General features: G+C 71.0%; 42 protein-coding genes, 2 tRNA genes and 3 pseudogenes (1 of these 47 running past the window's edge). 25 read left to right on the top strand and 22 right to left on the bottom strand.

All coding sequences use genetic code 11. The features are described from left to right. From fxsT to AB0M02_RS28985, 3 genes are all read left to right on the top strand, one after another. Nucleotides 1–2,171: the 3' portion of an FxSxx-COOH system tetratricopeptide repeat protein gene (fxsT, locus tag AB0M02_RS28995; RefSeq protein WP_364232331.1), read on the top strand. The gene continues 2,554 nt to the left of window position 1, outside the view; 2,171 of the gene's 4,725 nt are visible here — the last part of the coding sequence; the start codon falls outside the window, past its left edge; the stop codon is at nt 2,169–2,171. A gap of 170 nt (nt 2,172–2,341) precedes the next feature. Next, nucleotides 2,342–2,416 (top strand) — tRNA-Glu (locus AB0M02_RS28990). Between the two features lie 9 nt (nt 2,417–2,425). Continuing rightward, nucleotides 2,426–2,499, top strand: a tRNA-Pro gene (locus AB0M02_RS28985). 19 nt (nt 2,500–2,518) lie between these two features. Here the strand turns inward: AB0M02_RS28985 and AB0M02_RS28980 are convergent. Beyond that, nucleotides 2,519–3,301, bottom strand: a complete 783-nt coding sequence (locus AB0M02_RS28980) for a hypothetical protein (protein WP_364232329.1) — start codon at nt 3,299–3,301, stop codon at nt 2,519–2,521. Nucleotides 3,302–3,344: 43 nt separating this feature from the next. On the opposite strand from AB0M02_RS28980, the gene AB0M02_RS28975 reads away from it, so the two are divergent. From AB0M02_RS28975 to AB0M02_RS28950, 6 genes and pseudogenes are all read left to right on the top strand, one after another. Beyond that, nucleotides 3,345–4,265 (top strand): alpha/beta fold hydrolase, encoded by a 921-nt coding sequence (locus AB0M02_RS28975; RefSeq protein ID WP_364232326.1) that lies wholly within the window; start codon nt 3,345–3,347, stop codon nt 4,263–4,265. Nucleotides 4,266–4,378: 113 nt separating this feature from the next. Then, a complete protein-coding gene (locus AB0M02_RS28970; RefSeq protein WP_364232324.1) occupies nt 4,379–5,722 on the top strand; it encodes a DUF1996 domain-containing protein in 1,344 nt (447 codons plus the stop codon). A gap of 133 nt (nt 5,723–5,855) precedes the next feature. Continuing rightward, a complete protein-coding gene (locus tag AB0M02_RS28965) occupies nt 5,856–7,700 on the top strand; it encodes a trypsin-like peptidase domain-containing protein (protein WP_364232321.1) in 1,845 nt (614 codons plus the stop codon). Further along, nucleotides 7,697–8,686, top strand: coding sequence for a MoxR family ATPase (locus tag AB0M02_RS28960; RefSeq protein WP_364232319.1), 990 nt, complete (start codon nt 7,697–7,699; stop codon nt 8,684–8,686). Before AB0M02_RS28965 ends, AB0M02_RS28960 begins: the two co-directional genes overlap by 4 nt. 2 nt (nt 8,687–8,688) lie before the next feature. Beyond that, nucleotides 8,689–10,068 (top strand): annotated as a pseudogene (locus AB0M02_RS28955) (SAV_2336 N-terminal domain-related protein); the annotation flags it as partial. A gap of 795 nt (nt 10,069–10,863) precedes the next feature. Beyond that, nucleotides 10,864–11,406 (top strand): annotated as a pseudogene (locus tag AB0M02_RS28950) (ATP/GTP-binding protein); the annotation flags it as partial. A gap of 6 nt (nt 11,407–11,412) precedes the next feature. On the opposite strand, the gene AB0M02_RS28945 reads toward AB0M02_RS28950, so the two are convergent. The 5 genes from AB0M02_RS28945 to AB0M02_RS28925 are packed head-to-tail and all read right to left on the bottom strand — an operon-like array spanning nt 11,413 to nt 17,385. Continuing rightward, entirely contained in the window at nt 11,413–12,186 is a 774-nt protein-coding gene (locus AB0M02_RS28945; protein ID WP_364232317.1) for a phosphotransferase, read from the bottom strand. A 41-nt stretch (nt 12,187–12,227) separates the two neighbouring features. After that, nucleotides 12,228–13,079: an oxidoreductase gene (locus tag AB0M02_RS28940; RefSeq protein WP_364232316.1), complete on the bottom strand. Its 852-nt coding sequence runs from the start codon at nt 13,077–13,079 to the stop codon at nt 12,228–12,230. A 57-nt stretch (nt 13,080–13,136) separates the two neighbouring features. Beyond that, on the bottom strand, nt 13,137–13,961 hold the full coding sequence (locus tag AB0M02_RS28935) for an alpha/beta hydrolase (RefSeq protein ID WP_364232313.1): 825 nt from the start codon (nt 13,959–13,961) through the stop codon (nt 13,137–13,139). Then, nucleotides 13,958–15,358: an FAD-dependent monooxygenase gene (locus tag AB0M02_RS28930; protein ID WP_364232312.1), complete on the bottom strand. Its 1,401-nt coding sequence runs from the start codon at nt 15,356–15,358 to the stop codon at nt 13,958–13,960. Before AB0M02_RS28930 ends, AB0M02_RS28935 begins: the two co-directional genes overlap by 4 nt. A 38-nt stretch (nt 15,359–15,396) precedes the next feature. Continuing rightward, nucleotides 15,397–17,385: an ATP-binding protein gene (locus AB0M02_RS28925; protein ID WP_364232310.1), complete on the bottom strand. Its 1,989-nt coding sequence runs from the start codon at nt 17,383–17,385 to the stop codon at nt 15,397–15,399. 469 nt (nt 17,386–17,854) lie between these two features. On the opposite strand from AB0M02_RS28925, the gene AB0M02_RS28920 reads away from it, so the two are divergent. Together AB0M02_RS28920 and AB0M02_RS28915 are read left to right on the top strand one after the other, a co-directional pair. Beyond that, complete coding sequence (locus AB0M02_RS28920) at nt 17,855–18,061, top strand: hypothetical protein (protein WP_364232307.1); 207 nt, start codon at nt 17,855–17,857, stop codon at nt 18,059–18,061. 347 nt (nt 18,062–18,408) lie between these two features. Continuing rightward, on the top strand, nt 18,409–20,106 hold the full coding sequence (locus AB0M02_RS28915; protein WP_364232304.1) for a polysaccharide deacetylase family protein: 1,698 nt from the start codon (nt 18,409–18,411) through the stop codon (nt 20,104–20,106). 138 nt (nt 20,107–20,244) lie between these two features. Here AB0M02_RS28915 and mptB read toward each other — a convergent pair whose 3' ends face one another. The 6 genes from mptB to AB0M02_RS28885 all read right to left on the bottom strand — a co-directional run bounded on the left by mptB (nt 20,245) and on the right by AB0M02_RS28885 (nt 27,979). Beyond that, complete coding sequence (mptB, locus tag AB0M02_RS28910; RefSeq protein WP_364232302.1) at nt 20,245–21,627, bottom strand: polyprenol phosphomannose-dependent alpha 1,6 mannosyltransferase MptB; 1,383 nt, start codon at nt 21,625–21,627, stop codon at nt 20,245–20,247. A gap of 82 nt (nt 21,628–21,709) precedes the next feature. Beyond that, nucleotides 21,710–22,927, bottom strand: a complete 1,218-nt coding sequence (locus AB0M02_RS28905) for an alkaline phosphatase (protein WP_364232300.1) — start codon at nt 22,925–22,927, stop codon at nt 21,710–21,712. A gap of 24 nt (nt 22,928–22,951) precedes the next feature. Beyond that, on the bottom strand, nt 22,952–24,610 hold the full coding sequence (locus AB0M02_RS28900) for a discoidin domain-containing protein (protein ID WP_364232298.1): 1,659 nt from the start codon (nt 24,608–24,610) through the stop codon (nt 22,952–22,954). Nucleotides 24,611–24,717: 107 nt separating this feature from the next. Beyond that, nucleotides 24,718–26,082: a stress response protein gene (locus AB0M02_RS28895; protein ID WP_364232296.1), complete on the bottom strand. Its 1,365-nt coding sequence runs from the start codon at nt 26,080–26,082 to the stop codon at nt 24,718–24,720. A gap of 146 nt (nt 26,083–26,228) precedes the next feature. After that, nucleotides 26,229–27,167 carry a hypothetical protein gene (locus tag AB0M02_RS28890; protein WP_364232294.1) on the bottom strand — a complete coding sequence of 313 codons (939 nt, stop codon included), beginning with the start codon at nt 27,165–27,167 and terminating at the stop codon, nt 26,229–26,231. Beyond that, nucleotides 27,164–27,979, bottom strand: coding sequence for a hypothetical protein (locus AB0M02_RS28885; protein ID WP_364232291.1), 816 nt, complete (start codon nt 27,977–27,979; stop codon nt 27,164–27,166). The genes AB0M02_RS28890 and AB0M02_RS28885 overlap by 4 nt, the downstream gene beginning before the upstream one ends. A 141-nt stretch (nt 27,980–28,120) precedes the next feature. On the opposite strand from AB0M02_RS28885, the gene AB0M02_RS28880 reads away from it, so the two are divergent. The 3 genes from AB0M02_RS28880 to AB0M02_RS28870 are packed head-to-tail and all read left to right on the top strand — an operon-like array spanning nt 28,121 to nt 30,886. After that, nucleotides 28,121–28,492 (top strand): YciI family protein, encoded by a 372-nt coding sequence (locus tag AB0M02_RS28880; RefSeq protein WP_364232289.1) that lies wholly within the window; start codon nt 28,121–28,123, stop codon nt 28,490–28,492. Next, nucleotides 28,480–29,664, top strand: coding sequence for a DUF6596 domain-containing protein (locus AB0M02_RS28875; protein WP_364232286.1), 1,185 nt, complete (start codon nt 28,480–28,482; stop codon nt 29,662–29,664). The genes AB0M02_RS28880 and AB0M02_RS28875 overlap by 13 nt, the downstream gene beginning before the upstream one ends. A 43-nt stretch (nt 29,665–29,707) precedes the next feature. Continuing rightward, nucleotides 29,708–30,886, top strand: a complete 1,179-nt coding sequence (locus tag AB0M02_RS28870; protein ID WP_364232284.1) for an MFS transporter — start codon at nt 29,708–29,710, stop codon at nt 30,884–30,886. Nucleotides 30,887–30,989: 103 nt separating this feature from the next. On the opposite strand, the gene AB0M02_RS28865 is transcribed toward AB0M02_RS28870, so the two are convergent. Continuing rightward, on the bottom strand, nt 30,990–32,978 hold the full coding sequence (locus AB0M02_RS28865) for a glycerophosphodiester phosphodiesterase family protein (protein WP_364232283.1): 1,989 nt from the start codon (nt 32,976–32,978) through the stop codon (nt 30,990–30,992). Nucleotides 32,979–33,141: 163 nt separating this feature from the next. Between AB0M02_RS28865 and AB0M02_RS28860 the strand changes: the two genes are divergently transcribed. Both AB0M02_RS28860 and AB0M02_RS28855 read left to right on the top strand, forming a co-directional pair. Next, a complete protein-coding gene (locus tag AB0M02_RS28860; protein WP_364232281.1) occupies nt 33,142–34,095 on the top strand; it encodes a helix-turn-helix domain-containing protein in 954 nt (317 codons plus the stop codon). A gap of 4 nt (nt 34,096–34,099) precedes the next feature. Continuing rightward, nucleotides 34,100–35,434: an FAD-dependent oxidoreductase gene (locus tag AB0M02_RS28855; RefSeq protein ID WP_364232279.1), complete on the top strand. Its 1,335-nt coding sequence runs from the start codon at nt 34,100–34,102 to the stop codon at nt 35,432–35,434. Nucleotides 35,435–35,500: 66 nt separating this feature from the next. Here AB0M02_RS28855 and AB0M02_RS28850 read toward each other — a convergent pair. Next, nucleotides 35,501–35,788 (bottom strand): annotated as a pseudogene (locus AB0M02_RS28850) (CPBP family intramembrane glutamic endopeptidase); the annotation flags it as partial. 466 nt (nt 35,789–36,254) lie between these two features. Between AB0M02_RS28850 and AB0M02_RS28845 the strand changes: the two are divergent. The 3 genes from AB0M02_RS28845 to AB0M02_RS28835 all read left to right on the top strand — a co-directional run bounded on the left by AB0M02_RS28845 (nt 36,255) and on the right by AB0M02_RS28835 (nt 38,541). After that, complete coding sequence (locus AB0M02_RS28845; protein ID WP_364232278.1) at nt 36,255–37,502, top strand: histidine kinase; 1,248 nt, start codon at nt 36,255–36,257, stop codon at nt 37,500–37,502. A gap of 119 nt (nt 37,503–37,621) precedes the next feature. Next, a complete protein-coding gene (locus tag AB0M02_RS28840; RefSeq protein ID WP_364232276.1) occupies nt 37,622–38,272 on the top strand; it encodes a response regulator transcription factor in 651 nt (216 codons plus the stop codon). After that, nucleotides 38,269–38,541 (top strand): hypothetical protein, encoded by a 273-nt coding sequence (locus AB0M02_RS28835; RefSeq protein WP_364232274.1) that lies wholly within the window; start codon nt 38,269–38,271, stop codon nt 38,539–38,541. Before AB0M02_RS28840 ends, AB0M02_RS28835 begins: the two co-directional genes overlap by 4 nt. Before the next feature lie 32 nt (nt 38,542–38,573). On the opposite strand, the gene AB0M02_RS28830 is transcribed toward AB0M02_RS28835, so the two are convergent. From AB0M02_RS28830 to AB0M02_RS28815, 4 genes are all read right to left on the bottom strand, one after another. Continuing rightward, nucleotides 38,574–38,699 (bottom strand): hypothetical protein, encoded by a 126-nt coding sequence (locus tag AB0M02_RS28830; protein ID WP_364232272.1) that lies wholly within the window; start codon nt 38,697–38,699, stop codon nt 38,574–38,576. Further along, entirely contained in the window at nt 38,696–41,110 is a 2,415-nt protein-coding gene (locus AB0M02_RS28825; RefSeq protein ID WP_364232270.1) for a tetratricopeptide repeat protein, read from the bottom strand. Before AB0M02_RS28825 ends, AB0M02_RS28830 begins: the two co-directional genes overlap by 4 nt. Before the next feature lie 194 nt (nt 41,111–41,304). Continuing rightward, a complete protein-coding gene (locus tag AB0M02_RS28820; protein WP_364232268.1) occupies nt 41,305–42,267 on the bottom strand; it encodes a phosphotransferase in 963 nt (320 codons plus the stop codon). A gap of 19 nt (nt 42,268–42,286) precedes the next feature. Then, nucleotides 42,287–43,483 (bottom strand): cytochrome P450, encoded by a 1,197-nt coding sequence (locus tag AB0M02_RS28815; RefSeq protein ID WP_364232267.1) that lies wholly within the window; start codon nt 43,481–43,483, stop codon nt 42,287–42,289. Between the two features lie 102 nt (nt 43,484–43,585). On the opposite strand from AB0M02_RS28815, the gene AB0M02_RS28810 reads away from it, so the two are divergent. Continuing rightward, nucleotides 43,586–46,405 (top strand): S8 family serine peptidase, encoded by a 2,820-nt coding sequence (locus AB0M02_RS28810; RefSeq protein WP_364232265.1) that lies wholly within the window; start codon nt 43,586–43,588, stop codon nt 46,403–46,405. Between the two features lie 172 nt (nt 46,406–46,577). On the opposite strand, the gene AB0M02_RS28805 is transcribed toward AB0M02_RS28810, so the two are convergent. Beyond that, a complete protein-coding gene (locus AB0M02_RS28805) occupies nt 46,578–49,301 on the bottom strand; it encodes a LuxR C-terminal-related transcriptional regulator (protein ID WP_364232262.1) in 2,724 nt (907 codons plus the stop codon). A gap of 86 nt (nt 49,302–49,387) precedes the next feature. On the opposite strand from AB0M02_RS28805, the gene AB0M02_RS28800 reads away from it, so the two are divergent. The 3 genes from AB0M02_RS28800 (at nt 49,388) to AB0M02_RS28790 (ending at nt 53,611) form a co-directional block, all read left to right on the top strand. Further along, nucleotides 49,388–50,623 carry an MFS transporter gene (locus tag AB0M02_RS28800; RefSeq protein WP_364232259.1) on the top strand — a complete coding sequence of 412 codons (1,236 nt, stop codon included), beginning with the start codon at nt 49,388–49,390 and terminating at the stop codon, nt 50,621–50,623. Between the two features lie 74 nt (nt 50,624–50,697). Continuing rightward, nucleotides 50,698–53,229, top strand: coding sequence for a tetratricopeptide repeat protein (locus tag AB0M02_RS28795; protein ID WP_364232256.1), 2,532 nt, complete (start codon nt 50,698–50,700; stop codon nt 53,227–53,229). A gap of 4 nt (nt 53,230–53,233) precedes the next feature. Further along, entirely contained in the window at nt 53,234–53,611 is a 378-nt protein-coding gene (locus AB0M02_RS28790) for a Rid family hydrolase (protein ID WP_364232253.1), read from the top strand. A gap of 19 nt (nt 53,612–53,630) precedes the next feature. Here AB0M02_RS28790 and AB0M02_RS28785 read toward each other — a convergent pair whose 3' ends face one another. Then, on the bottom strand, nt 53,631–53,969 hold the full coding sequence (locus tag AB0M02_RS28785) for an Imm51 family immunity protein (RefSeq protein WP_364232250.1): 339 nt from the start codon (nt 53,967–53,969) through the stop codon (nt 53,631–53,633). A 109-nt stretch (nt 53,970–54,078) separates the two neighbouring features. Here AB0M02_RS28785 and AB0M02_RS28780 point away from each other — a divergent pair, with 109 nt between their 5' ends. Beyond that, a complete protein-coding gene (locus tag AB0M02_RS28780) occupies nt 54,079–55,014 on the top strand; it encodes a hypothetical protein (RefSeq protein ID WP_364232248.1) in 936 nt (311 codons plus the stop codon). 171 nt (nt 55,015–55,185) lie between these two features. Here the strand turns inward: AB0M02_RS28780 and AB0M02_RS28775 are convergent, their stop codons facing one another. Both AB0M02_RS28775 and AB0M02_RS28770 read right to left on the bottom strand, forming a co-directional pair. Beyond that, on the bottom strand, nt 55,186–55,449 hold the full coding sequence (locus AB0M02_RS28775) for a hypothetical protein (protein ID WP_364232245.1): 264 nt from the start codon (nt 55,447–55,449) through the stop codon (nt 55,186–55,188). Further along, a complete protein-coding gene (locus AB0M02_RS28770; protein WP_364232242.1) occupies nt 55,446–56,420 on the bottom strand; it encodes a YafY family protein in 975 nt (324 codons plus the stop codon). The genes AB0M02_RS28775 and AB0M02_RS28770 overlap by 4 nt, the downstream gene beginning before the upstream one ends. Nucleotides 56,421–56,483: 63 nt before the next feature. On the opposite strand from AB0M02_RS28770, the gene AB0M02_RS28765 reads away from it, so the two are divergent. Continuing rightward, a complete protein-coding gene (locus tag AB0M02_RS28765; RefSeq protein WP_364232240.1) occupies nt 56,484–57,575 on the top strand; it encodes an epoxide hydrolase family protein in 1,092 nt (363 codons plus the stop codon). The last annotated feature ends 96 nt before the right edge of the window (nt 57,576–57,671 follow it).

Here is a 57,671-nt window from a genome sequence, read left to right as displayed (position 1 = left end):
TTCTCGACAATCTGGCAACGAGTGAGCTGCGGTGGTTGCTCGTCTTCGACAACGCCGACGATCCGCAGGCGGTGGCCCAGCTCCTGCCCTCCGGCCGTGGCCACGTCATCGTCACCTCCCGCAATCCGGAATGGCACGCGATCGCCCCGGTGGTCGAGCTGGACGTCTTCGACCGGAGGGAAAGCGTCGAGCTCATCTGCAGGCGTCATCCCCGGATTACCGAGGGCGACGCCGCCCGGCTGGCCGAAGCGCTGGGCGATCTTCCGCTGGCTCTGGAACAAGCGGTGTCCTGGCAGGCTGTCACCGGTATGCCGGTGGAGGAGTACCTCGAACTTCTCGGCTATCACGTGCGGGAGCTGATGTCCGAGGGCAGGCCGACCGCCTACCCCTCGACGATCGCCGCGACGACCGGCCTGGTGTTCGAGCGGCTCCGCATGGACATGCCGGCGGCCGCGTTTCTTCTCGACCTGTTCGCGTTCCTGGGTGACGCGCCGATCTCCGTCCGTCTGTTGCGGCTCGGCCGAAGTGCGATTGTCGATGGCCCGCTGGACCGCGTCCTCCGTGATCCCATGGCGTTGAGTCGCACTATTCGAGACCTTCGCAGTTTCGGCCTGGCGAGGATCGACTCGGATCAGCGGATCCAGGTTCCTCGTCTGGTGCGGATGTTCACTCGTGATGCGCTTCTGCCGGATGCCGTGGAGCGCACGCGGCGGGACGTGCAGAATCTGCTCGCCGCAGCCAACCCGGGTTATCCCGAGGACCCGGCCACTTGGGCGACGCACGCCGAAATCGCTCCGCACGTGATTCCGGCGGACCTGCTTACCGCGGACAGCGAGCAGGCCGGGATGCTCGTGCTGGATCAACTTCGCTATCTCCTCGCGGTCGGTGACTACGAAGGCGGCCGCAGGCTCGGCGAACTCGCCGCCGAGACCTGGCGCTCCGGCACGGCCAGCAATCGGGGGCCAGCCGGTGAACACACCCTTCTGGCGTCGCGGCATCTGGCTGACGCCCTGCGCAGCCTGGGCTATCGCGAGCATGCCCGCGCGCTCGGTGCCGAAGTGCTGGAACAGTTGCGGGACAGTCCGGAGTTCGGGCCCGAACACGAGTACACGCTGTCCGCGATGCTTGGGCGGGCCGCCGATCTGCGGCTTGCCGGCGACTACCCCGGTGCTCACGAACTGGATCGGCGCAGCGTGGAGCAATACCGGGAGGTCTTCGGTCCGCAGGACGTGGCCACCCTCAGCGCCATGCGGAGTCTCGCGGAGGATCTGCGCCTGCTCGGAGACCCTGCCGCAGCACTCCGGGTGGACCAGGAACTGATGGAGCTGTGGCGGGCGGTCGTGGATGAGAACGACCCGCGCCGCCTGTCGGGCAACACCGCCATCGCGCGCGACCTCTACGATCTCGGCCGTTACCAGGACGCCGTGAACCTGCAGTTCCCCACGCTGCATTCGATGCGTGAACGCCTGAGCATCGGTCATATCCAGGTACTGCTGGCGGCTCGCACTCTGGCTGTCGCGATGCGCAAAGCCGGACGGTATGCCGAGGCACTCGATCAGAGCCGTAGCAATCGTGGGGACTTGGGGGCTCGCTTCGGTCCTGACCACGAGTACACCCTGGCCGCCGAAATGAGCCATGCGAACACGCTTCTCGTCGCCGGGGAGATGCGCGCGGCTCAGACATTGGCGTCGGAGGTCGTGAATCGTTACCGCGACGGTTTCGGCGCAGATCATCCACTGACGCTGGCCGCCATGGTGAACTCCGCGACCACGCTCCGGCAGGTCGGTGACGTGAATGCCGCGCGTTCTCTCGACGAGCACGCACACCGGATGCTCATCGACGTACTGGGCGAGAAGCACCCGAACACGCTGTGCGCCGCGAACAACGTCGCCAACGACCTCGCTCTGAGCAGCGAGAGCGACGTTGCTCGGGAGCTCTCCGACAGGACATTTCAGGCGTCCCGAGAGGTTCGCGGTGAGGACCATCCCTACACCCAGCTCTGTGCGGTGAACCTGAGTCTTGATCTGATGGCGACAGGTGACGAGTCGAAGGGCGAGATCCTGCTCCGGCAGGCAGCCGAAGCGCTCGGGCGGCGACTCGGTCCCGACCACCCCGTGACGCTGGACGCTGTGCGGGGCCGGCGTGCCGAATGCGACATCGAGATGCCGTGATGCGCGCCGTAATTGCTTTGCGGGCTCCCGGGCCGCCGCCTATCGTGGACGCATGACCTTCACCGCATCGTTCGCCTCGTGGCGGCCCGAGCCGGGCCGGTGGCGCAGCTGATCGACGATCAGTTTCGCCGCCGCCACGTCGTGGCGGCTTTTTTGTTGAAGGAAACCTTGGGCCAGCAGAGCAGCCTGGAGTGCTCGTCGCTCTCTCACAGCGGAGATCGCGGGTTCGAATCCCGCCTGGCCTACGTAGGAAACGGGATGTGGCGCAGCTTGGTAGCGCGTCCGCTTTGGGAGCGGAAGGCCCCCGGTTCGAATCCGGGTATCCCGACAAAGGCCGGCGGTCGGCGTCAGTTCGAGCGGTCGGTTCTCGGCACCACGGGATCGATGGGCTGAGTGGGGCTGTTCTCGGCCTCGAACCAGTCGGCCAGGTTGAACGTGCTGCCGCAGGCGCCGCACTCGGCCTGACCGAACAGGTGGGTGAGCCCGCCGGCCAGTGTCGTGTCGCCCCCGGAGACCGCGGTGTCGTGCATCCACCGGGCTGTCCCGGTGAGGTCGGCGGGCGCGGCCGGGCGGAGGGGAACGCGGTGGACATCGCCGTCGTTGTGATCCCGGATCGCCGAGTAGTGCCCGTAGTCCCCGATGACGACCGCCAGGCGGGTGGCGCAATGTGGGCAGTCGAGGTGGTAGTGCTCGTCGGTGAAGTCCATGCTGATCGAGGCCCAGAACGTGTAACCGGCGAAGGCCAGGGTGTCCTGTAAGAGCCTGGCCAATGTGGGTCCGACGCATGTGGCGACGCGGATCTGAGCCAGGCCGTGCAGTACCCGCAGGGCTTGGGGATCGGCCCGGACCAAACGGTCGTCCTCGTGATTTCGGTGCAGCGTCCGGGTGATCACCGCGGCGAGATCCAGCGCCCGGTCCCGCTGCTCGGTGTCGCCGGATTGCGCGAGCCGGCTGAGGGCGGGCAGAGCGGCGAACCCCACCGAGAAGAAGCACTCGTCCTCGACAACCAGTCGACGGTTGAGTTCGTCCCAGAGGGCGGCGTCCGGCCGGCGGCTGAGCCGATCGAGCAGCCGCTCGACGACGGCACCGGAGTCGCCTCGCGCATCCCGCACGGAGTCCCAGTCGAACACTGATCGATCAAACACCATGGGTGGCACGTCTAGCATGAGGTTCGTGTCTCGAAACGGTGGGGTGGCGGCGCGGATCGTGCTTGCCGTGGTGGTGGTCATGGCGGCGGTGTCGTGTGGTTCGACGGGCGCATCAAAGCCAGCGAGCAGCCCTTCGGTGGCGGCCCTGCCGGAGAGCGGTACCAGCACTGTGGAGATCGGTGGGCGGCCGGTCACCGTGCACGTACCGGAGTCCTATGATCCGGCCAAGGCCGCCGCGCCGCTGGTTGTGCTGCTGCACGGGTATTCGTCGTTCGCGAAGGAGCAGGAGTCCTACTTCAAGCTGACGCCCGAGTCGGACCGGCGAGGGTTCGTCTACGTGTATCCGGACGGGACCGTCGATGATCGTGGTGACCGGTTCTGGAACGCCACCGACGCCTGCTGTGACTTCTTCGACGCGCAGCCGGACGACTCGCGGTACCTCAGCGAGCTCATCGCCACGATCCAGCGTGAGTACCGGATCGACCGCGTCTATCTGATCGGCCACTCGAACGGCGGCTTCATGGCGTTCCGGATGGCCTGCGACCACGCCGATCAGGTCACCGCTGTCGCGTCGCTCAACGGTGCGACCTGGAACGACGCCACGAAATGCCGGCCGTCGGAACCGGTGAGCGTGCTCGCCGTCCACGGCGACGCCGACGAGACCATCGCGTTCGGTGGCGGCTCCATCGACGGTTCCACCTACCCGTCGGCGGCCACCACTGTCGCGCAGTGGCGGGAGCACGACGGATGCACCGGCGACGGCCGGGAAGCGGCGGCGGTCGACCTCGTCGGGGGCGCCCCGGCCGAGACGTCGGTACGAGCCTGGGACTGCACCGGCAACGCGACGGTGCAGGCGTGGACGATCGACGGCGGTACACACGTACCTCCGCTGGGGCCCGGCTTCGCTCCAGCGGTAACGGACTTCCTGCTGGCGCAGAGAGACTGAGAAAGCGCTTCCCGAGATTTCCGCACATGGCGACGATCAAAGCTGGTAGCGCTTGAGAAAGCGCTCTCTCGACCCCGATACTCCTTGAACCGTCCCCACTTCGAGGAGCATCGATGCAACGCACCCGCGTGCTGTTCGCCGCCGTCCTCGCGGCCGCAGCGATCCTGGTACCGAGATCCGCCGAGGCCGCGACCGTCACCGTCCAGGCCGAGTCCTACGCCGCCCAGTCCGGCACGCAGGTCGAGGCGACAGCCGACACCGGCGGCGGGCAGAACGTCGCCTACCTGGCCAACGGCGACTGGCTCCGCTACGACAACGTCAACCTGGGCGCGGCCGGCGCCCTGACCGTCCAGGCGCGGGTGGCGTCCGCGGTGGGCACCGGCACCGTGGAGCTGCGCACCGGCTCGGTGACCGGGCCGCTCCTGACCCAGTTCGCCATCACCGCGACCGGCGGCTGGCAGACCTGGCGCACCCTGACCGCGACCGTGGCCAGCCACCCGACCGGCGCGCAGACCGTGTTCGCGGTCCTGCGCAACACGACCGGCGGTGACTTCGTCAACCTCAACTGGTTCTCGTTCGGCGACGGCCAGCCGTCCGACCCGGGCGCCGGCTGGATCCCGATCGACCAGGCGGCGTGGAACGCGCAGCTCGCCCAGTTCAACGCGATCGTGCCCCGGCCCGTGCCGGCCGGCACCGTCCGGGTCGCGGAGTTCAACGCGACCTGCGGGTACAGCCACTCGCGCCCGGACGACCCGATCATCTTCCCGGGCCTGCCCGGCGCCTCGCACATGCACTCGTTCCTCGGCAACGACAGGACCGACGCGAACACCACCACCGCCACGCTGCTGGCCAACGCCAGCACCAGCTGCCGCCCGGCACCGGACCTGTCCGCGTACTGGATCCCGTCGCTCTACCAGGGCGACCGGGTGATCGAGCCGAAGGACGTCGTCGTCTACTACGGATCCCGGCTGACCGACCCGTCGGTGACCAAGCCGTTCCCGCAGGGCTTCCGGATGATCGCCGGCGACGCGAAGCTGCAGACGCCCACTCCGGCGGGCTCGGTCAACGCCTTCTACTGTGCCGGCCCGGGCGGCGAGATCGGCCGCAGCGCCGACGGCAACTGGCCGATCTGCGCGTCCACCGCCGTCCTCATGTTCCACCTGGTGTTCCAGGACTGCTGGGACGGCCGCAACCTGGACAGTCCGACCCACAAGGCGCACGTCTCCTACAGCTACGACGGCACCTGCCGGGGCGACTATCCGATCGCGATCCCCAACCTGTCGTTCCTCATCTCGTACCAGACCAGCGGCACCGCGGCCGGCTTCCGGCTCGCGTCGGGCATGGCGTCGTCGATGCACGGCGACGCGTTCTTCGCCTGGGAGAACCGGGCGCAGAGCGAGCGCGTCAAGAACTGCCTGGTCCAGAAGGCGAAGTGCAACACCGAAGGCAACTTCTAGATTTTGTACGGGTGACCGCGCTGCTCGGCGCGGTCACCCCTGTGCTGTCAAGGCAACTGTCCGGCAGCCGCCAGAAGCGCTCGGCTCCACTTTCGGCTGGTTACCGTTGTCCGTCCCCGTCAACGGAGAGCCCGTGGAGCCATCCGACGTCGCCGCGCGGCTCTTGCGCGACTCCCTGGTGAAGATCAGGGGGGAAGTGCTGACCGGCAGCGGGTTCTTCGCCGCACCGGGACTGGTCGTGACGTGCGCGCACGTGGTGGGCAACCGCCGGAGCGTGCTCGTGCGGCACGACGAGTCCGAGTGGGAGGGCGAGGTCCTCTACTCGTCGGCTCCGGCTCGGGACGGTGAGCTCTGGCCGTACCCTGATCTGGCGGTTGTCGAAGTTCCCGCCGCGACCGATGTCCGGGCCTGTGCCTATCTGGATCAGCGGATGCCGTCGCTGCGATCCTTCCTGCACATCGCCGGGTTCTCCGGCGTCTACCAGGCGAACCTGGACCAGACGTCCGCGGCGCCGACGTTCGACGGGTTCCACGGTCGCGCCGACCGCCAGATGCTGCTCCTGGGCGGCCGGGAGATTCCTCCCGGCATGTCCGGCGGCCCGGTGCTGAACCTCAGGACGGGCGGGGTGTGCGGGTTCGCCAAGGCCAACCGGCAGCGCGACGCCGACATGGGCGGACTCGCGGTGCCGATCTGGGCCCTGCGCGAGGCCGGCCCCGCGATCTACCGGCGGCTGATCCGGGCACACGACAGCTTCCACGCCGAGGACCAGGAGTGGTCCGCCGCCTGCGACGCGCTCGACCAGGCGAAACCCCGCCGGTTGCTCCTGGAGGAGGAACGCCAGCTACGCGGGATCCTGGCGCGTGTCACGGTGCCGGACGATCACCAGGACAGGTTCCTGCGGGCGGCCGGCCGGGAGAGCCCGGCACCGGTCCGGCCGCTGGTCGACAGCGCGGACGTGGTCGCCGAGCTCTCGGCCCAGATGCCACCGATGCCGGGACAGCTGCCGTACGTGCTGCGCTACGCCGCCGATCTGGCGCGCGACCTGACCGGGAAGGACTCCCTGCTGGTCCGCGACTGGGCACTCGTCACGGCCGGGCGGCTGCGGCTCGGCAAGGAGACGACCGCCCGGCTGAATGCCGGCCCCGAGTTCGGCGGGCCGTCGTCGCTGATGGTCCGGCTGCGCCCGGTGGGGTACGACCAGACCAGGGTGGAGGTGGGCATCTGGCACTGGTTCGACGCGTCGACGGTGATCCCGGTGCCCGTGGAGACCCGGCCGATGACCGTGCCGGAGGCGCTGCGCCTGCTGCACGACGAACTGCCCCGCCAGCTCACCTCGATGGCGGCGGACGGCGGCGACGTCACGGTCGAGGTGTTCCTCCCGCCGGGGCTGCTCGAGGTGGACTTCGAGTCCTGGCGGATCTGGCCGGAGCAGCCCTGGTCGGCCCTCGGGCGCAAGCACGCCGTGCTGGTGCGCGACCAGTCGCGCCTCGACAACGACCGGGTCGTCCCGGAGTGGCAGAAACGGTGGGTCACCGGTGCCGGCCGCGATCTCGGCGCCGAGGACGACCGCGTGTCCTGCACGGACCGGCGCAGTCACGAGGCGGTGGAGGGCTGGCTGTCCCAGGATCTCCACCGCTGCGTCCTGGTGTTCGCCTCGTCGCCCCTGCACTCCGCGAACCGGCCCGCCATGGAGGTGTCGCTGTCCGCCGGGGTGCCGGTGATGATGTGGCGCCGCGACGCGTGCCCGGACTGCGGCGGCGACGGCTGTTCCGGCGATTCCTTCCTGCGGGAGCTGGGCGCGGCGCTGGCCGGCGTGCGCCTGCCCGAGCTCCCCGAGCGCGTCCGCCGGTTGCGTGCCCAGGCCGCCGAGACAGCATCGCCGGGGCACTGCGCCGCGAACCTGGTGCTGCTGTACGACGACCCCACGCGCCGGCCACCACGTGACCGGCTCGTCCGCCCCGAGGAGTGGCATTCATGACCGACGACTGGCTCATCTTCACCGGTACGGGAGAGGTGCACGACGGGATCGAGCGTCTGCCGGAGCCGCCACCGTGGCGACGGTTCAGCGGGGATCCGGTGGCGGAGTTCGACCGGACGCCGGCGACACCGCACGGGCACCGGCGGACCGCCCTGGCCACCACCTATCAGGCCGACCCCGACACGATCGACCTGGTCAACACCGCCCTGTACCTGCGGCGCCCGCTGCTGGTCACCGGCGAGCCGGGCGTCGGGAAGTCCACCCTCGCGTACGCGGTGGCGCACGAACTGCGGCTCGGCTCGGTGCTGCGCTGGCCCATCACCAGCAGGTCGACGCTGCGGGACGGCCTGTACCGCTACGACGCGATCGGCCGGGTCGAGGACGCCAGCACCGGTGACGCGGCCGACAGCCACCTGGGGCGTTACCTGCGGCTGGGCCCGCTCGGCACCGCGCTGGTCCCGTACCCTTTCCCCCGGGTCCTTCTCATCGACGAGATCGACAAGAGCGATTTCGACTTCCCCAACGACCTCCTCAACATCTTCGAGGAGGGTGAGTACGAGATCCCGGAGCTGGCCCGCATCGCCGACACCACCCCCGAGGTCTCGTTGCAGCCGGCCGACAACGGCCCGAAGGTACGGGTCAGCAACGGGCACGTCGCCTGCCTGCAGTTCCCGCTGATCATCATGACGAGCAACCAGGAACGGGAGTTCCCGTCGGCGTTCCTGCGGCGGTGCGTGCGACTGGATCTGCCGTCACCCGACCGTGACCGTCTCAGCGCGATCGTCACGGCGCACCTGGGCGCCGACCGGGCCGAGACGAACGAGGACCTCATCACCTCGTTCCTGTCCCGCCGCGAGACCGGCGAGATGGCCACCGACCAGTTGCTCAACGCCGTGTATCTGCTGGACAAGGCGTCCGCGAAGGACCGCGGTGCGCGAGAGCACCTGGCCGGGCTGATCCTGCGCCAGCTGAACTCGACAGCCTGATCATGTCGATCGACCGGCTGCAGCAGGTACTCAGCGCCGCGGACGTCACGCTGGACGCCCGGGAGCTCAGCGAGGCGCTCTGGCTCGCCGCCCACCTCCCGCCGAGGGAGCCGGCCACCGCCTCACCACCGCCTCGTGTCTCTCCGGTCCCGGGGGCGGACGGCTCGTTGCGACCACCGGCAGCGGCGAGGCCGGAGCCGGTCCCGGAGGCCCGGGAAGCGGCGGCGCTGCACGCTCTCGAGCCGAAGCGGCTGCGGGACTTCGGCGCCGAGGTGGCGCCGCCCGCCGACGTTCCGGAGGAGGCGCCGGCGCATCCCGTGCGGGTGACGCCCGGCGAGCAGGCGAGGCTGGCCACACTCGAGCTGTTGCGGGCTCTGCGTCCTCTCAAACGGACGGTCGCCTCGCGCGACCGTGCGGAGCTGGACGAGGACGCCACCGCCCAGTGGTACGCCGAACACCGCCGCTGGCGCCCGGTCACCCGACCGGCCGGCGACCGGGCGTTGGACCTCGCCGTCGTGGTGGAATCCGACCCGGCCGGATTGTGGGCCACCCTGAGCGCCGAGATCGTCGCGCTGTTCCGGCGGCTCGGCGCGTTCCGCACGGTGACCGTCCATCAGCTGGTCGTGGAGCCGGCCGGGCGCATTCGCCGCCCGCAGTTGCTGAACCCCGCCCGGCGCACCCTCGTCCTGGTCGTCAGCGACTGCGTGGGCGCGGGCTGGCAGCAGCCCGGGATCCACCGCGCCCTGCGGCACTGGGCACGTCACGGTCCCGTGGCGATCCTGCAGCCGCTGCCGGAGCGGTTGTGGTCGCGCACGTGCCTGCCGCCGGTTCCGGCCCATCTCGCGGCGACCGGTTTCGCCCGGCCCAACGGCGAGCTCACGGTGCAGCGCCGCGACTATCCCTGGCGGCGGCCACGGCGGGAGCGCTACGCCGTTCCGATGCTCGAAGTGAGCCCCGGCTGGCTGAACTCCTGGGCGAAGCTGGTCGCCGGTGCTGCCGAGGGCGGTGTCGACGGTGCGGTGGCGATCGTCAAGGCGGCGGGCGGCAGCCTCGCGACGGCACCCGTGCCGCCGGAGCGGACATCGGCCCTGCACCGGGTCATGCGTTTCCGTGCGGAGGCGTCGCCGGCGGCGTACCGGCTTGCCGGATACCTCACCGCCGCCCCGCTGCATCCCGGGGTCATGCGACTCGTGCAGAGCATCATGCTCCCCTCGTCGAACGAATCCCACCTCGCGGAGGTCATCTACGGGGGCCTGGTCATGCCGGTGCCGTTCCCCGGCCCCGAACCGATGTACGACTTCCTTCCCGGTGTACGCGACGTCCTGCTCGGCACCATGCGAACCGACGAGGCGACACAGATTCTCGACAACGTGTCGTCCTACATCGACAAGTCGGCGACTGTCGCGCCGGCGATCGCGACACCCGGTCCCGACGGTGAGCTGCGGATCTCAGCGCTGAGCCGGCCCTTCGCCAGGGTCCGCGCGCAGGTCATGCAGCGCCTCGAAGGCGGGCCGTACGTGCCGGCCGGCGAGGACACGCTGTCCACGCCGCCGCGCTGGCGCGATCCGTCGATCGTTCGCCTGCAGGATCCCGATTCCCGGGTCCTGCTGGTCAGCGACGCGACGGCGTCCGCGCGACTGCTTCCGGAGACGCTGATCGAGCACGCGGGGGTGTCACCTGAGGCCGTCTCCTGGCTGACGAATCCCACGACTCGGCAACTCGTCGAGCACCTGCGCGAGGCGGCCGCCGCGACCTCGGACATGCTGTTCGTGCACCTGGCGTTGGCATCCGTGCGACGCGACGACCCGCTGATCCTGACCAGCGACGGCTCCCTCGCCTGGAGCGCGATCATCGACGCGCTGAGACAGAGTGCCGCCCAGGCTGTCGTCGTGGTGCACACCGGCGAGGGCCTCGAACTGCCCGTCAGCGGTGCGGCCGGGGATAAGATCTACCAACTGTCGCTGCGGCCGCATCACATCGCCGACCTCGACCGGATCCTGAGCCTGGGCCATACGGGCGCCCCTGAACAGTTGTCGATCGAGGACATCTACGGCGTACTGGCCTGCGGCGACGGCAACCGCACGCCGCCGACGCGGGACGGGTTCGGCAGCCGCTTCGTCATCGTTCCCAACCGGGCGGAGCCGCCGCCACGACCGGCGCGGGGCTCGCCGCGGACCATCAGCTGCAAGATCGCCATCCTGGGCGGGTTCGGCGCGGGTAAGACCACCGCGATCGGCAGCGTCTCGGAGATCACGCCGCTGACCAGCGAGGCCATCATGACCAGCGCCGCGGTGGGCGTCGACGACAACCGCCAGGTGCCCGGAAAGACGACCACGACGGTCGCGATGGATTTCGGCCGGGTGTCCATGGACCGGGATCTCGTGGTGTATCTGTTCGGCCCGGGCGGGTCGACCCGGTTCTGGTACATGTGGGACGAGATCATCCGGGGATGTATGGGCGCTGTCATTCTCGTCGACACCCGGAGACTGGCAGACTGCTTCGCTGCGATCGACTACGTGGAACACCGGAGAGCGCCCTACATCGTGGCCATCAACTGCTTCGATGGAATGCAGTATCACAACGCGGATGACGTTCGCGGCGCTCTGGCCATCTCGCCGGATGTCCCGGTGATCGCGGGGGACGCACGCAACCGCCGATCAACGAACGACATGCTGATCACGCTGCTCGAGCGTGTCATCGAGATGCGCCGAACGCACGCCGGTCGATCAGAGGATCCAGAAGTCGTCCGAGAGGGCCCCAACGTCACCCGCGGATTCCTCCAGAAGCTCCGCGACAGGTATCAGGGCAAGTGATGCCGCGTCTCCGGCGGCGGCCATCTGGCGGATCACCTCGGCCTGGCGGCGGGCCCGCTGCGGCACGACGGTAGCGAACACGGATCGGTCGGTGTCGTACCCGTACGCGTCGAGCAGCAGATGAAGCCGGCGGCGGCGCTCCTGGCGGTCGTGGTCGCTCAGCTCCGCCCCGTCGCGTGGTGAGGCCAGCGGCACCCAGGTCAGCGCGGAGAACGCCAGGTCCCACTCCGGTGCGGACGGGCCGGCGATGTCCCAGTCGCAGAAGCCGACCAGCCGGTCGCCGTCCACGACCGCGTTCATGGGGGAGGCGTCCTGGTGACCGATGATGTGCCCGGGAGCCTTCGCGCCGCCGATGAACCAGCGCTCGTCCGGCGGTGGTGTGAAGCCGGCTGTCAGGTCGTGCACCTGCCGCATCCAGCGGCCGACCTGGGTCAGCATCGAGTCGGCGGACGCCCACGCGGGCCAGGAGTGCCGGGCGCCCATGGTCTCGCCGGGCAGATAGGTCAGCATCTCGCGGCCCTGGTCGTCGAAGCCGAGCGCGCGGGGAGCCGCCTCGAAACCGGCCTCCTCGAGATGCCGCAACAGCGCGTGCACCGTCGCCGTCCACGGCGAGGCGCGCTTGTGCACGACACCGTCGATCAACACAGCGCCGGTGGTGTTGCCGCCGGGCAGGGCCTCTTCACGCATCTACGGGGTGTATCAGGCGCGGGCCGCCCCGCGACACCGAATTACGAGTGTCCGGCCTGCCGGGCGGTTGCGCGGGTGATGGCGCTGAACAGTCCCACGAGCACCCGGTCATAGGCACGGTCAGGCAGAAGCCAGCGTACGAGCAGAGCCGCCTTCGCGCCGCGTCCGACCGCGTACCGGGCGCGTGGCCGCCGGGTCGTCGCCGCTCGGCAGATCGCCCCGGCGACGACGGACGGGGACGAGATGCCGCGGGCGTCCGATGCCAGCGACGCCGCGTACCTGCGGGCGTACTCCGCATACGCCCCGTCGCCGGAGGCGGCCAGCAGTCGCTCGCCGGCGACGCGGGGGAACTCGGTGTCGATGCCGCCGGGCTGGATCATGATCACGTCGATGCCCAGTGGTTCGAGCTCCACCCGCAGGCAGTCGCTGAGGCCCTCCAGCGCGTACTTCGTCGAGTGGTACCACCCGCCCAGCGGCTGGTACATCCGCGCGCCGATCGAGGACACGTTGATGATGCGCCCGCCGCCCCGCGCCCGGAGATGGGGGAGCACGAGCTGGCAGAGCCGGGCCGCGCCGAAGACGTTCACCTCGAACTGGCGTCGGGCCTCGTCCAGCGGCACGTCCTCGAGGGCGCCGAACGACCCGTACCCGGCGTTGTTGACCAGGACGTCGATGCGGCCCGACTCGGTGACGACTCGATCGACCAGTGCCACCAGATCAGCGTCGTCGGTGACGTCGGCCCGGACCGTGTGGACTCCGAGCGCGGCCAGCGACGCCATCCGGTCCAGCCGCCGGGCGACCGCGTACACGCGGAAGCCGGTCTCGTGCAGCAGGCGACTGGTGGCCGCGCCGATGCCCGCGGACGCACCGGTCACGATCGCGACCCGGTCCATGGTCCCACTTTTCGCCGCCCGGGCTGCTCTGTCCACCCTGGACCGCCCGGCCTGTCGTCAGTTCGGCGGCTGCACGGATCGCAGGAAGTCGAGCAGGAGGTCGCCGACCTGGGCGGGGGCGTCCAGCTGGAGCCAGTGGCCGGCGCCCTCCAGGCGTTCGTACCGCCAGGGGCCGGTCACGAACTTCGCCGAGTTCGTCATGCTCTCCTCGGTCAGCGCGAAGTCGTCACTGCTCCAAACGCCCATGGCGGGCGCCGTTATCGGCGGCAGCACGCGCGGCACGAGCAGCGTCTCGGGTGGCACGTTCGCGCGGTAGACGCCCAAGCTCGCTGTCAGCACGCCCGGCTCGGAGAGGCGCTCGACCACCTGCTCGATTCGCGGATGGGACGACCACTCCCGCAGGTTGCGGAACCCGTCGGCGGACAGCCACTGCTCGGCGACGTCCGGGAACTGGAACAGCAGCATGTACCAGGAGCGCTGCCGTTGCTCCCAGCCGGCCAGGGCGAACGACGACGGATGCCCGACGGACAACGCGGTGACCGAGGTGACTCGCTCCGGCGCGAACGCCGCGGTCATCCAAGCGATCGCAGCGCCCCAGTCGTGCCCGACGATGTGGGCGCGGCCGACGCCGAGCGCGTCGAGGATGCCGACGACGTCGTCCACGAGTGCCGGGGCGGCGTAGGCGGCGACGTCGGACGGTTTGCTCGACGCGCCGAAGCCGCGCAGGTCGGGCACGATCGTCCGGTAGCCGGCGGCGACCAGGGATCGGCTCTGGTGCTGCCACAGGTCGCCCGTGTCGGGCCAGCCGTGCAGGAGCAGAACGGGCGTGCCGTGGCCGGTGTCGCGTACGTGCAGGGTGAGATCGCCGATCGTGACGGTCATCGGGTGCCTCCGGCGACGGCTTCGAGGAGTTCGGCGCGGGACGGGCCGGGCAGCGGGTACTGCGGAGCCTGCAGGCCCAGGGCCAGGACGCGGTCGCGCAGGCCCGGCGTCGCGAAGACCTCGTCGGGGGTGGCGAGGAACGAGCTGATCGACAGCCAGCCGCGCAACGCGCCGGGGTCGCTGAGGGCGGCGGCGAACAGCGCCTTGGAGGCGAGCCAGCGCGGGTCGTCCGGCCAGTACGGCACGCCCGCGACGTCGCCGTCGATCTCGGCCAGCCGGTGCGTGTCGACGAAGTTGGTCGCGCGATAGAGCGGTTCGACGACCTGGGCCGTCACCTCGTCGAACCGGCGGACGAGCTTGTCGTGGTCGGCGACACCGACCTCGCGCAGGACGTCCCGCAGGACGCGGGCGTGGATGATCGCGAAGGAGGCGCCGCGGCCCAGCGACGGGTTGGTGCACGCCCACGCGTCGCCGACCGCGACGACGCCGGTGGCGACCGGGGAGCCGTCGATGACGTACCGGCGCAACCGGTCCTCCAGGCCCGCCATCACCTCCACACCGGTGATCGGCTCGGCGTCGATCCAGTGCGCGGCCGGCGGGTAGCGGCCGACCGCGGCCGACCAGACCGCCGGATCGCGCAGGGCTCGCAGCGCCCGGTCCTTGGCACTGGAGGTCACCACCACGCTCCAGGTGCCGTGGTCGGCCGGGAGGGTCAGGATCGAGAGCGAATCGTACGGCTGAACCAGCAGCGACCGGATCTCCGGAAGACCGTGCCGCGACCGGAAGTGGCGGGCGTAGTAGACGAAGCCCGCGTCGGCCCGTTCCTCGGCGGGTGGCCGCGCGCCGGCCGCGGTCAGCCACGCCGGCAGCGCGGAACGGCGGCCCCCGCAGTCGATCACCAGGTCGGCGTCGACCGCGCCGCCGGTGGTGGTCACGCCGGTCACCCGGGGGACCGGCCGGCGGCCGTCGGTGCGGAGGCCGGTGACGCGTACGCCGCGCCGGACCGTCACCCCGGCGGCGGTCGCGGCTGCCGCCAGCGCGGCCTCGAGGACCGGGCGGCGAGCCGTGACCGTCGCGAACCGGTCGTCGCCGTCGCGTTGGTCGCCGCGCAGCTCCGCGGGCAGGGCCAGCAGGGGACTGATCGCGGTCGCGCCGGCGGCGTGTACCGCCGCGGCGGCGCTGGGCAGTTCGGCCCGCAACTCGGCCCACCAGCGCGGCAGCAGGTAGTGCGGCAGGCGGAACTGGTTCACCCCGGGCCGCTCCCAGTCGTCCCACGGCTCGTCGCCCGGCACGGCCGGGTCACGTTCGAGGACGGTCACGTCGTGGCCGTCGGCGGTCAGCATCATCGCTGTGGTCAGGCCGGCGAGGCCGGCTCCCAGGATCGTTGTCGTCGTCATGGGCCGAGGATCCGACCGGGCGGTGCTCACTCTCCAGGTCAGTCGCCGCCCAATTCCTGCCCGGTCTCGCGGGCCCAGAGCCGCTCGACGAGCTCGTCCACCGCCTTCGCGAGATGCCGCCGGTACGTGCTGAACGGCAGGCCGAGCACCTCCGCCGCGGCCTCCTGCGTGGGTGCCGGACTGAGGTAGGTGCGGTGCAGCACCGCCCGGAGCCGGTCGCCGCGGGGGAGCCCGGCGAGCTCGCCGACCGCGGTGCGCAGCGCGGTCCGGACGGCGGCCGGGTCGGCGCCGAGCCGGGTGCCGACCAGTCGTGACCCGGCGAGGCGGTCGGGCCGGCACAGGTTGGGCAGCGCGGCGCGTACGGCGGTGTCGAACGCGGCGCGGCCGAGCGGCGCGGGAAGCTGCATCGAGTCCGGCGGTGGGCCGGTTCCGCCGGACTGCTCGCGCTCGTACATCAGCTCCAGCCACGCGCCGACCGGGAAGCGCCGCCAGTCGTTGCCGTAGACCACGTGGCGCCGCCCGTCGAAGGTCACCTCCAGCACCTCACGGAAGGCGAGATAGTCGAAGAACGGGCCCCAGAACTCCGGTTCCACCGACACGATGAAGGCCCAGGCGAGGGGCCGGCCGCACCACTCGACGATCGACGAGATCGAGCCGGTGAAGACCGCGTACGGGTCACTCTGAGCGCCGTCCCGCCCGAGCAGGAATCGTGAGATGTCGACCTGTTCACCGGGTCGTAGCGGCGCGGTCCGGGCGATGTGCGCGTGTATCTCCCGTACAATTGGATCTTGATTTTCCATGGTGGAACCCGCCGGTCCCAGCACGTGGTAGCAGAAACCGCCGATCCCGCCCTCGGCCCGCACCACGCTGCCGCCCGCCGGCCGCTCAGCGAACCATCCGCGGGCCAACTCGGCCGACCGCGCGCCCACGTGCCTGCCGATCAGCTCGACGGCATCGGCCAGCTCCTCCGGACGCGCCGGCACCACCGCGGTGTTGCCGTCCGCCGCCACCGCTCGGAACTGCGTGCTGAACGGCCCCTGCCGGTGCAGCTGGGCGAGTTGCTGGGCGAGCAGCTGGCGGTGCGTGCCGGCGGAGTTGTGCAGACCGGTGACGACGTAGTCGTGGATGACCCGGTGCAGCTCCCGGTAACGGTCCGGGAAGCGCCGCTCGAACTCGGCGTCCAGCACAGTGCGGGTCAGATCGTGCGGCGTCAGCCCGTGCGGCCGGACCGTGATGAACGGCCGGTCACGCAGCCACTCCCAGACCCGCGGCGCGTCGTCGCCGACGGTACGCCGCAGCAGGTCCTCGGTGGTCAGCAGTACCTTGGCGCAGGTTCCCAGGCCGGCCAGATGGGCGTCCGACGGCGCTTCCTGCACCAGCGACGCGATCAGCGCGGAGATCAGGTCGGGGGCTTCGGCGAGGGTCCGCGGCACCGCGCCGTTGTTCGCTGTCGCGTCGGCCAGCAGCGCCAGCGCCAGCGGATGCCCCCGCCCGAGCCGCATGATCGGCTCCCGGTCCGGCGCCGCGACACCGGCCCGCTCCAGCAGAGCGGCACTGTCGGCATCGTCGAGATTCACCAGCATGTGTACGGCGACAAGACCGCGCCAGCCGAGATCCGACCGCCATGCGGCTCCCGGCGGATTCCGGCCGGCGATGACGACGACACCGTCGGCGGGGAGGGTGGGCACCAGATCACGGCGCAGCCAGCCGTCGATCGGGGTGAGGTGCTCGTACCCGTCGACCAGCAGCACCGGCGCGGTGTGCGCACCGACCGCCTGCACGAAGCCCTCGGGCGACGGGTCCATCTCGCTGCCGTCGAGGTAGACGGCGGTGCGCCCGGCTCGCTGCGCCCGGCTGCGCAGATGCAGCAGGAGGGTGGTCTTGCCGACGCCACCCGCACCGTGGACGAACAGGACGCGATGCGGCGACCGCCCGGCCAGAGCCTCGTCGAAGGCGACGACCTGCTCGCCCCGCCCGACGAATCCCTGCCACCGAACGTCGTCCATGACGTCGCCCAGCCTCACCATGAGGCACAGTGTCCGCGCCGCCGAGCGCCCGCGCCAGCAACCTCCCGACAGTCGCACCGCGGGCGATGGGGACTCCGCCTGTACGAAATCTGCAACATGGCAGATTGAGCGGTAGCGAAAGGACGGGTGGCGTGCTTAACTGCAATTGGTGGGTGATGGCTATCCGTAGCGTTAGCCGGACAAGCGAAGAAAACACCATTTAAAGGCATCCGGATGCAGCCGGGTGCCTTTATCTTATTTGCCACCTATCTCCCTTGGCGCGTGAGCTGCACCAGGGCGCGGTGACAGTCCAGCTAGCACGTTGCGAGGCGGCAGACTGCTAAATGTCGGCTCGGGGCTGCATCCCCGCCGACGGCTTTCGGTAATCGCTTGTCCGCCGTCATGTCGGCCGCGGTCTTCCGGCTCGGGGCCGGCATGACAACCCTTCTCCCAGGTGGGAAGGGGAGTGCCGCTCGGAAGGAGCCGCTCGATGTCGCGTCATCCCCCCGAAATCCGCAGCCTCTGGCTCGCCTGCGTCCTCATCGTCGCACTGATATCCGCCATCGCCGCCGGGATCCTCTCCTGGGCGGGTGGCATGAATCCGCCGATGGCTGTCCTGGCTGCCGCCGGCGCATTCTCGGGCAGCGCACTTCTGCTGCTCAGTCTCCTGAAGTTCGCACTGGCCGCACCGGAATAGTGCCACCGTCAGAGGGCCGCCAGCCGCAGGGCTGGCGGCCCTCGTGCGTATTGCCTGCTTCGCTTGTACGAAATCTGCAACATGGCAGATTGAGTGGTAGCGAAAGGATGAGTGGCGTGCTTAACTGCACTCAGTGGCACATAGCTTCCTGCGGCCTTCGGGCGGACAAGCGAGGGAAGCATCCCCGAAGGCATCCGGATGCAGCCGGATGCCTTCGCCGTCTCAGGGTCATCGTGCCGGCGCCCGCCACGGTGGTGGACGCATCGAGTTCCATCGTTGCTTCGCGTAGGCTCGCTCATCGACGCTCCTCGTTATGGGAGCGCTCCCGAATCGTTCAAGGGGAGTTGATGAACCGCCTCGCCGCACTGACCGCCGCCACCGCGCTCGCCGCCGGCGCGCTTTCGATCGCCCAGCCCGTGTCCGCGACCGCCCATCCTCGGTGCGCGGGTTACGTGGGCCTGACGTACGACGACGGCCCCACCGCCGGCAACACGGCGGCGCTGCTGGACGCGCTCGAGCGCGCCGGGCTGCGGGCCACCATGTTCAACACCGGCCAGAACGTCGAGGCCAACCCCGATCTGGCCCGCGCGCAGGTCCGCGCGGGCATGTGGCTCGCCAACCACAGCTGGGACCACCCGTTCATGACCCAGCTGCCCGAGGCCGAGCAGATCTCCCAGATTACGCGTACGCAGGACGTGATCCGGAAGGTCACCGGCGTGACCCCCACGCTGTTCCGGCCGCCCTACCTCGACACGAACGACGCCCTGCGAGCGGTCCAGAAGAGCCTCGGCCTCACCGAGATCAACACTGACGTCGACTCCCGCGACTGGGACAACGCCACGGTGGACGAGATCGTCGCGGCCGTGTCCCGGCTGAACGACGGCGACGTGATCCTGATGCACGACTGGCCGCCGAACACGGTCGCCGCCGTTCCGCGGATCGCCGCCGACCTGCGCGCGAGGAACCTGTGCTCCGGCAAGATCTCCCCGGTGACCGGCCGCGCGGTGGCGCCGAACGCCCGCGCCCTGGACGGTGTCCACACCGTCGGACGGCTGCAGGACCGCGACTCGGGTGTCCGCTACACCTGGCCCGGCGTCTACTTCGAGGCCCGTTTCCGGGGCACCAGCGTGGGAATCGTGCTCGACGACACGGTCAACGACTACGAGATCCGGATCGACAACGGCTCCCCGATCAACCTGGTGACTCCGGGCCGCCAGACCTACTGGGTGCGCGACCTGTCCGCGACGACCCACTCGGTACGCGTCGCCAAGCGCACCGAGAGCCCCTGGACCCCCGGTCAGTTCGGTGGCTTCGTCGCCGGCACCGGCGGCGCCCTGCTCACCAAGCCCGCCGCACGCCACCGCCAGATCGAGTTCATCGGCGACTCCTGGACGGCCGGTTACGGCAACACGTCCACCGTCCGCGACTGCACCACCACGGGCGGCATCGACCGCAACTCGAACGCCGACCAGACCTTCGGCGCGCTGACGGCACGCGGCCTCAACGCCGATTACCAGCTCAACGCCTGGTCCGGCATGGGCATGGTACGCAACTACAACGGCAGCAGCCCCGACGTGAACTACCGGACGTACTACGACCGCACCCTGCAGGCCGCCGACCCGGCAACCTGGCAGAAGCCGAGAAACTGGAACCCGCAGGTGGTGGTGATCGGCCTCGGCATCAACGACTTCTCCACCCCCGTGAACCCCGGCGAACGCTGGCCTGACGAGGCGGCCCTGGCCGCCGATTACCAAGCGGCCTACCTGGCTTTCCTGGAGAAGCTGCGAGACCGCTACGGCCCCAGGACACACTTTGTGCTGACGTATCCCTACATGTGGAACACGACGGCGCTGGCCGAGTCGGTGGAGCAGGTCGTCAGCGATCGCAATGCCGCGGGCGACAAGCGAGTCACCTCGCTCTACTACGACAACAACGCCCTGGGCCTGGACCTGCTGGGCTGCGACTGGCACCCGTCCGCCCACGACCACCAGGCCCTGTCCGGAGCACTGACCACCTTCATCGACACGCTCCCGCTGAGGTGGTGAACACCTGGGCTCGATCTTCATGAGCTCATCGGAGGGGCGGGTCCTCACCCGTTATCTGGCCGCCGCGACCGGGGCCCGCCTCGCCGACGAGGGGCCCCGGGTGCCGATCGTCCCTGCCGGAGAGCGTTGCCACCGAGGTCATCGACTGGTGTCGCGCGAAGGTTCCGGCGTAGCGAAAGCCAGCACGTCCCGGCGCTGCGCGGTCCGCAGGACCGCGAAGACGGCAAGGCCCGCCGCTACGCCGATGAGGGCGCCGAGGGCCAGGTGGGTGCCGGGTTCGGCGCCGTTGGGCGGGGTGACGAGGATCAGGGGCGGGGTGGCGTAGGCGACGAGGCGCCGCACCCGGGCGGGAGCGGCCGCGGCCAAGGGGACGAAGCCCCAGAGCAGGTACCAGGTGTGCACCACCGGGGAGAGGACGACCAGGGCGGTCAGGGCCAGGCCGAGCGCGGTCACCGGGCCCAGTTCGGCGGTACGGCGTAGCAGCATCAGGATGATCAGGCCGGCGGCGGTGAGACCGGCCAGCCAGAGGGCGTGCCGGGCGCGGTCGGCGGCGGCCGGGTCGAGGAACTGGCCGAGCAGGGTGCCGAGGTCGGTGGTGATCGACATCCAGGTGCGGGCGAGCGTGGGTGTGCGCAGGGCGGGGATCCAGCCGAATCCGGTGCCGGTGAGTGCCGTGACGGCGAGCGCGGTGGTGGTTGCCGTGAGGGCGGTGGCGGCTGTCGCGCGTACCCATGTGCCTTTGCCGGAAAGCCCGCGCGCACCGGCCACCGCGACAAACGCCAGGCCCAGCAAAGCTGGGCCTTTGACCAGCCCGGCCAGGGTGATCAGCACCGCGCCGGACGCGGGCCGGTGACGCAGCGCGAGAGCCAGCCCGGCGGACATCAGGCCGATCATCACGGCCTCGTTGTGCGCGTCCACCACCAGGTGCAGCAGCACGAGGGGGTTCAGCACGCCCAGCCAGACCGCGGCGGCCGGGTCGACGCCGCACTCGCGGGCGATCCGGTGCACGGAGAGGGCGGTCAGCGCGATCCCGGCGACCGCGAGCACCCGCATGCCGACCAGGCCGGGCCAGAGTTCGTGCTGGGTCACCGTGGTGACGCTTCCGGCCAGGCCGAGGAACGCAGGGCCGTAGGGCGCCGGCGTGTCCTGCCAGATCGGCGGCACGTTCACGGCCAGCTCACCGCCGAGAGCGGAGGGACCGAAACGGTACGGGTCGAGCCCCACGACCGTCATGACACCCTGCGCGACGTAGCTGTAGACGTCACGGCTGAACACCGGCCCGCTCAGCAGGAACGGGGTCGCCCACATGACACCGGCCCGGATCAGCTCACCGACCGGCGCCCACCGCAGCGCGAACCAGCCGGCGGTCAGGAGCGTCATGCCGAGGTAGACGGCGGCGGTCGGCAGAAACACCGCCCCGCCGTCGCTGCCGGGGCCGACGCCGACGAAGACACCACCCACGGCGATCAGCCCGCTCCCGGCGACGCCCAGCCACTGCCCCATGGCCAAGTGAGTTGTCAACGATGCATCCCCGTGTCGGCGCCGGCTGTCGGCTGACCGTAGCGATCACCACCAGTCGCTCACGAGAACATTTGATCGGACATCAGGTGAACGTGCTTCGGAGCACCTCGTACGCGTACGTGTTGGGATGTTTGCCCGTGAAGCGCTCGGCGAGCGGGCCGTACGCGGTCACCGGCACGTCCTGGCCGGTGTGATCGGTGGTCGTCCAGTCGATGTAGAACCGCAGGTTCGTGCCCTTGACCGGGAACGGGCCGTCCCCACCGGGTACGTCCTCGATCGCCAGCCCGCCGGTCTCATGGTCACCGGTCACCACGACGAGCGTGTCGCGGTTCCCGGCAGCGAACGCGCGAGCCACCGCGACCGCCTTCTCCAGCTCACCCATCGACTGCAGGACGCGCCGCCCGTTGTTGCGGTGGGCGAACTCGTCCACGCCCTCCTCCTCGATCAGCAGGAAGAAGCCGTCCCGGTCGGCGGAGAGGTTCTGCAGCGCCTTGCGGGTCATGTCGGCGAGGCTCACGACCGGGTTGTAGACGTCGCCCTGTCCCTCCTCGCGCTGCTGGAACATCTCCTGGTTGGCGAAGAGCCCGAGCAGTTTGCCCCGCCCGGCCGCCGCCAGCTGGCCGGGCGTGGTCACGTACTGGTAGCCGTCGGCGCGCGCACGGCTGATCAGATCGCCCCTGGTTCCCCGGCTGCCCTCGGTCGGGTCCTCGGCCGGCTGGTCCGGGAACGCGCCCGGGGTGCCGGCCGGCAGCCACCAGTCCTCCCCGCCGCCGAGGATGACGTCCGGTTCGGTGACCTCCAGGTACTGCCGGGCGATGTCGTCCTGCGCCGCCCGGTCGACCGCGTTGGAGTAGAACGCCGCCGGGCTCGCGTCGGTCACCTGCGCGGTGGTGACCAGGCCGGTCGCCTTGCCGGCCTTCTTGGCCTGGGCACCCAGCGTGGGCAGCGGGTTGCCGTCGACGTCCACGCTGATCGCGCCGTTGTAGGTGCGCTCGCCGGTGGCCCAGGCGCTGGCACCGGCCGCCGAGTCGGTGATCGCCGACTCGGGGTCGTCCGGGCTCGTCGTGAACTGCCCCGAGACCGGCAGCCGGTCCATCGTCAGCTGCCCGTCGAGACCGGCGTGGAACAGCCGGGCGGCCTCCCGGTGGGCGGCCGCCATGCCGTCGCCGTTGATGAAGATGATGTTGCGAGGTCCGGCGCCGGCGTCCGTCAGGGGATTGACCAGCGCCATCCCCACGGCGGCTATCGTGCCGGCCACCACTGGAGCGGCCAGCCAGCGCACGCCTCGACTGATCGGCATTCTCGTAGCGTGCCACAGGCACGGTCAGCCGGCGTACGCCTCCAGCGCCGACAACTGCCCGGCCGGCCACCCCGTGTTCCCGGTCGCGGTGACCCGCAGGTATCGCACCGCGGACGCCGGGAAACTGACCGTCACCGTGTTGCCGGAGCCGGGGTCGAACGTCCGCCCCGCCGCACCGGAGAGCGCCGTGAACGTGGAACCGTTCGTGCTCCCCGAGATCGCGAGTGTCTGCGTCCGCGCACCCCACGACGGTGGCAGCTTCAGCACGGCCCGCCCCACCGTGACGGCCGCGCCCAGGTCCACCTGGATCCACTGCGGGAACGCGTGGTTCGTGCTCTCCCAGTAGCTGCCGGCGTCACCGTCGACCGCGTTGCGTGGCACGTACACCTGCACGCTGCCACTCGCGGTGGCCGCCCTGCCGCGCGCGAGATCGCTCGGCCCGGGGCCGGTGCCGGTGGTCGGCTGCGTGGGGCGAACGGCAGTGAGCGCGATCTGCCCCTTCAGCATCCTCCCGCCGTCCGTCGTGATCCGCAGGTAGTAGTCGGCGGAGCAGAACGTGCCGTCCTCGTCGAGCGCGCGGATCCCGCTGCCGGCCGGCACGGACGCGGCCGTCTCGGCGGTCTTGGCGATCTGGTTGCCCTCGTTGAACTCGTCGAACATGGACACGTAGAGGCCCTGCGCACCGAGCCGGATCATGTTGTAGAGGCTGCGCCAGTAGAAATCGCCGTGCCGCCGATGCCCGGAGGAGAGATCACCGGGCAGCACACAGGGCTGGTAGTCGATGCCGTGCGCGTTGCAGTCGGCCTGATCGGCGGTGTTGACGTTGGTGTAGAACCAGTCGAGCCCGGCGAGGTCCCCGGTGCGGCCGACCATCCACGGCGACAGCATGTTGAAGGCGTGGTAGACGTCAAGGAACCCGGGGCGGCTGTCGTTCCGGCCCTCGCGCCAGTACGTGGGCACGCCGCCGATCACGTAACAGCCCTGCGCCTTGAACCAGTTGACCACGTCGAGGCACTGGGCCGGAGCGAACGGCCGGCCGTCGTCGTTGAAGCCGAAGCCCCAGATGCAGACGACGGGCTTGCCGTTCTGCTTCGCGTAGGCGGCCGACGCCGTGTGCGCCGCCATCTTCGTCGTCCAGTCGGTCTTCAGCTCGGACTGCATGTTCGTCCAGCTGGTGACGTCGTACATGATGTAGACCTTGCGGCCGGTCCGCTCGGCGGCACCCCGCACCTTCTGCGCCATCGCGTCGCGCGTCGGCCCCTCGTCGCCGAACGGGTTGAACCGCTGCAGCGCGGCGGTGTCGATGCCGTAAGTCTGCATCCAGTTGAAATGCGTGTCCACGGTCTGCTGGTCATAGGACGAGAAGAGCGCGGCGGGGCGTCCATCGCCGAGATTCGAATAGGCCGTGGGGTAGGAACGCGTGAAATCGCGCATGTCGGGCCAGGAGACGATCGTGGTGTTGCTGGGCGAGGGCGGCTGGAAGCGGTCGCGGCTCCAGTGCCACCAGCCGCCGATCGGCGCGCCGTCGCCGGGGCACGCGAACCATCCCTGATAACCCACGCTGATCTTCCCGACCACGTCGCCGACGGGGGATGCGGCGCGGGCTGGTGCGGCGGGTTCCAGGAGGGCGGCAGCAGGGCTCAATGCGACAGAAGACAACAGGGTACGCCGTGACAACACCATGAGAACTCCAGCCGATCCTCGGGGACGGGGTAGGGATCGACGGTCATCGTGACAGCCTTCGTCACACGCTCGCAATACTCGGACTCAAGTTTGCAACATTCTGTCTGTCAGCTGGAAATCCGAGACGGTTGGGCAGCTGGATCGTCCTGGGACGACAGGGCGGTGGAGACCAGGGCCGCGGGGACCTGTTCGGTGGCGACGGCGTCGTCGACCGAGCGCATCCTGGGAGGTGCCGGCATCCAGGGCTTCAGGTTCTGGATGACCTGGCTGTAGAAGTCGTCGATCGCGTCCAGCACCGAGTCGATGAACGCGCCCCGGCCTCGTCCGCGCTTCGTGCCCGCCGGCGAGGTCAGCGCCACTCGGAAGGCACGCAGTTCCTTGGCGGGATCTCCGATCAGGCTCGCGGGGTTCTCCCGGACCGCGCGGAGGAGTTCGGCGCTGCCGGCGCCCCGTGCGTGCGCGGCATAGGACTCCAGGCGGACCGTTTCCGGCGCCTCTTTCAACTGGCGGACCAGCCAGTTCACCCGGGTTGTCGGCCGGCCTTCTCGTGGTGCCTCCACATCCACGTGACAGGTGACCTTCGCGGCGCGCAGGTCTGCGGTCACGGACAGGGTGCCCACCGCGCCGGGGATCCGCAGAGCCGCCGTCATGGTGCCGGTCGTGGCGAGTTGGGTGGTCAGCGCTTGCGTGCGGACCGTCGGTTCGGCCAGTTCCCTACGCGTCAGCGCCGGAATGACGTCCGTGCCCAGCCGTCGCCCGAGTCGCAGGCCCGCGTAACGCACCAGCGCGTCGAAGCGAGCGGCGATCTCCGGAGCCGCCGCGTCCGCCGGGCGCAGCGTGCCGGCGCCGACGGCCTCTCGCACCGTCACCCACGACGGCCCCATGTCGCTGAACTCCAGCGCGCCGGACTTCGGGTGCTCCAGATAGCGAATCAGCTCGCCGAGGATCCACGCCTGTTCCGGGTCGGCGACACCTCGGTACTCCTTCTGCATCACCGCGACGGTCAGCACCTCGGACCAGGGGATGTGGTGCAGCGCGACCTTCCGCAGCTTTCGCTTGTCGATGCGGGTCGGGTGCTGCCCGGCCATCGGCGGAATCTCGTTCGAGATGGTGATGAGCGCGTCGAAGCCCTGCTCCCGGGCGATGTCGAGATAGCGCTCCAGCTGTTCGGGCTGCAGTTCGTTCGATCCCGTCTTGACCTCCACCAGGGCCGTCCACTGCCGCTGGCCGCGGGTCACTCGGATCAGGCCGTCCGGAAAGAACTTTCCGTCACCGAGCGTGAACGGCACCTCGATGAAGGTCTGGATTGCGCCGGCCGGTGCGCCGTACTGCTGGGTGAGCGCCCGGCCGAACTCCCGCACCGCACCCATCACCGCGAGCAGCGCGGATGTCGCGCGTCTCTCCTGCTCGTCGGCGCCGTTGATTCCCGACGTCGGAATCAGCCTCGCGGCATGCCAGCTCTCTTCCGCCATAGTCACTCCTTGTCACGAACGATTCACGCAATTTACATCTGGAGTGAGTCGCGGAGCGGTCGGTCAATGGTGCCGATCAGCCACTTCGGACGCGCCATGTCGCTGACGTCCACTGTGAACGGAGGAGAGCGCCGTGCCCGAAGTGGCTAACCCGATGGGATCAGCTGCAGGCGTACCTGGTCGTCGTAGGGAACGACGAGGGTGCGGCCGCCCCGTGCCCAGTCGGCCGGGATCAGGAAGAGGCGGTCCTCCGCGGCGACGAGCAGGCGCAACCCGCGGTAGCGGTAGCGGAAGCCGTCCTCGGGGGTGTCCGGCAGTTCGGCGGAGGTGACGCCTTCCGGCAGGTCGGCGAGTGCCTGCTTGGTGTCCAGCACCACCTCGGCCTCGCCGGCCAGGATCGTGGCGTCGTCCGCGGCGCGGCCCTGGCCGAAGGACCAGGCGAACGTGTTGGCCGCCCAGAAGAGGCCGACGAAGACCAGACCGGCCGCCGTCACGGTGACGACGCGGCGGATGCGGGTGACCTGGGGTGTGGTGTACCAGCGGCGGAACCGGGTCTCGCCGTGCGTGGACAGCACACGGCCGCCGGCCCAGGTGCCGTAGGCGATCAGGACCGGGCCGAGTGCCAGGCAGAGCGCGCTGGTGCCGGGGAACTCGAAGCGGGAGACCTGGACGACGAGCAGGCCGACGGTGCCGCGGGCGACCAGCAGCACGCCGGCGACCAGGGCGAAGCCGGCCGCGGCGAGGGCGGCGGTGCGCTTGGCGGGCTCGGCGACCAGCCAGCTGACCAGGGCGTGGCAGCCGGCGGCGAGCAGGATCGCGACCAGGACGAGGGCGGCGGGTACGTAGAGGACCTCGAGGCCGTAGAGCATCAGGTCCTGGTTGGAGAGCTCGGCCAGGTCGAGATAGACGCCGAAGTAGGCGAAGCGGGCGCGGGTCCCGATGTAGCCGAAGTAGAGCAGCAGCGCGGTGATCGCGGTGGTGGGCGCGATGATGCCGGCCAGGTCGCGGATCCGCGCGCCCCAGTCCGGCGCGGGCTCCGGAGCCGGTGGTTCAGGCGGGCGTGCGCGCCTGGTCAGCCGGTTCACGGTGGCTCGGGGAAGCAGAAGTCGTCGCTGTCGTCGCCGGGGGCGCGGACGGCGTGGCAGGACGTGTCGACCGGCTGCTGGACCCAGGTGATCAGGACCGGTCGTTCGGGTGACGGGGGTGGGTCGCCCACCGCCGGGTCCCGGCACGCCGCGGGCCTGGTGGCGGTGCAGCGGGCGGTGACCGTGACAGTGACGGTCCCGGCATACTCGCCGGGCTCCTCCGTGGTTGGCACCACGCCGACGAAGCAGAACCCGTCCACCGGCAGGGTCCGGCCCTCGCGGCAGGCCGAGCCGTTGACGTCCGACTCGCCGGCGCACCTGCGCGAGCTGATCGTGAGCTTGCCGGTGACGTCGATGTCGCTCAGCACGAGTGGCAGGCCGACCCTGTTCTCGTACTCGGTGCACATCGTGCGGGGGTTGCGGTTGTTCAGGGTCACCCCGCCCACCTGGACCGTCCGCGGCTTGGGCTTCGGCGCCGCGGAGGTCGTCGTCGGCCGCGTGGTGCTCGGCCGCGTGGTTGTCGGCCGGGTCGAGGTCGGCCGGGTCGTGGTCGGCCGGGTCGTCGGCCGACGGCTGGACGGCGTCCGTGTGGGAGTGGCCGTGGTGCTCCTCGGGACGGAAGGCTCGGTCGCCGCCAGGCTCTCCACGTCCAGCGGGGTCGCGGTCACGACGGTCGGCGGTGACCCGGCGCCGGACACGAACTGCGCCTCGGTGGGCGCCATCACCAGCCTGGTCAGCCAGAAGACGCCCGCGGCCAGGAAGACCGAGAGCACGGCGATCACGGCGAGAATGCGCCGGCGGTCCGCGGACATGTCCGCTCCTTCGCCCGTAGGGCTCCTTCAGCGTGCGTACCACAGCGGCGCGCCCGGTGATGTCGGGCGGGTGACGATCGGAGCCGGGCTGGTTCGTCATGAGGGTGTAGGAACACCACAGGAGGACGAGAGGACGCGATCATGCGGTACGCGATGCTCATGCACTACGGCGAGCCGGCCGAGGGCGAACTGAGCCCGGAGATCATCGAGGAGGCACAGCGGGCGTTCGGTGTTTACGGACGGGCGCTGCGGGAGGCCGGGGTGCTGCTGAGCGCGGAGATCCTGCAGCCGAGCGAGGCGACCACGACGGTCACCCACCGGGACGGCTCGCTGCGGGTGCAGGACGGGCCGTTCGCCGAGACCAAGGAGGCCCTCGCCGGGGTCTTCCTGCTGGACGTGCCGGACCTCGACGCGGCCATCAGCTGGGCGGGGAAGTGCCCCGGCGCCCAGTGGGGCGTCATGGAGATCCGGCCGGTCGCCACCTCCTTCATCGACGGCGGATGGACTCGCTGAACCCGGGCCGGCGGGCCGCCGGGGTGGCTGCCCGGGACAGTTACGGGCGGTTGCTGGCGATGTTGTCCGCCACCACCGGCGACCTCGCGGCGGTGGAGGACGCCCTGGCCGACGCGTTCGAACGAGCCGTTCGGACGTGGCCCGGCCAGGGTGTGCCGGCCAACCCGGACGCCTGGCTGCTGACCGTGGCCCGCAACCGGCTGCGCGACTGGTGGAAGACCGCGGAGTTCCGGCGCACCGTCGCCCTCGACACCGAGGAGCACGCCCCGGTCCATGTCGACGAGCTGGACGTCGACGCCATACCGGACCGCCGCCTCGAGCTGATGCTGGTCTGCGCGCACCCGGCCATCGACCCCGCGGTGCACACGCCGCTGATGCTCAACACCGTGCTGGGCTTCACCGCGGACCAGATCGGCCACGCGTTCTCGATGTCCGGCCCGGCGATGGCCACCCGCCTGGTGCGGGCGAAGCGCCGGATCAAGACGGCCGGCATCCCGTTCCGGATACCCGGCCGCGACGACCTCCCGGCGCGGATGGCCGCGGTACTGGAAGCGGTGTACGGCGCACACGTCATCGACCGCCGGCTGCCGGGTGAGGCGCTGCACCTGGCCGAGGTGCTGACCACGCTGGTGCCGGACGACCCCGAGGCGCGCGGGCTGGCGGCGCTGGTGCAGCTCTCCGCCGCCCGAGCCGGTGCCAGGGAGGGGCGCTTCGTGCCGCTGCACGAGCAGGATCCGTCGCTCTGGGACCAGCGCCTGATCGCCCGGGCGCACGAGCACCTGCGGGCGGCGCACGCGCGCGGGCGGCTGGGGCGGTTCCAGCTGGAGGCGGCCATCCAGGCGGTGCACTGCGCCCGATCGGGCACCGGCACGACGAACTGGGCGACGCTGCTGGACCTGCACCGGCACCTGCAGCGGCTCGCGCCGTCGCTCGGCGGTGCCGTCGCGCTGGCCGCGGTCACCGCCGAGGTGGACGGGCCGGCGGCTGGGCTGGAACTGCTCGACGGGCTGAGCGCGCCACCCTTCCAGCCGGCCTGGGTGCTGCGGGCGCACCTGCTCGAACGGCTCGGGCGGGACGGGGAGGCCGGTGTCGCGTACGCCGAGGCGCTGGCCCTGACCCGCGACGAGTCCGAGCGGCGCTACCTCAGCGAAATCGCTCGGCGACGGCGGTGACACTCCCGGTGTGTACGTTTGTACGCACTCAGGGAGGGAACCATTGGACCAGATCACCGCGCGCCGCCGCGTCGCGCTCTTCGCGCTCTTCTTCCTGCCCGGCCTCGGGATCTCCTCCTGGGTGACCCGCACCCCCGACATCCGCGATCTGCTGGGCGCGTCCACGGCCGAGATGGGCCTGGTGCTGTTCGGTCTCTCGGCCGGTTCGATGATCGGCATCCTCGGATCCGGCGCCCTGGTCACCCGGTTCGGCACCCGCCCGGTGGTGACCGCCGGCATCCTCACCACAGTTCTGAGCATCCCGGTCGTCGGCCTGGGCGCCGCGATGTCGCTGAGCTCGCTGGTCGCGGCCGGGCTGCTGCTGTTCGGCCTCGGCATGGGCAGTGGAGAGGTCGCCATGAACATCGAGGGCGCCGACGTCGAGCGGCTCATCGAGCGGCCGGTCCTGCCCACGATGCACGGCTTCTTCAGCCTGGGTACGGTCGCCGGCGCCACGCTCGGCATGATCCTCACCGCGGTGGCGTTCCCGGTGACCTGGCACCTGCTCGCCGTCGGTCTGATCAGCGCACCGGTGGCCCTGATCGCGGCCGGGCGGCTGCCCGCCGGGCTGGGACGCTCACGTTCCGAGCGCGCCGCGGCCTCCGGCGAGCCGGTCTGGCGCGACAGCCGGCTGCTGCTGATCGGCGTGGTGGTGCTGGCGATGGCCCTCGCGGAGGGCGCGGCCAACGACTGGCTGCCGCTGATCATGGTCGACGGCCACGGCTTCGACCCGGCGCTGGGCTCGGCCGTCTACGTGGTCTTCGCCGCCGCGATGACCGTCGGCCGCTTCACCGGCGGCCGGTTCCTGGACCGCTACGGGCGGGCCACCGTCCTCGGCGCGAGCGCGATCATCGGCGCGGTGGGTGTCGCCCTTGTCGTCTTCGTGGACAGCCAGATCGTGGCCGGTCCGGCCGTGGTGCTCTGGGGGCTCGGTGCCGCGCTCGGCTTCCCGGTGGCGCTCTCGGCCGCCGGTGACTCGGGGGAGAACCCGACCGCCAGGGTGTCGCTGGTGGCCACCGTCGGGTATGTGGCGTTCCTGGTCGGGCCGCCGGCCCTGGGCTTCCTGGGCGACCACTTCGGCCTGCGCGCCGCGATGATCGCCGTGCTGGGACTGCTCGCCGTCGCGGCGGTGGTGGCGTCGGCGCTGAACCGGGCGAGGGTTCCGGTCGCGCCGGGCGGGTAACCCGAGGCGGCCCCGACCCGGCGAGGGGTTCCGGTCGCGTCCGGCGGGCAGCCCGGCGTGGGCCCCCGCCCGGTCCAGCCCGCCCGGGTCGGCGCCGTGCCCGTCAGCGCAGGCCGTTGCGGATCGCGACCTGGATCAGCAGGTCGGGATCGTCGCTAATCACGCCGTCCACCCCGAGGTCGATCACCCGCTGCATGATCGCCGGGTCGTTGACCGTGTACGGCACGACCTTCAGGCGGTACTCGTCCCGCAACACCGAGACCCTCGGCCCGTGGAAGTAGGCCGGGTTCTGCCGCAGGTACCAGTCATCGCTCGTCACCGTCGGCTGTGCCGGGTCGTGGACCTGCCAGTTCGCCGAGATCGTGCCGGCGCCGGCCGCGCGGACCAGGGCGCCGGCGTCGCGGAACCGCCACCAGTCCAGGCCGCCGGTCCACGGGCTCTTCACCGAGGGATCGCCGTAGACCGCCCGCAGCGAGCACTCGTCGGCGAGCGTGGCGCACTCGGCCGGCCCGTACTGCCAGATCAGCGCGACCGTCTCGATCCGCCGGTCCAGGGCCCGGGCGTAGCGGATGGTCCGCCAGTCGAACGACTGGACGGTGGAGCGGCTCACGAACCCGGTGCGCTGCAGCTCCCGTACCAGCTTGGCGGTGAACACCCGGTAGTCCACGGTGTCGCCGGCGGTCGGGCTGATCTTGGTTTCGATGTTCAGGCGTACGTCGTCGCGCCCGCTCTGCCGGACAAGCGCGAGCACCTCGGCGAGCGTGGGTATCCGGGCGCCCGGCACCGCCACCTGCCGCGGGAACTCGGGCAGCGTCCTCGACCCGCAGTCCAGGGTCTTGATCTGCGCCAGCGTCAGATCCTTGACCAGCTTCCCGACATGGGCACCCACGCAGTGCGAGCCGCTGACCGCCCGGTCGTGCAGCACCACCAGGTGGCCGTCGGCGGTGACACCGGTGTCCAGCTCCAGCGTCGAGACAGCCGGGTTCTCCAGGGCCGCCGCGAACGCGGGAAGGGTGTTCTCCGGCAGCGTGGCCCGGCCGCCGCGGTGCGCCTGCACGTCGAACGGCGACGCGTACCCCTTCGGCAGCTTGAACCCGCGCTGCGCGAGCAGCGTGCGCAGCCGGTCCGGGTAGTCGGTGATGATCCCGTCCACCCCGTCGTCGATCAGCTTGCTCATCGTCGGCACGTCGTCGACGGTCCAGGGCACCACCTTGATCCCGTTGCGGTGCGCGTGCCGGACGAGGTCGGCGGTCACGTACGGCCGGTAGCCGGGATCGGTGACGGTGCCGTTCTGCGGGAAGCCGTGCACCGGCGAGAACGTGGTCGCCCCGAAGCTGCGGATCGCCCTGATCGGGTCGCCGCCGAAGTCGTCGATGTCGATCCCGCCCAGCCACGGCGACGCGCCCGGCCGGCCGACCTGCAGGAAGTCGTAGTTGGTGAGCGCCACCAGCGGCAGCCGCGGCTCCACCTGGCGCATCAGCCGCAGCGCGCCCCAGTCGAAGCTCTGGATGGTGACCTGCCGCAGCAGACCGGCCTTGCGGATCTCGGCGGCGGTGATCGCGACGAACTGCTCACGTGGCGCCGTCTCGGACGGTGCGCCGGCCTCCACCTTCGTCTCGACGTTCAGCTTGACGCCGTTCGCGCCGTACCGCTTCACCAGCGCGAACACGTCGCTGAGCAGCGGCATCCGGGCGCCCGGGACGGCGAGCTGGCCGGGCTTGTCGGCGAGCGTCCTCGAGCCGCAGTCGAGCGTGCGGACCTGGGCCAGGGTGAGCGTGTTGACGTACTTGCCTACGTACGGGAACTCCGGATCGCCCGCCACGGCCGGCCCGGTGTCGGTGCACTTGGTGCCGCTGACCCGGCGGTCGTGGGTGACGACGGCGCGCCGGTCCTCGGTGATCTGCACGTCGAGTTCGAGGGTGGACACGCCGAGCTGCAGCGCGTTGCCGAACGACGCGAGCGTGCTCTCCACCCGCAGGCCGAGGCCGCCACGGTGGGCCTGCAGATCGAAATCGGTCTTCCGGTCGTTGTGCGCGGCGGCCGCGGTGGGCCCGGACAGGGTTCCGGCCGCCAGTAGCAGAACGGCAGTCATGCGCATTCCCCACATGGGCGTCTCTCCTCACCGGCGGGTCCGCGCCCGCCTCCGGCGGTCAGCCTGGAAGCCGTTTCCGGCGAGCGGGGAACAGCACGGTGAATCGACGTCGACGAGGAGACGAAACGGCCGTCGACTGTGGAGCCGGGGCTATCCTGGCCGGATGCACGTCGTGGCGGTGCTCGCGCTGGACCGGGTGATCCCGTTCGATCTGGCCACGCCCCTCGAAGTGTTCGGGCGGGTGCGGCTGGCGGACGGCAGTGCGCCCTACGAGGTGCGGGTCTGCGGCGCCACACCGACGGTGGACGCGGGCGCGTTCCAGCTGCGCGCGCCGTGGGGGCTGGACACGCTCCCGGCGGCCGGCACGATCATTCTTCCCGGGTGCGGCGAGCGTGCTCTGCCCGTACCCCTGAAGGTTGTGGATCTGCTGCGAAAAGCCGCAGCCGGCGGCACCCGGCTGGCGTCCATCTGTGCCGGCGCTTTTGTCCTGGCCGAAACCGGTCTGCTGGACGGCCTCCGCGCGACGACGCACTGGCTGGCGGCGGCGGCGCTGGCCGAGCAGTTTCCGCAGGTGGATGTCGACCCGGATGTGCTCTATGTCGACAACGGCCAGTTCCTGACATCAGCCGGTGCGGCGGCCGGACTTGATATGTGCCTGCATCTGATCAGGCGCGATTTCGGTTCGGCGGTGGCAGCCGACGCGGCCCGGCTGTCGGTGATGCCGCTGGAGCGCGAGGGTGGCCAGGCGCAGTTCATCGCTCCCGCACAGCCGGCGGCGCCGCGCGGGGCGAGCCTGGAGCCCCTGTTGCGATGGATGCAGGAGAACAACGCGGTCGACCTCACGCTGGGTGATCTGGCTTCGCGGGCCGGAGTGAGCATTCGGACACTCAACCGCCGATTCCGCGACCAGACCGGGGACACGCCTCTGCAGTGGCTGCTGCGCGCCCGCATCCGAAACGCGCAGCACCTCCTCGAATCAACCGACATGCCGGTGGAACAGGTGGCCGGCACGGTCGGATTCGGCTCGCCGACCGCTTTCCGGGAGCGTTTCAAACGTGTGGTCGGAAACAGTCCGGCGGCCTACCGGACGGCCTTCCGCAGCCGTGACCTAGCGTGATCGCATGCCGGAACCTGTCGCGTTCGCTGTGTCCCACTGGGGTGACGATCCGTGGTCGCTCGGGTCCTGGAGCCTGATCGGGAGGAACGGCACCCCCGACGACCGGATCATGCTGGGCACCCCAATCGGCGGCCGGCTGCGCATCGCCGGGGAGGGTACCCACCCCACGCGGGCCGGGATGACGCACGGCGCCTATGAGCAGGGTATCGCCGCCGCCACCTGGGCCGCCGGCCGGGGACACGCGCGAGTCGCGGTGATCGGCGCGGGCATGGCCGGACTGGCCGCGGCCCGGGAGCTCACCGCGCGCGGCGTGGACACGTGCGTCTGGGAGGCGCGTGACCGGCCGGGTGGGCGGACCGCCTCGGTCGACGTCGGCGGATTCGGGTTCGACCTCGGTGCCAACTGGCTGCAGCAGTACGACGACAACGCCCTCGCCCGCCTCGCCTCCGCGATCGGGTTGCGCGTCGTCGCCACCGACTTCAACGATCCGCTCGTGCTCGGCTCCCCGCAGCCCCCGGAGGGCCTGGACCGGGAGCTGCGGTCCCGGCTCGGCGCCGCACCGGCCGGCGCGACCGTGGCGGACGTGATCGACGACTGGGTGCGGGACGTGGACCCGGACACCGCCGCCGCGATCGGCCGCCTCGCCGACGCCGAGATCGTCATGGACTCCGGGGTGCCGCTGTCGTGGCTCAGCGCCCGGCACGGCTTCGAGCCCGGCGTCGGCGAGGGCGACCGGTGGATCGTCGGCGGATATCAGCTGCTGGTCCGGCACCTGGCCGACGGTCTGGACATCCGCCTGGGCCGGCCGGTCCGGCACATCGAGGTCACCGCCGACGGCGTCCACCTGCACGGCGAGACGGTGGACGCGGTGATCGTGACGGCGCCCGTCCCGGTGCTGGCCGCGGGCGTCATCAGCTTCACCCCGCCGCTGCCGGCCGCGCACCGGGACGCGCTGGGGCGGCTCGGCGCGGGCCGGGTCGAGAAGGTGGTGCTGCGCTTCGAACATCGGTTCTGGCCGGTGCACGGGTCCGGTTACTACCGGGTGCACGGCCCGGCCGGCGGCAGCGTCAGCGAGTGGCTGGACGCGACGGAGGCCGACGGCGTACCCACCCTCGTCGGCCTCTTCGCCGGTCCCTGGCTGGACGATCTCTGGTCAGGCGCCGACGACGAGATCGCTCGGCGGGCGGCGGGCGTCTTCGGCGACGCGGTCCGGCAGGCCGAGGCGGCCCCGGGTGGTGATGATCAGGAACAGCGCGGCGATGCCCGCACCGAGCATCAGAGCGTGCAGCGAGTCCCGGAACAGGTCGAGGTGCGGGAAGATCTCCGGCCAGAGCAGTGAGAACAGCGTGTTGACGTTGGCGTGCACCAGCATGACGAGCAGGACGCTGCCGCCGGTGCGGTTGAAGACCCAGGTCAGCACGATGCTGAGCAGGATCGAGCTGACCACGAACTCGGCCGCCATCGTCCAGTCCACGTCCGGCCAGCCGGCCCAGTCGCTGAAGAACAGCGGCAGGTGCCACGCGCCCCACAGCGGGCCGAGGATCAGGGAACCGGTCAGCGGGCCGAAGCGATCCTGCAGCCTGGGCTGGGCGAAGTCGCGCCAGCCGGGTTCCTCGGCCAGGCCGGTCGTGAGGACCTGCAACGCGAGCAGGGGAAGATAGCCCAGCAACGCGGCGGCCTGCGGCCACCTCATCCCGGAGACGGCGCCGGGCAGGAGCAGGGTCAGGGTCACACCCATGAGGGGTACGGTGAAAAGCGCGCCGAAGTACCAGGAAGCGCCCACGCGCCAATGGGTCAGCCTGCGTGCCCACCGGGTGAGGCCGGGCCGGCCGTCAGCGACCAGGGTGACGACGAACGCGGCGGTGACCGGGCCCAGATAAGCGCCCGGCAGCATCCCCAGCGTCTGGGTGCTGCCGAGGACCTCGGGCACCCGCCAGCTCAGGACGCCGAGGCCGGTCTCGGACAGGATGTATGGCAGCCAGCCCAGCCACGTCAGGCCGAACGCCAGCACGAAGTAGGAGGTCAACGGCCTCCGGGCGATGATGTTCACCGCCAGAGACGACCATGGTGGACGGCCGGGCCGCACTACGCCCAGCCATACTTCCGAACTATCCCTGAACCCCTCGGAAACCGTCGCACCACCTCGCTACGGTTCCCTCGTGTCCGTCTTCTCCGCGTTGCGCTCACCACGCTTCCTGATCACCGGGTGGCCGTGGCGGTCGCTGCTGTTCGTGCTCAGCAGCCTGCCGCTCGTCCTGTTCGTGGCCGCACCGGTCGGCGTCCTCGCGGCACCGTGGATCGTGCTGGTGCGCAGGCTGTCGACCGGCGACACCGACCCGGTCGTGTCGCTCGCGCTGTTCCTGGGCGGCGCGGCGCTCCTGGCCGCTCTGGGCCCGCTGGTCACTCGTCCGCTGCCCTGGGTGGAGCGGCGCCGGCTGCGGCTGGTCGACGACCGTCCGCTGCGTGCGGGGCGGTCGCCGTGGCGGCGGCTGGGATACGCGGCGGTGCTGGTCACGGCGGTTCCGATCGTCTACGTGGCACTCGCTGTGACGGTGATGCTGATCGTGGTCTGCGCACTCAGCCCGGTGCTGTTGGACGGCGGGCCGATCTCGTTCGGGGTGGTGACAATCCGGACGGTTGGGCAGGCTGTCCCGTACGCAATCGGGGGTTTCATCGCCCTGATCGGCGTGCCCTATCTGATTGCCTTGACCGCTGCGGCCCACGCGGCGGTGGCGCGCGCGGCGCTGCACACGGTCTCCACCGATCGGCTCCGCGCCGAGCTGGTCGAGGTGGCGCGGTCGCGGGCCAGGCTGGCCGGCGCGTTCGACGCCGAGCGGCGGCGCATCGAGCGTGACCTGCACGACGGCGCCCAGCAGAAACTCGTCGGCCTGACCCTGCAGCTCGGCCTGGCGCGCATCGACCTGCCCGACGGCTCACCGGCGGCGGGCGCTGTCGCCACCGCACACCAGCAGGCCAAGGAGCTGATGGGCGAACTACGCGAACTCATCCACGGCATCCGCCCGCAACTGCTGACCGATCTGGGTCTGACCGCCGCCCTGCCCGACCTGGCCGGCCACGCCGGGATCCCGGTGACCGTGCGCACCAGCCTGCCCCGGCGCCTGCCCGACCACGTGGAGGCGACCGCCTACTTCGTGGTGGCCGAGCTGCTGGCCAACATGTTCAAGCACGCGGGCGCCACCCGCGGCACGATCACCGCCACCGAGGAGCACGACATGCTCGTCCTGGAGGTCTCCGACGACGGCCACGGCGGCGCGGATCCGTCCCGGGGCACCGGCCTCACCGGGTTGGCCGACCGCACAGCCGTCGTGGACGGGCGGATGCTGCTGGCCAGCCCACCCGGCGGCCCCACAGTGGTTCGCGTCGAGCTCCCGTGTCCGCCGGCATGACGGATCCCGCCGCGCCGCCGCTGCCGCCTCCGCCGCCTGCGCCTCCGCCGCTCGGTCAGCCGCCGCTTGGTCAGCTGCCGCTTGGTCGGCCGGGCTCGCCTCCGGTCGCGTTGCCGGAGGTGAGCGTGGTGCTCGCTGAGGACGGTGTGCTGTTGCGGGAGGGGCTGGCGGGGCTGCTGGAGCGCTTCGGGTTTCGTGTCGTGGCGGCCGTGGGGGACGCGGAGGCGCTGCTGCGGGCGGTGGCCGAGCACCGGCCGCGGCTGGTGATCACCGATGTCCGGATGCCGCCGGGGTTCAGCGACGAGGGACTGCGGGCGGCTGTCCGGCTGCGGCGGGAGGATCCGAGGCTGGCGGTCGTGGCGCTCAGTCAGTACGTCCAGCACGGCTACGCGTCGGAACTTCTCGGCTCCGGCGACGGACGCGGGGTGGGCTACCTCCTCAAGGACCGTGTGGTGGACGTCAGCGACTTCGTGGCGGCGCTGCGCCGAGTCGTCGACGGCGGCACGGTGATCGACCCGGACGTGGTGCGGCGCCTGCTCGGCCGGCAGCACGAGCCGGTCGCGCGGCTCTCCACCCGGGAGAGGGAGGTGCTGGCCCTGGTCGCGGAGGGCCACTCCAACGCGGCGATCGCCCGCATTCTGGTGCTCTCCGAGGCCGCCGTGGTCAAACACGTCGGCAACATCCTGGCCAAACTGGACCTACCACCCGACGACAGCGTCAATCGGCGGGTGCTGGCCGTCCTGACGTACCTGAAGGACCAGAGCGGATGACAGCGGGCTGGCTTGCCGCGCCCACGGTGGCGGCGCTGCGAGACGGGTTGCGGCTCGTGGCGCCGGAGCTGGCGGGCGGTGTGATCGTGCCGCGCGGCCTCGAACCGGAGGATGCGCTGTGGCGGGCTGAGGCGGGGGTCGCCCTGCCGGACGGGCGCGCTGCCGCGGACTGGGTGGATGACCTGGAGGGGAGGCTCGCGGCGGTCGGTTTACGGCGGGTTGGTCAGGGCTCGGGAACGATGGGCATGAGTTTTGGTCAGACGAGATGAGCTGGGTGGGTGAGGAGCCGGCCGGCGGGGAGTCAGACCGGTGGGGCGGTGCCGCGCGGGGCGGTGACCAGGAAAGCGGCGGTGCGAGCCAGGACGCGGGCGGTGTCGCCGTTCCAGCGTTGTGTCTGGCGGTCGTTGGGGAGGCCACCTGCTGTCATCGGAAGATCAGGTGAGCCGTTGATTCGGCCGGGTCGCGGTCGTCGTGCAGGATGGCGAGTGCCTCTTGGACGAGCGGATGTGCGAGCCCGAGGTCGCGTTGGCCTTCGTTGGCGATCATGTTCAGCAACCGGTCGGATTCGTCACGTCTGCCCGTGGTGCGATAGGCGATCGCCAGATTCTTCGCGAAGGTGAGCGATTCGATCGGCTCCCAGTGGCCCGGAGCGTCCGCCACGACCGCCTCCATGAGCTGGACGGCCTCGGCGGCGCGCCTGGTCTTCAGATAGAGCGCGGCGAGGTTGTTCCGCATGATCCGGGCGTCCCGGGGTCCGATGATCGCGTCCAGGCCGGGCATCGCGACAATCTGCTCGAGGATCGGTGCCGCCTCGATGCCGCGCCCCGCGGCGTCCAGTGTCTGGGCGAGGGCGAGCATGTCGCCGATGGTTTCGGGGTGATCGTGTCCCAGGGTGCGCCGGCGGCGTTCGATGTTGGTCCGGCGCAGGCGGGCCGCCGTCGCGAAATCTCGCGCGTCGAAGTGTGCCCGCGCCAGCGCCGATCGTGAGGCGAGCGTCTGGGGATGGTTGCCGCCCAGGGTGCGGACGCGGCCGCTGAGAGCGCGGGTGAAGTATTCGACGGCGTCCTCGTAACGGCGCAGGGCACGGCTGGCGTCACCGAGTGCGTTCACCGAGTTCAGCGTCGACGGATGGTCTTCGCCGAGAACGCGTAACCGGTCGGCGAGGTTCTGCTCGTGCAGCCTGCGGCACTGATCGAGGCGGCCGTCCTGCTGGTAGGCGTACGCCAGGTTGTTCCGGGTGGTGAAGACCCTGTTGTCGTCCTGCCCGTGCAGTGCGATCCGCTTCTCCAGCGTCTCCTCGAGCAGCGAGACGGCTTGCGCGAGCCGTCCGATCGACTGGTAACTGCGGGCCAGGTTGTTGCTCATCGACAGCAGCTCCGCCGGACTGCCGTCGGGCAACGCTCGTGCCTTCTCCAGCAGTTCCTCCAGGATCGTCACCGCCTCCGCCGAGCGACCGTTCATGTCGTAGCAGCGTGCGAGGTTGTTCAGGACGCTCAGGGTCGCCGGATGGTCGGGGCCGTTGATCCGGCGTGCCTCGCGGGCGGCGAGTTCGGAGAGGCGGATCGCGTCGTCAGTTGCGCCCTGGCTCTGGAGGAACGTGCCGGCGAACGACATGAGGATGGGGACGTAGCGATTCTCGTGCCCGTCGGGCGCCAGGCGTACGACGGCTTCCACGTGCGGGAGCAGCCGGCGCCACATGTCCCAACCGGTGACGTCGTAGGCCGGGTCGTCGGGCGCTACGTGGCGCAACAGCGCCACCGCCTGCTCCCATGCCCCACCCGGCTCGGTGCCGGCGATGCCTCGGCTGACCGCCTGGACCAGGCGATGCAGCGATGACGACCGGCCGTGCCGGCTGATCAGGCTGTAGGAGGCGAGAAGGTGGAGTGCCTCGGCGACGTCCAGCGGATCGGCCGGGGGCAGCAGGACCTCGTCCGGTATGTCGTCGGGCGCCAGATAGGCCATCACGCCGAGCAGTCCCGCGGCGAGCTCGGACCTGGCCTCGATGGTGGACAGCGTCAGGGACCACACTGTCCAGATCGACCGGGAGATGTCGCCGCCGGTTCCCGGCGCCGCGGCGATCCGCTCGAACCTCTCGGACAGCAGCGCGCGGTAGTCGTCGAACGACATGTGGTCGTGCTGCGAGAGGTACGCGGCCGCCTGCTCGAGGGCCAGCGGAAGATCGCCGAGGTCCGCCGCGAGGCGAGCCGCCCCGTCGCGATCGGTGCGCTCGGTCAACCGCTGCAGCAGGCTGACGCTCGCCTCGCGGGCGATGACGTCGACGTGTATCGGCCGAAGGCCGAGGGTCTTCCAGCGGGCCGGACCGACGTCACGGCGCGTCGTCACGATCACGGTGCCGGCCCCGTGAAGCATGCCGAGGAGATCCGCGATGTGGCTCAACTCCTCGACGTTGTCCAGGACGAGCAGCCATCCGGGGTGGGCCTGGAGCCACCGGATCGCCCAGGACCGTCCGGCAGCCAGGCTCGGAAGCGGGTGGAGCCAGGCGGTCAGCTCGGCGAGGCCGGCCGCGACCCGTTCGGCGGAGTCCGCGGTGATCCACCAGATCAGGGGGTACCGGTCGAGGCCCGCGCGCGCGAGATGAACGGCCAGCTCGGTCTTCCCGACGCCGCCGAGGCCGTGCAGCACCAAACCCTCGGTGCCGCCGAGCTCGTCCAGGTCCCGGCCGACGAACACCGCCGACGCGAACGGCAGATTCCGCATCCCGTGCGGCATCAGGACCGACTCGGGGGTCGGCAGGACGGCGTCTGGGTCGACGTTCAGGTTCGTCTGGGTGTTCCCGTCGCCGACCTGAACACCCCGGGAGTTGCTGGCGTCGGTCACCGGTCAGCTGTGCCAATCGTCTTCGTGTGGGGCGGGGCCGGGGGATGAGTCTTGAATTATCGTGCTTCCGTCGGATTTATCGGTTCCGTCGGTGTCCACGGACGGGTGAACGGTGCGCAGGTGGTCGCGCATCTCGGCGTCCGGGATGTCTCGGGCGCCGGGTGGGCAGAGGTTGCAGGTCGCCATGGGAACCCTCAGAACTGGGGGAGGAGGTCGGCCAGCTGGGCGCGGGCCCAGTTGTATTGTCCGGGGTCCGGAAAGCGGCGGTACTCGGTTTCGATCACCAGGATCAGCAGGAAGTGCAGGTTGTAGAGGCGGCGGCGCCGCAACTCCGGCTCGGTGAGCGGCGGGTGGCCGTACCCCTCCATGAAGGGCGCCGGGTCGGCGAAGCCGGACGGTACGCAGCCGGCGAAGCCGTTCTCGATGAGCGGGTCGCCGTAGAAGGCACGTTCGTGGTCGATGATGCCGACGATCGCGCCGTCGCGGACGAGGACGTTGCCGTCCCACAGGTCCCATTCGCAGAGGCGGGGCTCGGTGACCTCGTCGAGGCAGGCGGCGTTCGCGGCGAGCACCGTCCGGATGGCGTCGTAGTCCCGTCCCAGGTCGACCGACCGGCGCTCGCCGTCACGCAGGACGTCGGAGACCATGCCGGTGAAGACCGTGCGCCAGCTGGGGTCACCGGGTGCGTCGAGGCGGCCGAAACCGGTGCCCCGGATCGAGTTCAGCTCGCGGTTGGCCGCGCCGCGGGCCTTCTGGTACGCCACCCGCTCCTCGTCGCTGAGCGAGTCCCTGATCAGGCCGAGATTCTCGCCGTCCACGAAGTCCATGAAGAACCAACTGAAGTCCTTGCCCGCGTGCGCGTGGTCGAGCGCCGGCACCGGCACGGTGGTGTGCTCATGGATCAACCGGATGGCGGCCACCTCGGTGGCCATCGCGCCGCGCTCGTACGTCAGCACCTCGACGTCGGCCGGCGGCGAGATCTTCAGAACCTTCTCGGCACCGTCGCGCAGCCGGATCCGGTACGCCACGCTGAACCAGCCGTCGCCCATCTCGCTGAACCAGTCGTCCCCGGCCGGCACCTGATCGGGCCCGTACGCCTGCTCGATCATCGCGAGGAGCGCGGCCGGCGTCTGCCGGTTCTTCGTGAGGCTGTCCATGCGGACAATGATCGCGGTCTCAGAACGTGACCGGAAGGGATCCCAGGCGGTGGCCGAACGGCGGGGTCGGCTGCCAGTCCGGTGTGTCGTATGCCGGGCGCAGGTCAGGGCAGCGGCCGAGCAGGATCCGCAGGCACTCGTCGGTCTCCATGCGGGCCAGGGCGGCACCCAGGCAGTAATACGTTCCCATGCCGAAGGCGAAATGCCGGGTACGCGAGCGGCTGATGTCGAAGACGTCCGGGTCCTCGAAGACCTCCGGGTCGCGGTTGGCGGCCATCAGCGCCAGGTAGATGTGTGATCCGGCGGGCACTGTCCGGCCGTGTAACGAGACCGCTTCCGTGGTGACGCGGCCGATCACGCCGGCCGGGCCGTCGCAGCGCAGCATCTCCTCGACGGCCAGGGGCATCAGGTCCGGCGACTCGCGCAGGCGAGCCAGCTCGCCGGGGTTCGAGAAGAGCAGGACGAGACCGTTCGCGATCAGGTTCGCGGTGGTCTCGTGGCCGGCGAAGAGCAGCAGCACGCAGTTGGCGACCGCCTCGTCCTCGGTGACGATGCCCTCGGCCTCGGCGGCCATGAACGTGCTCAGCACGTCCTCGCGGGGCGTGCGGCGGCGGTCGGCGGCGATGATCCGCAGGTAGTCGTGCATCTCCAGCATGCTGCGCTGGGCATGCCGCAGCTGCTGGACGTCGCCGTTGCCGAAGACCGGCAGGATGTCGCGGGACCAGGCCTGGAGTTGTTCACGGTCGCTGACCGGCATGCCGAGGAGCTCGGCGATCACATTCGCGGGCAAGGGGTACGCGAGATCCGCCACCACGTCCATCCCGCCCTTTGATGCGACGGCGTCGAGCAGTTCGTGGGTGAACTCGCGTACCCGGGGCCGCAGCCGGTCGACCATCGCCGGCGTGAAGTAGCGCTTGAGCAGCTGCTGGAAGCGCACGTGGTCGGCCGGGACGGTGTGGCCCATCCACATCTCGACGGCTCGGCGGACCGGTGCCAGCTCCTGCTGCTCGGCGGGTGTCAGGTGATTGAGGACGCGGGCCATGTTGGCGCTGTCCATCCGCCGGTCCCGCAGCGCGTCCTTGACGTCGGAGTACCGCGTGAGCAGGTACGCGTCGAGCTGTGGCAGCCGCGCGAGCGGGCTCTGTTCGCTGATCCGGCGCAGGTAGCCGGTGGGGTCGGCGATCGCCTCGGGCGTGAACAGGTCGTAATCGCGCATGTTGCCGATTGTTACGGAATCAAGTGATCGTTCTCTATCCCGCCCCGGTTCCGCTAACATCCACAAGCATCGAATCGATTACTGTCAGTGGGGGGCTGTGTATTGAACGTATTCGGTGGGCGCTCGGCGACGATCCTCGGGGTCGGTGTTCTGGTCGTCGGGCTCGCGGCAACCGGTGCGAACGCGAAGGCGCCGGTCGACCCGGCGGACCGCGCGTATGCGCAGATCAACGCACTTCAACAGCTCAAGAAGTCCCTGTCGCCGGCGGAGCGCAAGCTCGACAGCCGGCTCGCCGTCGAGTTGCGCAAGCGCAACGGGAGGGTGTCGGCGAGCGCGCTCCCGCGGCTCGGCACCGGCGTCGAGGTCTCCAGCAAGGGCACCACGAAGGTCGAGGTACGTGCCGGCAAGGTGAACAGTGACCTGATCGGGCGGCTGCGCGCCGCCGGGGCGGGCATCAGGTTCGCGTCGCCGAAGGACGGCACCGTGCTGGTCGAGGCGCCGCTCACGTCGCTGACGGCGATCGCCGGCTGGTCGGACGTGTCCGGTGTCAGCGCCGACTACGGCGCGATCACCGCTCGGGACATCAGTCCCAAGAAGATCGGGCCGGAGACCAAGGACGCCAAGTCGGCGCGGATCGAGACGGCCGTGCGCGCGGCCGAGGCCACGTCGCGGGTCGCCGCGGCGGTCGACCAGGGCACGGTGGTGGCGGAGAGCGATCGTACGCTGGCCGCCGACACCGCCCGGACCAGGTACCGGGTGACCGGCGTGGGTGTGAAGGTGTGCGCCCTGTCCGACGGCGTCGACTCGCTCGCCGCCTCGCAGGCCACCGGTGACCTGCCGGCCGACCTCGACGTGCTGACCGGGCAGGAGGGCTCGGGCGACGAGGGCACCGCGATGCTGGAGATCCTGCACGACCTGGTGCCGAACGCGAAGCTCGGGTTCGCCACCGCGTTCACCAGCGAGGCCAGCTTCGCCGAGAACATCCGCGCGCTGCGCTTCACCGGCGGTTGCGACATCATCGTCGACGACGTCGTGTACTACCACGAGAGCCCGTTCCAGGACGGACTCCCGGCTCAGGCGGTCAACGACGTGGTCGCCGACGGGGCGTTCTACTTCAGTTCGGCCGGCAACGAGGGCAACACTCTCGAGGGCACCTCCGGCAACTGGGAGGGCGACTTCGTGAACTCGGGCCTGGGCGTCGGCAAGTTCGCCGGCACCGCGCACGACTTCGACCCCGGGCCGGGCGTGCAGATCTACAACCCGCTGTCGCCGGGCAGCGCCGGCCGGGTCACCACGCTCTGGTGGGCGGACCCGCTGCTGGGCTCCGCCAACGACTACGACCTCTACCTGCTGGACTCGGCCGGCAACGTCACGCAGTTCTCACAGGCCATCCAGAACGGCGACGACGACCCGTTCGAGATCTTCCGTACGGGTGCCGGCGCCAACCAGCGGCTCGCCGTCGTGAAGTACTCGGGCGCTGACCGGTACTTCCAGCTCAGCGTGTTCCGCGGGCGGTTCGTCGACCAGGCGAACGGGCTCAAGGCGTTCTCCACCCCGGGCGTGACCCGTGGGCACAGTGCCGCGGTCGGCGCGTTCTCGGTCGCCGCGACACCGGCGAAGGACCCGCTTCCCGTGGACCTCGAGGTGGGCGACCCGCCGAACCCGACCGGGCCGTTCCCGAACGTGCACACCCGGCAGTCCAAGCTGGAGCGGTTCACGTCGGACGGGCCGCGGCGGGTGTTCTACAACGCCGACGGCACCCCGATCACGCCGGGCGACTTCAGCTCCACCGGTGGTTCGCTGCGGGCCAAGCCGGACATCACCGCGGCTGACGGGGTGAACACCACGGTGCCCGACTTCGCGCCGTTCTTCGGCACGTCGGCGTCGGCTCCGGCCGCCGCGGCGATCGCGGCGCTGGCACTGTCCGGCAACCCGGGGATGACCAACGAGGAGATCCGGGCGGCGCTCACCGGCACCGCGCTCGACCTGGCCCCGGCCGGGTTCGACAACCGCAGCGGCCACGGCGTGATCCGCGCCGACCTGGTCCTGCGCAACACCGGCGCCACGCCGCAACCGCTGGTCCGGGCCGGCACGCCGACGGTCACCCCGACCACCGGCGACGGCGACGTCTATCTGGAGCCGGGCGAGCAGGCGACGGTCGCGCTTCCCGCGGAGAACATCGGCGACGGTACGGCGACAGGCGTCAACGTCGTCGTGGAGACCGACGACTCACGGGCCACGGTGACACCGCGGGCCGCGTCGTACGGCAACATCGCCGCCGGCGCCTCCAAGTCGCGCAACTACACGCTGAAGCTGGCCGCCGACTACCCGCTCGGCCGGCCGGTCACGCTGAAGACGAAGGTCACCTTCGCCGGTGTCCTCTCGCCGACGAACGCCGCCCTCCCGGTCTCCACCGGTCAGGCGTCCTCGACGGTGGTGGACTTCGCCTACAGCGGCGAGCCGGTGCCGATCCCGGACAACGACCCGACCGGCGCCACCGCCACGGTGAACGTCAGCGGCATCGGGTACGCGTCCTCGCTCACCTTCTCGATCGACGGCGCGACCTGCTCCAACGTCGCGGGGGTGACGACGAACGGCATCGACCACACGTTCGTCGGTGACCTGGTCGGTACGCTGACCGCACCCGACGGCCGGACCGCGACGGTGTTCTCGCGTACCGGTGGCACCGGCAACAACATCTGCCAGGCGGTGTTCGACGACGCCGCCACGACGCCGTTCAGTGACCTGACCTCGACCAGTGCGCCGTTCACCGGCACCTGGAAGCCGGACCAGTCGCTGTCGTCGCTGCGGCTGTCGGCCGCCGACGGGGCGTGGACCTTCAAGGTCCGCGACGCGGTCGGCGCCGACGTCGGTTCCATCCGCGCCTTCTCGCTGCACCTGACGGGCTTCGAGGCGGCATGACAGAGGGGGCCGCCCGGTCGTCCGGGCGGCCCCCTTTCCAAACAGGTTTACTCGTTCGACTGGAACAACTGCCGGATCTCGGTGCCGGCGAGGACCCGGTCGTACAGATGCACCTGATCGGCGGTCCCGTCCAGCTAGTCGACCGGGTTGCCGCCGACCTTCCCGAGCGCTCTCAGCGGGCGCCCAGCCGCCGGCTGCGGTCTGCCTGATAGGCGCAGCCGGCGGCCTCGAACGGCGCCGCGGTCGCCAGCACCCGGTCGGTGTCGCCGTCGAGCAGGGCCGCGGCGCGTTCCACGATCGCCTCGCAGACCGGGTTGCCCGCGACGATCGTGCGCGCCTCGGCGAGGCGGTCCGCAGCGGCGGGGGAGTGGGCCAGGACGGTGGCCTCCGCGCGCAGTGCCACGTACCAGTGCAGCCAGATCCAGGTGACCCACTTCCACACGTCGTCCGGCTCCGGCGCGAGCCGGGCCATGGCCTCCGCGGCACGGTCCTCGTGCAGCAGCAGCATCGCGTCGAAGACCGCGCCGTAGGAGAGGGTCCGCCCGGGTGAAGTGCCCAGCTGGTCCAGGATCGCCAGCCATTCGCCCCGGGCCGCGGCGTCACCCTCCAGACCGTGGATCATCGCGACGCCGGCCACCGCCGGGCCGAGATGGGCCCGGGCCGGCCGCCCGGCCCGTTCCCAGGCGTCCCGGAAGCGGATGCCGACACCGCGTACCAGGTCGGCGTCCCCGGCGAGCGCGCCCGTCATGAGCAGCCAGTTCGTCGCCCGGTGGCCGACCTCCGCCAGCAGCGGGTGGTCGGCCAGCTGCCGCGCCCACTGCCGGGCGTTGGCCAGGTCACCCACGCCGAGTACCGCCTCGGTGGCGTCGCCCAGCGCGTCGAGCAACTCGTGCGTCCCGGTCGGCGTCCGCGGTGCCGAGGCCAGCAGCGTGATCCGGCGCCGGGCCGTCGCCGCGGTCGCGAACGAGTCACCGGCCCAGCTCTGCGCGCCGGTCAGCGCCCCGAGCGCCGCGGACTGCGCGATCGGGTCGCCGGTCCGGGCGGCGAGCGCGACGGCGTGCTCCGAGCGGGCGACGGTCGCCGTGACGTCGTTCTCCTCCGGTCCCTGCGCGGAGCCGAACGCGTCGGTGAGCACGCCGGCCTCGGCGAGCGCGACGGCGGCGAGGGCGGCCGGATCATTTCCGGCCAGCTCCCGCGCGGTGTCGATCAGCGCAACGGCCTCGTCGTGCGACGGCAGCCGTTCGAACTTGCCGGAGAACCGGTAGGCGCTGGTCGCGGCGGTCGCCAGGTTCACCGCGGCGCCGGCCGGGTCGCCGGCCTCGCGGGCCGCTTCGGCGGCGGCGAGGTAGAGCCGGTACATGTCGTCGCCGCGCATCCGGCATCCGGCCGCGGCGGCGGCCTCCCGGAGCATGCGGGCCACGGTGGCGGGGTCATCAGCAAGTGCCGCCGCCTGCTCATAGCGTTGTTGGGCCTCGCCGGCGAGGGTACGGGCAAACGACAGCCCCGCCAGCCGATGAGCGAGACGGTGTGCGTCTTTCCGTTCGGCCGCTTGCCGTTCGCCCGCCTTTTGTTCGGTTGCCCACGTCAGGGCCGCGCGCAGGTCGTCGGCCACGCGGTCGAAGACGGCCCGGAAGTCCGGTTGCTCCGCCGTCACCTCCAGTGCCAGGCACCAGCGCAGATGACCCGCCCGTGCGTCGTCGAGCTCACCCGCCTCGGCCAGCCGCTCGGTGCCGTACCGGCGGATCGACTCCAGAGCGCGATACTCCACGGCGGTGCCGGTGGCGGTCACCGCGAGCAGGCTGTGCTCGGCGAGACGGGACAGGCCGTCGGCGACCTCGATGAGATCAGAACCGGTCACCTGGGCGGCGGCCTCGGCGGTGAACGGCGACACGAACACCGACAGCCGGCGCAGCAGCGCCTGATCGCCGGGCGCGAGCAGGGCGTGGCTCCAGTCGAGGACCGCGCGGACCGAGCGGTGCCGTTCGTCGGCGCGGGGGCCGCCGGCGAGCACCCGCAGCGGGTCGGCCAGCCCGGCGGTGAGGCCGTCGATGCCGAGAGTGGCGTACCGCGCGGCGGCCAGCTCGATGGCGAGCGCCACCCCGTCCAGGCGGCGGCAGATCCCGGCGATGTGCTCGCGCAGCGCGGGCGGCGGTGGCTGCCCGGCGGCGGCCGCCCGGTCCAGGAACAGCGCGACGGCGTCCGACTCGCTGTCGCCCGCCAGGCTGAGCGGCGGCACCGGGTAGACACGCTCGAACGGCACCATCAGCCGCGCCTGGCTGGTGGCCAGGACGGTGACCCGCGGGCAGGCGGCGAGCAGCCGCTCCAGGAACGGGACGACGCCGTCGCGTACGTGCTCGCAGTTGTCCAGCACCAGCAGGGCGTGCCGGTCGGCGAGGGCGGCGAGCACCGACTCGTCCAGGCTCTGCCCGGGTTGCTCGCCGACGCCGAGCGCTCCGGCGACCGCGGCCGCGCAGGCCCGCGGGTCGGTGACCGGGACGAGGTCGGCGAACCAGACGCCGTCGGGGTAGCCGGCGGCGGTCTCGGCGGCCACGGCCAGCGCGAGCCGGGTCTTGCCGACGCCGCCGGGTCCGGTGGCGGTCACCTGCCGGTGCGCCTTGAGCATCCCGGCCAGGGCGGCGCGTTCCGGCTCGCGGCCGACGAACGAGGTCAGCGGTGCGGGCAGTGCCTTCTCATCCGGTTTTCGAGTCTTGGCCGCCCGCTGCGCGAGCGCCCGGCGGTCGGCCACATTCAGCTTGCGCAGGAGGGAGGAGACGTGACTTTCTACGGTACGGACGGAAATGTACAACTTTGTGGCTATCTCCGCGTTGCTCAGGTGCTCCCCGAGCAGCGTGAGCACCTCCGACTCCCGCGCTGAGATCTCGACCGTCGCCGTCACGGGACCATTCTCACGTACCCGCTCAGTACCGGAGTCCGTGGCGGGCACGGATGTGCGGCGGCCGCCCTTCCCGAGACGCTGTTGTCGTGTCCACTCGCCCCTACCGGCAGGTGCTGAAGCAACCCGCACTGCGCCGCATCCTCCCCGCTCTCGCCGTGTCCGCGCTCGGCGACGGAATGACCATGGTCGCCGTCGCCTGGCTCGCCGTGCAGATCGCGCCCGCCGGGCAGACAGCGGTCTGGACCGGCCTGGCCGTCGCCGCCTACTCGCTGCCCGCCACCGCCGGCGCCGCCCTGTTCAGCAGGCTGGTCCGCCGTCTCAGCGGCGCCCGGCTCGTCGCGGCCGACGCCAGCCTGCGCGCGCTCACGCTGGGGACCATCGCGGTACTCGCGGTGACCGCCCAGCTCAGCCCGCTCGGGTTCGTGCTGCTCCTCGCGGTCTCGTCACTGCTGCACGCGTGGGGCGGCGCCGGGACGTACACACTGATCGCCGAGCTGCTGCCGCCCGACGACCGGCTGGCGGGCAATGCCCTGGTGTCGACGTTCCAACAGGCCGCGTTCATCGCCGGCCCGGCCCTGGCCGGTGGGCTGGCCGCCGTCGCCGGTCCCGGCTGGGTGATCGGCTTCGACGCGCTGAGCTTCGCCCTGCTCGCGATCAGCTGCGCCGGGGTGCCGTCCTCGCAGCGCCCGCCCTCGGCCTCCTCGGGCGGCTGGCGGATCGTCCTCAGCCGGCCACAGCTCCTCGGCCTGCTCGGCGTGACCTGCGTGTTCTTCTTCCTGTACGGCCCGGTCGAGGTGGCCCTGCCGATCTACGTGGCCCACGACCTGGCCGGCTCACCGGCGCTGCTCGGCGCGTACTGGACGGCCTTCGGCCTCGGCGCGGTGGCCGGCGGGCTGGGCGCCGGCCTGCTGCGGGACCGCCGCCTGTCGACCGTGGTCGCCGGCATCATCGTGGGCTGGGGAGCCTCGCTGCTGCCGCTCGCCCTGACCCACGCGGTGTGGGCCGGGCTGATCGGGCTGGCTCTGGGCGGCCTGATCTACGGCCCGTTCACCGCCATCTGCGTGGCACTGTTCCAGCAGGCCAGCCCACCCGAACTGCTGAGCCGGGTCCTGGCCACCCGCACCGCCCTGACGATCCCGTCGACGGCCCTGGGCACCCTGATCGGCGGCCCGGCCGTGGAAGCCCTGGGCGCCCAGCCGACCCTGCTGCTGTCAGCGGTGCTGACGATCGCCCTGGGCGTGGCGGTGGCGGCCGCCGCCCGGCTCCGCCCGTCGGTCGGCACACCCGGAACGAACGTGCAGAGTCACTCACCGATGCGTTGAGACGTCGATGACGGTCTTCCCCTCGTCGACGGGTGCGGGAATCATCTGCCCTCTGTGGAGAGGGGATCGACCGGTTGTCTGATGACGACACGCTGGCGTTCGGGCCGACGCCGGGGGTGTGGGCGCTGGGCAACGCTCCCGTGCAGGTCGGCGCCGAGAACGTGCAGAACAACTACTACTTCGACCGCAGGGATCCCACCCGCGAGGAACTGCCCGGCCTGGCCGCGCCGTTCGGCCGGCTCGTCACGGAACTCCCGGTACGCGGCCGCGAGGAACTGATCGCCGAGATCGAGCAGGCGCGGGCGACCCCGGACAGCCCGGACAAGGTGTGGGTGCTGCACGGCTTCGGTGGCGCCGGCAAGTCGACGGTCGCGCTCGCGGTGGCCCAGCGCGCCGAATCGGCCGGTGCCGACGTCTGGTGGATGCGTGCGGGCGACCGGGACTCGCTCGCCACGCTCACGGCCGCGCTCGCCAGCAGGCTGGGTGCCTCCCGCGAACTCGGCGCCGGCGACAACGCCGGTGACCTGATGTGGGAACGCCTGCGTGTCCGCCGCCGGCCGTGGCTGCTGGTGCTCGACGGACTGGACGATCCGGCGGACGGCGGCGGGCCCGCCTTCGCCGACGGGTCCGGCCTGGTCCGCCCGCTTGCCGGTGGGCTCGGCTGCGTGGTGATCACCAGTCGGGATCCGCGCCCGGCGTCGTGGGCGCGGTGGTGCCGGCTGCGCGAGGTGCCGCTGCTGGACCCGGAGGCGGCCGGTCAGATCCTGCTGGACCACGCGCCCCACCTGGCCGGCAGCACCGCCGAGGCGCGGGCGCTCGGCGCGGCCCTGGGCGGCCTGCCGCTGGCGCTGGGCATGGCGGGCGCCGCCCTCGCGACGGTGCACGAGGCGCCGCCCGAACTGGTCCGCCCCGGCACGCCGCGTACCTTCGGCGAGTACCGGACGCTCCTCGAGCCCGGCCAGTCGGACGGGGACCCGCCCGACGTCCTGGGCAGCATCTGGGAGATCTCGCTCGGCGCGGTGCGCAGCGGGGACCGGGACGACGCGGCCGCGATGCTCGGCTTCCTCAGCTGCTTCGCGGACGCACCCGTCCCGCTCAAGCTGCTCCTGCGTGTCGAAGCGCTGCGCGCCGCCCTCCCGCGCGTCTCGTCCACCGAGGACGTGGCCCGGCACCTCGACGCCCTGGCGAAGGTCGGGCTGCTGCGGATCGAGCCCGGATCCGCCGAGACGTTCTCCCTGATCCACGTGCACCGTCTGGTCCGGCGCTGCTGCCGCGCGGACCCACACGTACGCCGCGAGATGGCCGGCATGCAGTCGCACGCCACCGTACTGATCAACTCGCTGGTCACCGCCGAACTGCGGGACCGGGACGACTGGCGGCTGTGGGCCGCGCTCGAACCGCACGTGTTCGGCATCAGCGCGGCCATGGTCGCCGGCACCGGGTTCTCCGACGACGGCGTGCACCTGATGTGCCGGCTGGGCATCCTGGCGGCCAAGTCGTTGCAGGCGTGCGGGGCGTACGAGGCGGCCGGCCGGCGCCTGGACGACGTCGAGACGCTGCTTCGGGCGCACGAGCCCGACCCCGGAATCCGGCATCTGGAGCTGGCCGAGGCGCGCGCCGAGTTGGCCCGGCGGCGCGGCCGGCTCGCCGAGGCGGCCGAGTCCTACCGGGAGATCTACAACGCCTACGCCCGGATGCACGGGCTGCCGCACCGGACGACCATCAGAGCCGGGGCGGGACTGGCCGGGGTGCTGCACCAGTCCGGCCGGGCCCGTACCGCCGGTGACCTGCTCGACCTCCTGCTGGTGGCGGCGCGCGAGGGCCTCGGCGAGGCGGACCGGCAGACCCTGGCGTTGCGCGCGAACATCGCGTGCCTGCAGTACGAACTCGGCTTCCGCGACGCCGCCGAGGAACAGATCCGCGAGGTGCTGGCCGGGCAGGAGACCGCCCTCGGCACGCGGGACGGGGACACCCTGCGGACCCGGCTGAACCTGGCGCAGATGTGCCGTTTCCGCCGGGCCTTCGACGAGTCGGAGGCTGAGTACCGTACGGCGATCGCCGCGTTCGACGCCGTACACGGCCGTTCGAGCACCCAGTCGCTGAGCGCGCGCATCAGCCTCGCCGGCCTGACCCGCGAACAGGGCGGCCGCGACACGGCCGAGGCCATGTACCGGACGGTGCTCGCCGACGCGCAGCGCAGCCTCGGCCCCGACCACCTGATCACACAACGGGCGGAGCGCCGGTTGCAGGCGCTGGTGCGCGGGGAGGAACTGGCCGACTCCGGCGTGTACGAGGGCTTGGCGGCGGACGTGCGGGTGCGCATCTCGACCGCGTCGCCGCCCCCGAAGGGTTTCGTGCTGGGCGGAAGCGTTCCGGAGAACCACAGCGGCTCCCTGCACCGCATCCTCGACGCCGATCCGGACGCGACGATGTACATCCCGTCGGTCAATCTCGCTGTCCGGTCACCCACGCCGCCGACGGAGACTGATCCGGGAGCGCGGCGGGTGGCCGGCTCCCCGTTCGTGATCGGCGGCTTCGGGTTGCTGATCGGCTTCGTCGTTGTGCTGCTCTTCCTGATCTGGGCTTCCCCATCGGGGCTAGGTTGAGGGCATGCGAGAAATCGTCAGCACGGCGGACGCACCGAGCTCCCCTCTGTACAGCCAGGGGGTGAAAGCCGGCGGCCTGGTCCACATCGCGGGCCAGGCAGGCATCGACGTGAGCCACGGCGGACTGGCCGGGCCGACGATCCAGGAGCAGACGCGGCAGGCGCTCGCCAACTGCCGCGCCGTTCTGCGGGCGGCGGGCGCGGCGTGGGAGGACATCGCCGAGGTGGGCGTGCTCCTGCACAACCCGGCCGACTTCGCCGGCATGAACGAGGAGTACGCGACCTGGTTCCCCACCTCACCCCCGACGCGCTACGTGGCCAAGCTCGGCGTCGACCTTCCGGGCGTCCTCGTGTCGATCCGCATGACCGCCATCATCGGCTGAACGCCGGCCCGCGGACCGGTCAGTCGTCGAACTCGAACCCGATTGCGGTCGCCCGTTCGACGAGGTGCCGCAGCCGGGCCTCATCCGTCGCGACCGCATGAAGTCGCGCCGCCAGGTCTTCGAGCACGGCGCGGTCGTCGCTGTACGCGCAGAAGGCGCCGCCTTCCGGGTCGGGCGAGAAACGCCCCGCGAGGCTCGGCGCCTCCGTCGCTGTCAGCAGCTCGGCGACACCCTCCCAGAAGTATCCGTTCGCCTCATGACCGAGTTCGCGGATCACCTCGTCGACGTCGGTGGTGCCGGCTTCGAGCCACAGGCTGTACCCGCCGGACTCCGCCGGCTCGATCTCGATCGGTTCCACGGCTCGCATCCTGGCACACCGGCCGAGTGGGTGTTTCTCCCTCTGGAGAGGGAGGTGGTTCCCCGTCCGGCGGGAGGTGTGGGTGCCGGGGTTTCGCGAGGCTCGGTGCATGGTGACGACGACATCTCTGCGGCTCGGCGGGGGCCGGGGTCTGACGTACGCGGTGCTCGGCTGGGCCGTGGCATACGGGGGCGTGCGTCTGGCCTGGACGGCCGGCGCGGCTCCGGAGTTTCCGCCTTTCGGGTCGGATCTGCTGGGGTTCACGGGGTGGTGGGCGGTCGGGCTGTGTGTAGCGGCTGGACTGCTGGCGTGGGGGCTGGAACGGGCGGGGACATGGCGGCCGGTTCTGGCGGGGGCGGGCTGGGCGGTCGCGGGTGCACTGGTGGCGGCGGCCGGGATTCTGCTGCCTGAACTGGTGGGATTTCTGCTGTTCAGCGTGGGTCCGTACTTCGATCCGGTGGCGTTCGGGTCTCGCCTGGCGTGTGCCGGTGGGGCGGTTCTGCTGGGGTTGGCCACGGCTCGCTACCAGCGTCGGACCCGAGGTGACTGCCCGGCCTGCTGCCGGACAGGACAGCCGGGAGCGCGACGGGATGCGCCGGCTGTGTGGGCGTGGTTCGGGGCCTACGCGGCGGTGGCTGGACTGGCGGTGCGGTTCGTGGCGCAGTTCGTGGCTGGGTTCGAGGGGATCGAGCAGAGCGCGTCGCTGATCGGGCTCGAGGTCGGGTTGCTGCTGGCGGGAGTGTTGCTGCCCCTCGCACTGGTGCACGGGTGGGGCCGTATCTGGCCAGGCTGGGTTCCGCTGCTCGCGGGGCGGACCATCCCGCGGCTGGTGCTGCTCGTGCCGGGGTTCGGCTTGGGCGCAGGGATCGTCGCCTACTTCGGAATGGGACTGGTCCAACTGGCTTCCGGCTCGGTCAGCCAGTTCTCGGTGGCGTTCCTGATCGTGGCGATGTCCGCCTACTGCGTACTGGGGCTGGGCCTGCTCGTAGCCTCGACCGACTACCACCTGCGAACCCGACGGGCATGCACCGGATGCGGCCGCTGAACACGGGCAACGCCTGCGCGTGCGACGTGTTGACGTCACTTGCGTCATGTTGACGACTTGGCGAGCGTTGTGTTGACAGCACTTGCTTCATGTTGACGGCGTGGTGTGGAACGTGTTGACGGTGCGGGGTGTGAGTGGTCGGGCGTCTCGCTGAGGGCGGCCGGGCCACGACTACACGGCAGCGGCGATGGTGATGGCGGTGGCGATTGCAGTGGCGACTGCAGTGACGATTGCGGTGGCGATTGCGGTGGCGATTGCGGTGGTCGTGTCGGTGTCGTCGCAGTCGGGGATGGGAGTCGTGCCGGTGGGTGGTTGTTCGCATACCGGGTCTGAGGAGTTGGAGGACGGGCAGCCGCACAGTGTCAACAGGGTGGTGGTGGCCAGCAGGACTGTGGTGACGGCTCGGCGGAAGCGGAAGGTGGGCGGGGCTGTCATGTGATGTCTTCCTTGTCGGGGGTGCAGGCTCGGCGGTAGCGGTCGGCCAGGACGGTCAGGGCCTCGGTCAACTCGGGGCCGTCTATGACTGTGAAGTCGGCGTCCAGGAGGCCCAGATTGAGGGCGAGCATCTGGGGGTGGTCGGAGCCTGGGGTGAACTCGCAGCGGTTCGGGCCGAGTGGGTGGATCTCGGTGGCGGCTGGGAGGCGCTGGCGGACGTAGTCGGCCGGTGCGTGTACGACGACGCGGGCTCGGTAGCGCCAGGTGGCCGTGTTGAGGCGGCGGGCGACGCCGGTGGCGATCTCGTCGTCCGGTGGTAGTGGGCGTGGGGTGAACCGTGGGCCGCCGGGGGTGAGTGGGGTGACGCGGTCGGCTCGGAAGGTGCGCCAGTCGTTGCGGGCGGTGTCCCAGGCGAGGAGGTACCAGCGGCGGCGGTCGTGGACGAGGCGGTACGGCTCCACGTCGCGGCGGGTGACCTCGCCGTCGTGGGACTCGTAGTCGAAGCGGAGCCGTTCGTGGTCGCGGCAGGCGGTGGCGACCGTGGTCAGGACGGTCGGGTCGGTGGTTGCTCCCTGGAGCGGCGGTGCGCTCAGCGCGTACCCCTGAAATGCCTCGACCCTGCGCCGTAAGCGCTCCGGAAGCAGTTGTTGCACCTTGGCCAGCGCCCGCACCGAGGTCTCCGCGATGCCGGTGACCGAACCGCCGGCGGCGGTGCGCAACCCGACCGCGACCGCAACCGCCTCGTCGTCGTCGAGAAGAAGCGGCGGCAGGCGCCCGCCGGTACCGAGACGGTATCCACCGGCGACGCCGGGCCGCGCGTCCACCGGATAGCCCAGCCGGCGCAGGCGGTCCACGTCCTTGCGGATGGTCCGCGTGGTCACCGCGAGGCGCTCGGCGAGCTGGGACGCGGTCCAGTCGCGGCGTGCCTGGAACAGCGAGAGCAGACGCAGCAGGCGCACGGTCGTCTCCATGGATCCATGGTCGTCGACAAATGCGGAACGAAGGGATCCGCAATCGGGCCTAGCTTCAGTGTCATGGAGAGTTTTCGCATCGAGGTTCCGCAGTCCGAACTGGACCACCTGCACGATCGGCTGGCGCAGGCACGCTGGCCCGCCGCGCTCGACGGCGTGGGTTCCGAGCGCGGCATCACGCCCGGCCGGTTACGTGAGCTGGCCGAATACTGGCGGGACGGGTTCGACTGGCGTGCCGCCGAGGCGCGCCTCAACAGTTATCCGCAGTTCGTCACCACGATCGACGGGCAGCGGGTGCACTTCCTGCATGTGCGGTCGCAGCGCGAGGAGGCGCCGGCGCTGGTGCTGACCCACGGCTATCCGAGTTCGCCGGCCGAGTTCCTCGACCTGGTGGACCTGCTGCGGCCGGACTTCCACCTGGTGGTGCCGTCGCTTCCGGGATACGGATACTCCACGCCGCTGTCGGGGACGGGGTGGACGATGGGCCGGACGGCGCGGGCGTGGGTGCGGCTCATGGGAAACCTCGGCTACAAAAGGTACGGAGTACACGGCGGTGACGTCGGAGCCGGCGTCTCCGGTGCGGTGGCGGCCTACGACAGTGCGCACGTCATCGGGGTGCACGTGGTGACGGATCCGCCCGGTGCGGCGGCGACCGCGACGTTCCTCCCGGGGATGGCGGACCGTCTGGACGCGAACGACGCGGTCGACAAGACGATCCTGGAGCGGATGGACGCGTTCCGGCGCGAGGGCTCGGGTTATCTGGCCATTCAGAACAGCCGGCCGCAGACGATCGGGTACGCGCTGAACGACTCACCGCTGTTCCAGCTGGCGTGGATCGCGGAGAAGTTCGACGAGTGGACCCGGCTGCCGGTCTCCCGGGACGCGCTGCTGACGACGGTGAGCCTCTACTGGTTCACCGGGAGCGGGGTGTCGGCGGCCCAGACGCTGTACGAGCAGGCGCACTCGACGGAGTGGGGCGGCGCGACGGAGGTGCCGCAGGGGTTCGCGGTCTTCGGCGCTGACGAGACCGTGCGGCGGCTGATCCCGGTGCCGGACGGGACGCACTGGACGGAGTTCCCGGAGGGCGGCCACTTCCCGGCCCTGGAGGCGCCGGAGGTACTGGCCGCCGACCTGCGAACCTTCTTCCTGGGCTAGATGTTGTGACCGAAGACGTTGTTCACACGGCCAGTCGAGTGATCGGTGGGTGTCCTCCGAGGGCTGAGTGGCTGCGTGCAGTGTTGTAGTAGTCGA

Source organism: Actinoplanes sp. NPDC051861, from assembly GCF_040681145.1.
Classification (GTDB): Bacteria; Actinomycetota; Actinomycetes; order Mycobacteriales; family Micromonosporaceae; genus Actinoplanes.
Note: the sequence above shows the minus strand (reverse complement) of the source record. Positions and strands in the feature narration are given on the sequence as shown.

Excerpts from the sequence above, each read along its gene's own strand:
- AB0M02_RS28970 (WP_364232324.1), top strand. The coding sequence starts at position 4,379 with ATGCAACGCACCCGCGTGCTGTTCGCCGCCGTCCTCGCGGCCGCAGCG.
- AB0M02_RS28960 (WP_364232319.1), top strand. The coding sequence starts at position 7,697 with ATGACCGACGACTGGCTCATCTTCACCGGTACGGGAGAGGTGCACGAC.
- AB0M02_RS28945 (WP_364232317.1), bottom strand. The coding sequence starts at position 12,186 with ATGCGTGAAGAGGCCCTGCCCGGCGGCAACACCACCGGCGCTGTGTTG.
- AB0M02_RS28940 (WP_364232316.1), bottom strand. The coding sequence starts at position 13,079 with ATGGACCGGGTCGCGATCGTGACCGGTGCGTCCGCGGGCATCGGCGCG.
- AB0M02_RS28935 (WP_364232313.1), bottom strand. The coding sequence starts at position 13,961 with ATGACCGTCACGATCGGCGATCTCACCCTGCACGTACGCGACACCGGC.
- AB0M02_RS28930 (WP_364232312.1), bottom strand. The coding sequence starts at position 15,358 with ATGACGACGACAACGATCCTGGGAGCCGGCCTCGCCGGCCTGACCACA.
- AB0M02_RS28925 (WP_364232310.1), bottom strand. The coding sequence starts at position 17,385 with ATGGTGAGGCTGGGCGACGTCATGGACGACGTTCGGTGGCAGGGATTC.
- AB0M02_RS28920 (WP_364232307.1), top strand. The coding sequence starts at position 17,855 with ATGTCGCGTCATCCCCCCGAAATCCGCAGCCTCTGGCTCGCCTGCGTC.
- AB0M02_RS28915 (WP_364232304.1), top strand. The coding sequence starts at position 18,409 with ATGAACCGCCTCGCCGCACTGACCGCCGCCACCGCGCTCGCCGCCGGC.
- AB0M02_RS28905 (WP_364232300.1), bottom strand. The coding sequence starts at position 22,927 with ATGCCGATCAGTCGAGGCGTGCGCTGGCTGGCCGCTCCAGTGGTGGCC.
- AB0M02_RS28900 (WP_364232298.1), bottom strand. The coding sequence starts at position 24,610 with ATGGTGTTGTCACGGCGTACCCTGTTGTCTTCTGTCGCATTGAGCCCT.
- AB0M02_RS28895 (WP_364232296.1), bottom strand. The coding sequence starts at position 26,082 with ATGGCGGAAGAGAGCTGGCATGCCGCGAGGCTGATTCCGACGTCGGGA.
- AB0M02_RS28885 (WP_364232291.1), bottom strand. The coding sequence starts at position 27,979 with ATGTCCGCGGACCGCCGGCGCATTCTCGCCGTGATCGCCGTGCTCTCG.
- AB0M02_RS28880 (WP_364232289.1), top strand. The coding sequence starts at position 28,121 with ATGCGGTACGCGATGCTCATGCACTACGGCGAGCCGGCCGAGGGCGAA.
- AB0M02_RS28875 (WP_364232286.1), top strand. The coding sequence starts at position 28,480 with ATGGACTCGCTGAACCCGGGCCGGCGGGCCGCCGGGGTGGCTGCCCGG.
- AB0M02_RS28865 (WP_364232283.1), bottom strand. The coding sequence starts at position 32,978 with ATGACTGCCGTTCTGCTACTGGCGGCCGGAACCCTGTCCGGGCCCACC.
- AB0M02_RS28860 (WP_364232281.1), top strand. The coding sequence starts at position 33,142 with ATGCACGTCGTGGCGGTGCTCGCGCTGGACCGGGTGATCCCGTTCGAT.
- AB0M02_RS28855 (WP_364232279.1), top strand. The coding sequence starts at position 34,100 with ATGCCGGAACCTGTCGCGTTCGCTGTGTCCCACTGGGGTGACGATCCG.
- AB0M02_RS28835 (WP_364232274.1), top strand. The coding sequence starts at position 38,269 with ATGACAGCGGGCTGGCTTGCCGCGCCCACGGTGGCGGCGCTGCGAGAC.
- AB0M02_RS28830 (WP_364232272.1), bottom strand. The coding sequence starts at position 38,699 with ATGACAGCAGGTGGCCTCCCCAACGACCGCCAGACACAACGCTGGAAC.
- AB0M02_RS28820 (WP_364232268.1), bottom strand. The coding sequence starts at position 42,267 with ATGGACAGCCTCACGAAGAACCGGCAGACGCCGGCCGCGCTCCTCGCG.
- AB0M02_RS28815 (WP_364232267.1), bottom strand. The coding sequence starts at position 43,483 with ATGCGCGATTACGACCTGTTCACGCCCGAGGCGATCGCCGACCCCACC.
- AB0M02_RS28790 (WP_364232253.1), top strand. The coding sequence starts at position 53,234 with ATGCGAGAAATCGTCAGCACGGCGGACGCACCGAGCTCCCCTCTGTAC.
- AB0M02_RS28780 (WP_364232248.1), top strand. The coding sequence starts at position 54,079 with ATGGTGACGACGACATCTCTGCGGCTCGGCGGGGGCCGGGGTCTGACG.
- AB0M02_RS28775 (WP_364232245.1), bottom strand. The coding sequence starts at position 55,449 with ATGACAGCCCCGCCCACCTTCCGCTTCCGCCGAGCCGTCACCACAGTC.
- AB0M02_RS28770 (WP_364232242.1), bottom strand. The coding sequence starts at position 56,420 with ATGGAGACGACCGTGCGCCTGCTGCGTCTGCTCTCGCTGTTCCAGGCA.
- AB0M02_RS28765 (WP_364232240.1), top strand. The coding sequence starts at position 56,484 with ATGGAGAGTTTTCGCATCGAGGTTCCGCAGTCCGAACTGGACCACCTG.